This is a genomic window from Clostridium sediminicola (assembly GCF_050402865.1).
In the GTDB taxonomy this organism is placed as follows: domain Bacteria; phylum Bacillota; class Clostridia; order Clostridiales; family Clostridiaceae; genus Clostridium_AF; species Clostridium_AF sediminicola.
On the sequence record NZ_BAABMF010000001.1, the window covers coordinates 403700 to 461370 of the forward strand.

The 57671-nt window shown below is 28.8% G+C and carries 72 protein-coding genes and 2 pseudogenes (2 of these 74 running past the window's edge); 15 read left to right on the top strand and 59 right to left on the bottom strand.

The window, feature by feature from the left end:
• The 5 genes and pseudogenes from ACQ3F0_RS01875 to ACQ3F0_RS01895 form a co-directional block, all read left to right on the top strand.
• Positions 1-116, top strand: a pseudogene (locus tag ACQ3F0_RS01875) (DUF3791 domain-containing protein) (its annotated part extends 16 nt beyond the left edge of the window); the annotation flags it as partial.
• Positions 113-223, top strand: coding sequence for a DUF3990 domain-containing protein (locus ACQ3F0_RS01880; RefSeq protein WP_428863329.1), 111 nt, complete (start codon positions 113-115; stop codon positions 221-223). The pseudogene ACQ3F0_RS01875 and the gene ACQ3F0_RS01880, both read left to right, overlap by 4 nt.
• Positions 224-232: 9 nt before the next feature.
• Entirely contained in the window at positions 233-373 is a 141-nt protein-coding gene (locus tag ACQ3F0_RS01885) for a hypothetical protein (protein ID WP_428863330.1), read from the top strand.
• Positions 355-615 (top strand): DUF3990 domain-containing protein, encoded by a 261-nt coding sequence (locus tag ACQ3F0_RS01890; RefSeq protein WP_428863331.1) that lies wholly within the window; start codon positions 355-357, stop codon positions 613-615. The genes ACQ3F0_RS01885 and ACQ3F0_RS01890 overlap by 19 nt, the downstream gene beginning before the upstream one ends.
• 1 nt (position 616) lies before the next feature.
• Positions 617-847 (top strand): hypothetical protein, encoded by a 231-nt coding sequence (locus tag ACQ3F0_RS01895; RefSeq protein WP_428863332.1) that lies wholly within the window; start codon positions 617-619, stop codon positions 845-847.
• A 206-nt stretch (positions 848-1053) separates the two neighbouring features.
• On the opposite strand, the gene ACQ3F0_RS01900 is transcribed toward ACQ3F0_RS01895, so the two are convergent.
• From ACQ3F0_RS01900 to ACQ3F0_RS01960, 13 genes are all read right to left on the bottom strand, one after another.
• The gene (locus tag ACQ3F0_RS01900; protein ID WP_428863333.1) at positions 1054-1659 is read right to left on the bottom strand and encodes a hypothetical protein; all 606 of its coding nucleotides are present in this window, start codon (positions 1657-1659) and stop codon (positions 1054-1056) included.
• Between the two features lie 20 nt (positions 1660-1679).
• Positions 1680-2597: a hypothetical protein gene (locus tag ACQ3F0_RS01905; protein ID WP_428863334.1), complete on the bottom strand. Its 918-nt coding sequence runs from the start codon at positions 2595-2597 to the stop codon at positions 1680-1682.
• A gap of 54 nt (positions 2598-2651) precedes the next feature.
• A complete protein-coding gene (locus ACQ3F0_RS01910) occupies positions 2652-3104 on the bottom strand; it encodes a hypothetical protein (RefSeq protein ID WP_428863335.1) in 453 nt (150 codons plus the stop codon).
• Positions 3105-3159: 55 nt separating this feature from the next.
• The gene (locus ACQ3F0_RS01915; protein WP_428863336.1) at positions 3160-3573 is read right to left on the bottom strand and encodes a hypothetical protein; all 414 of its coding nucleotides are present in this window, start codon (positions 3571-3573) and stop codon (positions 3160-3162) included.
• A 123-nt stretch (positions 3574-3696) separates the two neighbouring features.
• Entirely contained in the window at positions 3697-4320 is a 624-nt protein-coding gene (locus ACQ3F0_RS01920) for a hypothetical protein (protein WP_428863337.1), read from the bottom strand.
• A 331-nt stretch (positions 4321-4651) separates the two neighbouring features.
• Entirely contained in the window at positions 4652-5044 is a 393-nt protein-coding gene (locus ACQ3F0_RS01925; RefSeq protein ID WP_428863338.1) for a hypothetical protein, read from the bottom strand.
• A 9-nt stretch (positions 5045-5053) separates the two neighbouring features.
• The gene (locus ACQ3F0_RS01930; RefSeq protein ID WP_428863339.1) at positions 5054-5875 is read right to left on the bottom strand and encodes a hypothetical protein; all 822 of its coding nucleotides are present in this window, start codon (positions 5873-5875) and stop codon (positions 5054-5056) included.
• A 217-nt stretch (positions 5876-6092) separates the two neighbouring features.
• Positions 6093-6716, bottom strand: a complete 624-nt coding sequence (locus ACQ3F0_RS01935; RefSeq protein WP_428863340.1) for a hypothetical protein — start codon at positions 6714-6716, stop codon at positions 6093-6095.
• A 101-nt stretch (positions 6717-6817) separates the two neighbouring features.
• Positions 6818-7546, bottom strand: coding sequence for a hypothetical protein (locus ACQ3F0_RS01940; RefSeq protein WP_428863341.1), 729 nt, complete (start codon positions 7544-7546; stop codon positions 6818-6820).
• A 191-nt stretch (positions 7547-7737) separates the two neighbouring features.
• Entirely contained in the window at positions 7738-8730 is a 993-nt protein-coding gene (locus tag ACQ3F0_RS01945; RefSeq protein WP_428863342.1) for an STM3941 family protein, read from the bottom strand.
• A 94-nt stretch (positions 8731-8824) separates the two neighbouring features.
• Entirely contained in the window at positions 8825-9271 is a 447-nt protein-coding gene (locus ACQ3F0_RS01950) for a hypothetical protein (protein WP_428863343.1), read from the bottom strand.
• Between the two features lie 101 nt (positions 9272-9372).
• Positions 9373-10320, bottom strand: a complete 948-nt coding sequence (locus ACQ3F0_RS01955) for a YncE family protein (RefSeq protein ID WP_428863344.1) — start codon at positions 10318-10320, stop codon at positions 9373-9375.
• A complete protein-coding gene (locus tag ACQ3F0_RS01960) occupies positions 10317-11138 on the bottom strand; it encodes a hypothetical protein (protein ID WP_428863345.1) in 822 nt (273 codons plus the stop codon). Before ACQ3F0_RS01960 ends, ACQ3F0_RS01955 begins: the two co-directional genes overlap by 4 nt.
• A 288-nt stretch (positions 11139-11426) precedes the next feature.
• On the opposite strand from ACQ3F0_RS01960, the gene ACQ3F0_RS01965 reads away from it, so the two are divergent.
• On the top strand, positions 11427-12056 hold the full coding sequence (locus tag ACQ3F0_RS01965; protein WP_428863346.1) for a histidine phosphatase family protein: 630 nt from the start codon (positions 11427-11429) through the stop codon (positions 12054-12056).
• 108 nt (positions 12057-12164) lie between these two features.
• Here the strand turns inward: ACQ3F0_RS01965 and ACQ3F0_RS01970 are convergent, their stop codons facing one another.
• The 4 genes from ACQ3F0_RS01970 to ACQ3F0_RS01985 form a co-directional block, all read right to left on the bottom strand.
• The gene (locus tag ACQ3F0_RS01970) at positions 12165-12335 is read right to left on the bottom strand and encodes a hypothetical protein (protein ID WP_428863347.1); all 171 of its coding nucleotides are present in this window, start codon (positions 12333-12335) and stop codon (positions 12165-12167) included.
• Between the two features lie 18 nt (positions 12336-12353).
• On the bottom strand, positions 12354-12920 hold the full coding sequence (locus ACQ3F0_RS01975; RefSeq protein WP_428863348.1) for a GNAT family N-acetyltransferase: 567 nt from the start codon (positions 12918-12920) through the stop codon (positions 12354-12356).
• Between the two features lie 221 nt (positions 12921-13141).
• Complete coding sequence (locus ACQ3F0_RS01980; protein WP_428863349.1) at positions 13142-13978, bottom strand: SDR family NAD(P)-dependent oxidoreductase; 837 nt, start codon at positions 13976-13978, stop codon at positions 13142-13144.
• 105 nt (positions 13979-14083) lie between these two features.
• Positions 14084-14617: a TetR/AcrR family transcriptional regulator gene (locus ACQ3F0_RS01985; protein ID WP_428863350.1), complete on the bottom strand. Its 534-nt coding sequence runs from the start codon at positions 14615-14617 to the stop codon at positions 14084-14086.
• A 485-nt stretch (positions 14618-15102) separates the two neighbouring features.
• Between ACQ3F0_RS01985 and ACQ3F0_RS01990 the strand changes: the two genes are divergently transcribed.
• Entirely contained in the window at positions 15103-15699 is a 597-nt protein-coding gene (locus tag ACQ3F0_RS01990; protein ID WP_428863351.1) for a GNAT family N-acetyltransferase, read from the top strand.
• Positions 15700-15862: 163 nt separating this feature from the next.
• On the opposite strand, the gene ACQ3F0_RS01995 is transcribed toward ACQ3F0_RS01990, so the two are convergent.
• A complete protein-coding gene (locus tag ACQ3F0_RS01995; protein WP_428863714.1) occupies positions 15863-16150 on the bottom strand; it encodes a 4Fe-4S dicluster domain-containing protein in 288 nt (95 codons plus the stop codon).
• Positions 16132-16353: an RnfABCDGE type electron transport complex subunit D gene (locus tag ACQ3F0_RS02000; protein ID WP_428863352.1), complete on the bottom strand. Its 222-nt coding sequence runs from the start codon at positions 16351-16353 to the stop codon at positions 16132-16134. Before ACQ3F0_RS02000 ends, ACQ3F0_RS01995 begins: the two co-directional genes overlap by 19 nt.
• A 237-nt stretch (positions 16354-16590) precedes the next feature.
• Between ACQ3F0_RS02000 and ACQ3F0_RS02005 the strand changes: the two genes are divergently transcribed.
• A complete protein-coding gene (locus tag ACQ3F0_RS02005) occupies positions 16591-17088 on the top strand; it encodes a prolyl-tRNA synthetase associated domain-containing protein (protein WP_428863353.1) in 498 nt (165 codons plus the stop codon).
• 290 nt (positions 17089-17378) lie between these two features.
• Here ACQ3F0_RS02005 and ACQ3F0_RS02010 read toward each other — a convergent pair whose 3' ends face one another.
• Together ACQ3F0_RS02010 and ACQ3F0_RS02015 are read right to left on the bottom strand one after the other, a co-directional pair.
• Complete coding sequence (locus ACQ3F0_RS02010; RefSeq protein ID WP_428863354.1) at positions 17379-18431, bottom strand: hypothetical protein; 1053 nt, start codon at positions 18429-18431, stop codon at positions 17379-17381.
• 290 nt (positions 18432-18721) lie between these two features.
• Complete coding sequence (locus ACQ3F0_RS02015; RefSeq protein WP_428863715.1) at positions 18722-19327, bottom strand: DUF998 domain-containing protein; 606 nt, start codon at positions 19325-19327, stop codon at positions 18722-18724.
• A 641-nt stretch (positions 19328-19968) separates the two neighbouring features.
• On the opposite strand from ACQ3F0_RS02015, the gene ACQ3F0_RS02020 reads away from it, so the two are divergent.
• The gene (locus ACQ3F0_RS02020; RefSeq protein WP_428863355.1) at positions 19969-20229 is read left to right on the top strand and encodes a hypothetical protein; all 261 of its coding nucleotides are present in this window, start codon (positions 19969-19971) and stop codon (positions 20227-20229) included.
• Positions 20230-20665: 436 nt separating this feature from the next.
• Here the strand turns inward: ACQ3F0_RS02020 and ACQ3F0_RS02025 are convergent, their stop codons facing one another.
• The 4 genes from ACQ3F0_RS02025 to ACQ3F0_RS02040 form a co-directional block, all read right to left on the bottom strand.
• The gene (locus tag ACQ3F0_RS02025; protein ID WP_428863356.1) at positions 20666-21322 is read right to left on the bottom strand and encodes an Rpn family recombination-promoting nuclease/putative transposase; all 657 of its coding nucleotides are present in this window, start codon (positions 21320-21322) and stop codon (positions 20666-20668) included.
• A gap of 249 nt (positions 21323-21571) precedes the next feature.
• Positions 21572-21754, bottom strand: a complete 183-nt coding sequence (locus ACQ3F0_RS02030) for a peptidoglycan-binding domain-containing protein (RefSeq protein WP_428863357.1) — start codon at positions 21752-21754, stop codon at positions 21572-21574.
• 313 nt (positions 21755-22067) lie between these two features.
• A complete protein-coding gene (locus ACQ3F0_RS02035) occupies positions 22068-22292 on the bottom strand; it encodes a DUF2922 domain-containing protein (protein WP_428863358.1) in 225 nt (74 codons plus the stop codon).
• 260 nt (positions 22293-22552) lie between these two features.
• Positions 22553-22780, bottom strand: a complete 228-nt coding sequence (locus tag ACQ3F0_RS02040; protein WP_428863359.1) for a DUF1659 domain-containing protein — start codon at positions 22778-22780, stop codon at positions 22553-22555.
• Between the two features lie 258 nt (positions 22781-23038).
• On the opposite strand from ACQ3F0_RS02040, the gene ACQ3F0_RS02045 reads away from it, so the two are divergent.
• Positions 23039-23614 (top strand): DUF4362 domain-containing protein, encoded by a 576-nt coding sequence (locus ACQ3F0_RS02045; RefSeq protein ID WP_428863360.1) that lies wholly within the window; start codon positions 23039-23041, stop codon positions 23612-23614.
• An 85-nt stretch (positions 23615-23699) separates the two neighbouring features.
• On the opposite strand, the gene ACQ3F0_RS02050 is transcribed toward ACQ3F0_RS02045, so the two are convergent.
• From ACQ3F0_RS02050 to ACQ3F0_RS02085, 8 genes are all read right to left on the bottom strand, one after another.
• The gene (locus tag ACQ3F0_RS02050; protein WP_428863361.1) at positions 23700-23861 is read right to left on the bottom strand and encodes a YvrJ family protein; all 162 of its coding nucleotides are present in this window, start codon (positions 23859-23861) and stop codon (positions 23700-23702) included.
• A 135-nt stretch (positions 23862-23996) separates the two neighbouring features.
• Entirely contained in the window at positions 23997-24527 is a 531-nt protein-coding gene (locus ACQ3F0_RS02055) for a sigma-70 family RNA polymerase sigma factor (protein ID WP_428863362.1), read from the bottom strand.
• A 77-nt stretch (positions 24528-24604) separates the two neighbouring features.
• The gene (locus ACQ3F0_RS02060; RefSeq protein ID WP_428863363.1) at positions 24605-25363 is read right to left on the bottom strand and encodes an ATP-binding protein; all 759 of its coding nucleotides are present in this window, start codon (positions 25361-25363) and stop codon (positions 24605-24607) included.
• Positions 25347-26207 carry a DnaD domain-containing protein gene (locus tag ACQ3F0_RS02065; RefSeq protein ID WP_428863364.1) on the bottom strand — a complete coding sequence of 287 codons (861 nt, stop codon included), beginning with the start codon at positions 26205-26207 and terminating at the stop codon, positions 25347-25349. The genes ACQ3F0_RS02060 and ACQ3F0_RS02065 overlap by 17 nt, the downstream gene beginning before the upstream one ends.
• Positions 26182-26556, bottom strand: coding sequence for a hypothetical protein (locus tag ACQ3F0_RS02070; protein WP_428863365.1), 375 nt, complete (start codon positions 26554-26556; stop codon positions 26182-26184). The genes ACQ3F0_RS02065 and ACQ3F0_RS02070 overlap by 26 nt, the downstream gene beginning before the upstream one ends.
• 188 nt (positions 26557-26744) lie before the next feature.
• On the bottom strand, positions 26745-26918 hold the full coding sequence (locus ACQ3F0_RS02075; protein ID WP_428863366.1) for a hypothetical protein: 174 nt from the start codon (positions 26916-26918) through the stop codon (positions 26745-26747).
• 49 nt (positions 26919-26967) lie between these two features.
• The gene (locus ACQ3F0_RS02080) at positions 26968-27789 is read right to left on the bottom strand and encodes a phage antirepressor (RefSeq protein ID WP_428863367.1); all 822 of its coding nucleotides are present in this window, start codon (positions 27787-27789) and stop codon (positions 26968-26970) included.
• A 105-nt stretch (positions 27790-27894) separates the two neighbouring features.
• Positions 27895-28083, bottom strand: a complete 189-nt coding sequence (locus ACQ3F0_RS02085) for a helix-turn-helix transcriptional regulator (RefSeq protein ID WP_428863368.1) — start codon at positions 28081-28083, stop codon at positions 27895-27897.
• A gap of 131 nt (positions 28084-28214) precedes the next feature.
• On the opposite strand from ACQ3F0_RS02085, the gene ACQ3F0_RS02090 reads away from it, so the two are divergent.
• The 3 genes from ACQ3F0_RS02090 (at position 28215) to ACQ3F0_RS02100 (ending at position 31010) form a co-directional block, all read left to right on the top strand.
• Positions 28215-28706, top strand: coding sequence for a helix-turn-helix domain-containing protein (locus tag ACQ3F0_RS02090; RefSeq protein WP_428863369.1), 492 nt, complete (start codon positions 28215-28217; stop codon positions 28704-28706).
• Positions 28707-28776: 70 nt separating this feature from the next.
• Positions 28777-29217, top strand: a complete 441-nt coding sequence (locus tag ACQ3F0_RS02095) for an ImmA/IrrE family metallo-endopeptidase (protein WP_428863717.1) — start codon at positions 28777-28779, stop codon at positions 29215-29217.
• 161 nt (positions 29218-29378) lie between these two features.
• Complete coding sequence (locus ACQ3F0_RS02100; RefSeq protein ID WP_428863370.1) at positions 29379-31010, top strand: recombinase family protein; 1632 nt, start codon at positions 29379-29381, stop codon at positions 31008-31010.
• 54 nt (positions 31011-31064) lie between these two features.
• On the opposite strand, the gene ACQ3F0_RS02105 is transcribed toward ACQ3F0_RS02100, so the two are convergent.
• The 11 genes from ACQ3F0_RS02105 to ACQ3F0_RS02155 all read right to left on the bottom strand — a co-directional run bounded on the left by ACQ3F0_RS02105 (position 31065) and on the right by ACQ3F0_RS02155 (position 43435).
• Positions 31065-31898 carry a DUF2785 domain-containing protein gene (locus ACQ3F0_RS02105; RefSeq protein WP_428863371.1) on the bottom strand — a complete coding sequence of 278 codons (834 nt, stop codon included), beginning with the start codon at positions 31896-31898 and terminating at the stop codon, positions 31065-31067.
• A gap of 1 nt (position 31899) precedes the next feature.
• Positions 31900-32850: a prenyltransferase/squalene oxidase repeat-containing protein gene (locus ACQ3F0_RS02110; protein WP_428863372.1), complete on the bottom strand. Its 951-nt coding sequence runs from the start codon at positions 32848-32850 to the stop codon at positions 31900-31902.
• Positions 32851-33138: 288 nt separating this feature from the next.
• On the bottom strand, positions 33139-33618 hold the full coding sequence (locus ACQ3F0_RS02115; RefSeq protein WP_428863373.1) for a DUF1097 domain-containing protein: 480 nt from the start codon (positions 33616-33618) through the stop codon (positions 33139-33141).
• A 172-nt stretch (positions 33619-33790) separates the two neighbouring features.
• Positions 33791-35020 (bottom strand): Zn-dependent hydrolase, encoded by a 1230-nt coding sequence (locus ACQ3F0_RS02120; protein WP_428863718.1) that lies wholly within the window; start codon positions 35018-35020, stop codon positions 33791-33793.
• 149 nt (positions 35021-35169) lie between these two features.
• Positions 35170-36555: a dihydropyrimidinase gene (gene hydA, locus ACQ3F0_RS02125; protein ID WP_428863374.1), complete on the bottom strand. Its 1386-nt coding sequence runs from the start codon at positions 36553-36555 to the stop codon at positions 35170-35172.
• Positions 36556-36912: 357 nt separating this feature from the next.
• Entirely contained in the window at positions 36913-38298 is a 1386-nt protein-coding gene (locus ACQ3F0_RS02130; protein ID WP_428863375.1) for a sigma-54 interaction domain-containing protein, read from the bottom strand.
• Between the two features lie 388 nt (positions 38299-38686).
• Positions 38687-40033, bottom strand: a complete 1347-nt coding sequence (locus ACQ3F0_RS02135) for an ABC transporter substrate-binding protein (protein ID WP_428863376.1) — start codon at positions 40031-40033, stop codon at positions 38687-38689.
• A gap of 25 nt (positions 40034-40058) precedes the next feature.
• Positions 40059-40895 (bottom strand): carbohydrate ABC transporter permease, encoded by an 837-nt coding sequence (locus tag ACQ3F0_RS02140; protein ID WP_428863377.1) that lies wholly within the window; start codon positions 40893-40895, stop codon positions 40059-40061.
• Between the two features lie 21 nt (positions 40896-40916).
• On the bottom strand, positions 40917-41807 hold the full coding sequence (locus ACQ3F0_RS02145) for a carbohydrate ABC transporter permease (RefSeq protein WP_428863378.1): 891 nt from the start codon (positions 41805-41807) through the stop codon (positions 40917-40919).
• Positions 41800-42867, bottom strand: a complete 1068-nt coding sequence (locus ACQ3F0_RS02150; protein WP_428863379.1) for an ABC transporter ATP-binding protein — start codon at positions 42865-42867, stop codon at positions 41800-41802. Before ACQ3F0_RS02150 ends, ACQ3F0_RS02145 begins: the two co-directional genes overlap by 8 nt.
• Position 42868: 1 nt before the next feature.
• A complete protein-coding gene (locus ACQ3F0_RS02155) occupies positions 42869-43435 on the bottom strand; it encodes a CD3072 family TudS-related putative desulfidase (protein WP_428863380.1) in 567 nt (188 codons plus the stop codon).
• A 187-nt stretch (positions 43436-43622) separates the two neighbouring features.
• Here ACQ3F0_RS02155 and ACQ3F0_RS02160 point away from each other — a divergent pair, with 187 nt between their 5' ends.
• Together ACQ3F0_RS02160 and ACQ3F0_RS02165 are read left to right on the top strand one after the other, a co-directional pair.
• Entirely contained in the window at positions 43623-43895 is a 273-nt protein-coding gene (locus ACQ3F0_RS02160; protein WP_428863381.1) for a transposase, read from the top strand.
• A 90-nt stretch (positions 43896-43985) separates the two neighbouring features.
• Positions 43986-44899: pseudogene (locus ACQ3F0_RS02165) on the top strand (IS3 family transposase); the annotation flags it as partial.
• Positions 44900-45036: 137 nt separating this feature from the next.
• Here ACQ3F0_RS02165 and ACQ3F0_RS02170 read toward each other — a convergent pair.
• The 15 genes from ACQ3F0_RS02170 to ACQ3F0_RS02240 form a co-directional block, all read right to left on the bottom strand.
• The gene (locus tag ACQ3F0_RS02170; RefSeq protein WP_428863382.1) at positions 45037-45507 is read right to left on the bottom strand and encodes an HAD family hydrolase; all 471 of its coding nucleotides are present in this window, start codon (positions 45505-45507) and stop codon (positions 45037-45039) included.
• A gap of 24 nt (positions 45508-45531) precedes the next feature.
• Entirely contained in the window at positions 45532-45672 is a 141-nt protein-coding gene (locus ACQ3F0_RS02175) for a hypothetical protein (RefSeq protein ID WP_428863383.1), read from the bottom strand.
• 217 nt (positions 45673-45889) lie between these two features.
• Positions 45890-46330 carry an NUDIX hydrolase gene (locus tag ACQ3F0_RS02180; RefSeq protein WP_428863384.1) on the bottom strand — a complete coding sequence of 147 codons (441 nt, stop codon included), beginning with the start codon at positions 46328-46330 and terminating at the stop codon, positions 45890-45892.
• Between the two features lie 689 nt (positions 46331-47019).
• Positions 47020-47793 carry an IS21-like element helper ATPase IstB gene (istB, locus tag ACQ3F0_RS02185; protein WP_428863385.1) on the bottom strand — a complete coding sequence of 258 codons (774 nt, stop codon included), beginning with the start codon at positions 47791-47793 and terminating at the stop codon, positions 47020-47022.
• A complete protein-coding gene (gene istA / locus ACQ3F0_RS02190; RefSeq protein ID WP_428863386.1) occupies positions 47777-49369 on the bottom strand; it encodes an IS21 family transposase in 1593 nt (530 codons plus the stop codon). The genes istB and istA overlap by 17 nt, the downstream gene beginning before the upstream one ends.
• 94 nt (positions 49370-49463) lie before the next feature.
• Positions 49464-49922, bottom strand: a complete 459-nt coding sequence (locus ACQ3F0_RS02195) for a hypothetical protein (RefSeq protein WP_428863387.1) — start codon at positions 49920-49922, stop codon at positions 49464-49466.
• A 570-nt stretch (positions 49923-50492) separates the two neighbouring features.
• Positions 50493-51005 carry a hypothetical protein gene (locus ACQ3F0_RS02200; protein WP_428863388.1) on the bottom strand — a complete coding sequence of 171 codons (513 nt, stop codon included), beginning with the start codon at positions 51003-51005 and terminating at the stop codon, positions 50493-50495.
• Positions 51006-51587: 582 nt separating this feature from the next.
• Entirely contained in the window at positions 51588-52640 is a 1053-nt protein-coding gene (locus tag ACQ3F0_RS02205) for a PIN domain-containing protein (RefSeq protein WP_428863389.1), read from the bottom strand.
• A 299-nt stretch (positions 52641-52939) separates the two neighbouring features.
• Positions 52940-53740: an FRG domain-containing protein gene (locus tag ACQ3F0_RS02210; RefSeq protein WP_428863719.1), complete on the bottom strand. Its 801-nt coding sequence runs from the start codon at positions 53738-53740 to the stop codon at positions 52940-52942.
• Positions 53626-54135, bottom strand: coding sequence for a hypothetical protein (locus ACQ3F0_RS02215; RefSeq protein ID WP_428863390.1), 510 nt, complete (start codon positions 54133-54135; stop codon positions 53626-53628). The genes ACQ3F0_RS02210 and ACQ3F0_RS02215 overlap by 115 nt, the downstream gene beginning before the upstream one ends.
• 621 nt (positions 54136-54756) lie before the next feature.
• Positions 54757-55509 carry a recombinase family protein gene (locus ACQ3F0_RS02220; protein WP_428863391.1) on the bottom strand — a complete coding sequence of 251 codons (753 nt, stop codon included), beginning with the start codon at positions 55507-55509 and terminating at the stop codon, positions 54757-54759.
• A gap of 1 nt (position 55510) precedes the next feature.
• The gene (locus ACQ3F0_RS02225) at positions 55511-55705 is read right to left on the bottom strand and encodes a YwbE family protein (protein ID WP_428863392.1); all 195 of its coding nucleotides are present in this window, start codon (positions 55703-55705) and stop codon (positions 55511-55513) included.
• Positions 55705-55806, bottom strand: a complete 102-nt coding sequence (locus ACQ3F0_RS02230; protein WP_428863393.1) for a DUF1653 domain-containing protein — start codon at positions 55804-55806, stop codon at positions 55705-55707. The genes ACQ3F0_RS02225 and ACQ3F0_RS02230 overlap by 1 nt, the downstream gene beginning before the upstream one ends.
• A gap of 191 nt (positions 55807-55997) precedes the next feature.
• Positions 55998-56684, bottom strand: a complete 687-nt coding sequence (locus ACQ3F0_RS02235; RefSeq protein ID WP_428863394.1) for a hypothetical protein — start codon at positions 56682-56684, stop codon at positions 55998-56000.
• A 173-nt stretch (positions 56685-56857) separates the two neighbouring features.
• Positions 56858-57671, bottom strand: partial view of an EFR1 family ferrodoxin gene (locus ACQ3F0_RS02240; RefSeq protein ID WP_428863395.1) — the 3' portion only. 2 nt of this gene lie beyond the right edge of the window; the window shows 814 of its 816 coding nt (coding positions 3-816); its start codon straddles the right edge of the window (only 1 of its three bases is visible, at position 57671); it ends in the stop codon at positions 56858-56860.

Genomic DNA, 57671 nt, shown 5'->3' on the forward strand with positions numbered 1-57671 from the left:
ATAATGCAATAAAATTTCTTAATGAGAATTACGAAATAGAACATACATTAAGTATAGATGAAGCAATAGATGACATTATGATAATTGCAGAGAAAAATGGAGGATATTTAATATGAAGTTATACCATGGCTCAAATACAATCATAACAACAATCGATTTAGAAAAATGTAGACCATACAAAGATTTCGGGAAAGGATTTTATTGTACCGGCATAAAAGAGTAAGCTTATTTAATGGCTAAGAGAGTTGCTAGAATTTATAGTGGAAATCCATATATAAATGAGTTTGATTTTAATGAGAGTAGTTACAAATCTAATGATTTAAATGTAAAGATATTTGAAAGTCCTACAAAAGAATGGCAACTTTTGTATTAAATAACAGAGATAGAAATTTCTCAAATACTAGTACTTTAAATTGTAATAATGATAATAAATATGATTTAGTTGTTGGCCCTGTTGCTGATGATGATTTAGCTTTATTATTTAGAACATTCAAAAGAGGATTAATCTATATTGATATATTAGTTAAAGAAATGAAATATAAAAAAGTTTCAAATCAATACTCATTCCACACTAAAGAATCATTGAAATATCTTAAATTAGTTGGAGGTAAATAATATGGATGTAAAAAAAGAACTAATTGAAGGTGTAACCCAAGAATTAATAAAATTTCTATATGAAGATAACGACTACGATATAGAAAAAGCAATGGATATCGTATACAATTCTCAAATATTTGTTAAGCAATCAGATGTTGAAACTGGATTATATATTGAAAGTCCAAGTTATGTATATGAATTGTTGAAGGATGAATTAATCGATGGTGTTATCCTTCAAAAAGAACAATAGCTATAGACAATCAAAAATACCTGGATTGTCTATAGGGATAGGTGCAAAAATGAATCTTACGGTATTTTAATAAATTATTCGTTTTTATAGTTGAGACGTTAAATAAAAATAATGTGTGGTTATGCCCTCTTTTTTATGACAAAATATCTTTATAGAATCCTTAAAAATATTCCACTTTATCTAACAATACTCTCTCTTTATGTTTCTCAAGGACAATTATTTGAAATAAAGGTGGCTATTAATACCATAAGATATTTTAATGCTTTTACTCTAAATAGAAGTATACCTATAAATCCAATTATTAAGTACAGGATACCATGATATGAATATTTTTCTCTCTTAATTTTGTTTAATTGTGCTTTAATATTCCTTAGTAAATCTCCGCGTAACTTTCTTTTCTTAATCATTCCTAAATCAATTAATGTACCTTCAGAGTAATATTCTATATTAATCTCCCCGATATATCTGTTTAATAAAATAACTCTATTATCTTCTTTTATTGTGTTTACTCTTTTAAGTTTTAAATAATTTTGAATTATTTCAATAATACGTTCAGTTCCAATATTGCAAATAATAAATTTGTTTTTTTCAGATTCAACCGCATATAAAATAACAATAAAACTTGCAATTATTAATATAACAATACCTATAGGTCCATCTGAAATACTCGTGGTTATAACACTTGTCCATGCCCATAATACCCAGTATAAACGCTCTATAGCCCTTGGAATTATAAACTTTTTACCTAGAAAAATTAGAATTCCATATACTATTATAATTAATGACAATATCACTAAAATTAAAGCTGCCATATTTTTTTCCTTTCGAAAATTTACTTCTTCTCCATTGTTGGCAAAAAACTTTTCGCATCACCCTTTAATTCAAAGAATAATCTAATTATTCCTAATGAAGCCATAAAAAGTCCTAATCTAAGGTTTACCTTGAAAATATTTGCCATTTCAGGATCTTTAAATAGTCTTACAAAACTTTCATATTCCACAGGGATCTTGTACTTAATAAATATAATTGCCATAACTCCAAATTGTGCAAGTACAACTGAAAATAAAGTAGAAAATGCAACAATCCATTTAGTAGCTCGTCCCAATTCTCCTTTAAACAAATAGTAAGCTTTTAAAGAACCTAGACTAATAAGTATAGCAAAAACTACAGCCATACTTTCAAAATATACTTGAGATATTACCCAAGGTATCGAACTTACAATACCACCTAGTAACGCACCAATAATTCCACTACCATAATTCTTGTCTTCTTCATCATATTCCTTTGCTGCTTCATCCATTGCAGCAACTTCTCTTGAATAACATTCATCATGAGCTGAGAACATTAAATTATCTATATAAACTGTTTGTTCTGCATTATCAATACCACAGAAAATACAGCAACCCTTCCCATTTACACCCTTACTTTTAAGAAAATTGGTTAACTCACTTACTAAGTTATTCATAACTTCAACTGAAGCACTTTTAAATGATTCTTTAAGTTTTACAGCTAATACATCATCATCAAATAAAAATTCGTGGATTTGCAATTCTTTCTTATTTTCATTTAAATAATCCAATATTTCATTTTTTATTTCCTCAGTAACTGATGGAAGTGGTGTAAGAAACATTTTAAAACCTGGTCCATCTATAAGCGTAAAAAGGTATCCATTCTCTTCACCATAAGCAATGCCTTTTTCAATTCTCCACCCCATTTTAGAGGCAAATTGTTTTAGTCGTGGAAATGCCATTTAAATCTCTCCTTTAAATAATGTATTATAACTTATAACTACATACAGATATATTTAAATCTCAGTTCTTACTATTTCTTTTATAATAGGTTCTGACACAGAAACGATATCAATTATATGATTAAAACATATAATTCCATAATGTTTAAATGGACCTGGATAATCTTTTGTAGCAATAGTTCCACTCTTTATGAAATCTAAATATCTTGACTTACTATAAATCCTAAACCATTTACCTTCAAATATCTCATAATCATCTTGCCCTGTATAACTCTCATTCAAAATTGAATATCCAATATACGATTCAAAATCTATTTGTATGATAGGTAATCTATAATCAATATCAATAGAATACACATTATTAATTACATTTCCACCAATATCTATTGATTCAGGAACTGTATTTGTTTTGCTCCTATTGAAAGTAAGACAAAGATGATTATCGTTAGGTTCACTTATACTATCTAAATAAACATTTTCTAAATTGATTAAATTTGAAAAATTCATCAAATCACTTCCTTAGCCATCTTTACTTTACCTGGTAACTTTAAAAGGACATCTATTACTCCATTGTTTTAATTTTAAGTCTGTTAGCCCCAATTGCCACACCAAAACAAAAATAAATAAAGGATATCATTATAGCCCTATTAATTGAATTTACGTAACCTAACATAGTTGTAGTATTTAAAATCATACCTATGATACCCAAAATAATAAAAAACTTACTTCCATTATTTATATATTTCTTTGAAAAAAACTTTGTCTTGAGATGAATCCCTAAAATAATATATATATCCGCAATACCTAATAAAAAAACTAAAACTGGTAATAAAAAAGCACAAGCCAAGCGCTGAATTAAAGGAAGAGAACTGAAAAATAATTGATTAATAACTGGTATAACTAATAAAACTACTATTAAATACTTTATATATTTTACTAATTTCTTATTATTCTCAATATATTTGAATATGTCCATGCTTACCTCCTAGATACTATTTACTATACTTAACCAAAGTTTTTCGATAAACGAAATAATTTAAATTCTTTCTTTGATAAGAAATGGATTCAAAATTTCTATTTTTAAATAATTTAATTAATCTTATAATTCAGCTTTTATTCCCCACTTAGTATTAGGTAAGTAATACAGTTTTTTTGCTGCATATCCTACTTTTGTTTTACTTACATGAAATGTAATTTTGATAATTTCACCTGATGTTTCTTCTTTAAAATGAACATATTGAATAGGTTCAAACCATTTCCTCGTTGATCCATAATTTGATTTTATATATTTAACTGAACCATTTATCTCTTCATATCTTCCAGTAACAACTCTAGGTAAGTCCATTGTCATTGGAATGAAAAAACTCTTTAAAATAAAAACCAAAATTATTAAAAAGAATACTCCTCCACCCCAATCAAACAATGAATTTTTATAGTCTTTCTTGTCCCAAATTTTATTATCTATTATATTATTACAAAGTCCAGAAATAAGAAATACAATAGCAACAATATTGATAGAATACATAATAATAAAGTACAATTCTACTGGTATTGTGATATTAGCCATAAAAGCGACATTCATTACAATTGCTAATATACTTGATAAAGCTAAAATTCTAAAAGATTTATTCACGCACCTTTGACAGAAAGTTCTTTTTTTACTCTCTTCATGCCTTCTTCTAGTTTTAACTCTTTTTTTCTTTTTTTTATTTCTTTTCCCCAAGACATCATCCCCTTTTTCCTAAGTTAAACTTAATTTGCTCTAACTATTGCATAACAGCTGATAAATTCCCAATAATAAATTAATTTATTTCTTATAGATTAATGGCAAATCTTATTAAACCTGAAATTGAAAATATCATAATTTCAATTACGCTATATTTAATTATTCAAATTATTTGCTACTTTTTTCAAATCTACTAATGCCTTAAATAATATTGCAAGACCTAAAAATTGCTTGACGAAAGTAATGTTTGTCCATATATTAAACATCCTTTCAATATTCTTAATAATAAATAATCTTCGGCACCAGATATCTTCTTTACAATTACCCCTTATCTAAAAAAAGATCCTCTTTTAACAACTTTCCTCACCTTCAAAAATGGATTAATAAGAGCAAGGTAATTGTATAAGGATACTTGGAAAGGTTCTTTCTTTCCATTTTCACTCATAAAGTAAGGTTGTATCTTTACTACTTTTTTACCTTTGTAAAAAGTATGAACTTCTATGGTTGTTTTCATTATTTTAGAAACAAGTGAAATAACGTCTTCAATTCTTTCATTATCATCTTCATATTCTTGAAAATGGAAATGAGCTTGTGCTATTTCAATAATACACTCTATTTCATCAAATTCTATTGATATGTCTAATATTGATTTAGTTTTATGTGGTATGTACACTCTGGTATATTCACCATAAATGGCGTTTAGTACCTTATTTCTAGACATTAGCTATCCTTAGTTTAAAATCTCCATCACAATAAAAATAATATTAGTAACACCCACTATCTGAGCTGAAAAACTTGAAATGACCCCTCTTATTCTTCCTCTGTTCTGAAGGATGTCAAATATAATCAAAAATATAAAACTAGTTAATCCAAAGACTAAAGCAACAAACCCAATACTATCAATAGTTAACCAAATACCTGTGTTCAGACCATACTTTATAAATCTATAAATACTCATGGGGTAAAAGGCTATGCATGAATACCAAAACAATTTATATCCTAAGTACTTTAAACTCATATAAAGTAAATAAACTGAAACTATAATTCCTAAAATAACCACAAATAGAAGTAAAAAATATTTATAGGGAAAACTAATATTTTTAGTTATTTCCGTATTATTTATATCAATATATTTTGTAAAAATTGCTCTTTTTGTATTGGGAAGATATTTAATCTTATAAAGATTAAGGTTATCTAATTCAGAAGTAAACAAGTATTTAACTTCTTTTTCATTTATATATACGTACTCAAATAGAGTTTTATCTTCTGATTCAATATTTCCAGGTATTCCAATTGTCTGTTTAAAATTACCTGTAACTAACAAGGGTAAATCTTTTAAGTAAGGAAGTGTAAAATAAAATAGAAAAACTATGGATATGGCTATTGCTAAAATTCTTTCTAAAATGTCAGAACCCCTAGTTCTAATATTCTTGTCAAGCCCAAAACTCTCTAGCCTTCCTGTAAATAAGTTTGGTGTTAGTGCTATTCCTATACTAAGCCAAATTAAGAATATTGCTTCTAATATAAATGAAATTAATTGAAATGTATTCATCTGTATATCTCCTATTAAATTAAATAATTCATAAATAATATTACCAATAAAGGGTGTCCTTTTTAGCAAGCAACAACTTCCAGTTATTGCCACGACCCCAGGGGTACTACCAAAAACTTGAAATGAAGTGGATAGTTTTTGGCTTCTAACTAGCACCGGTACTTTTTCATAGCCTTTATATATGTTTCACAGTATTTTTACATATTTACATAAGCTACTAATAATCTTCATGAAATAACTTTACTTCCTCATCTTTACACTCTGTTAATTCAAATTTTAAACCAATCTTTCTTAATTTTTCTACTTCTTTAAAATCAGATAAAAACATTGTGGCATAACCTTCATGTGAAACAGTACAAAACCAACAATATCCATTTAGAAAAAAACATAAGTCATCAGGTAAGTTAGGGTATTTCCAATTAAATAATCCTTTTCCCTGTAATATATAACTCTTTACTTCACTACAAATTCTATAAGTACATATATCTACACCGTCATCTGGATGATCAAAAGTTATCATACAACTTGGCCATTCAGTTGGATGATTTCTAATTTTTATCAAATAAGGTCTCATCTTTTCCAAAAACTGTTCTGTACTATTTTTAAATATACGATGATATTCATACGCCTCTTTCTTCATTCTCTCATAAATCTTTAAAAATCTTAAGTATTCCTCTTCACTATCATATATACTCTTATCTTTTATAGTATATCTTGATTCAATATCTTCACTAAACCTATATGTTACTGACATAATGGCATCTGACTTTTCAAAGGCAAAATCAATTAACTTTTTATAAACATCAAATTCCAATTCTTCATTAATACTAATTCTATACACTCTACTTCAACTCCATTCAAAAATTCAATTATTGTTCATATCCCCTTGGGAACTTTATCTATCTATAGATCTTGACTTTGTTCATTATTCTCGAAATATATCTAATCTACATTTACTCTGCATACAATGGAACCACTTCTATCAATCAATGCTACTTCTTTGTTAGAAAGCCATTTTAAGTTGCCGAAATATTTTGCAAACATCCATTCAGAAGGTTTTTCTTTAACAACAAGTTTTCTCTTTATTACCTGTTCTTTTTTATCTGTTATTATGATGCTTATATCGCAAGAATATATATCATGCTCAAGAAGAACTTTTGCAAGATATTTTCTTCCTGGGTTATTCTTTGGTTTCTTCCATACCCATTTATTAACATAGTTTTCTTTGATTACTCTATTGTATGCGTTCTCAAATATTGCTTCATCCCAATTTTCTTTTTTTACTACTTCTGATACTGCTGTATTGATAAGTTCTAAAGTTTTCCTTTTCTTCTCTAAGTCATCAAGCTTAAAGAAATCATTTATATCAAATGAAACTTGTACATGATATATACCTAATACAGCCATAGGTTCTCTATTGACATTAGGTACACACTCGATAAGTATCTTCCAGCATTTATCGTTCTTATATGATTTAAAACACCTCTCATAAAAAGAAGCAATGCATCTTGTTTGATATCTAAACTCAACATTTCTTTGTTTATAATTTTTGTTATAGTCTTCTACAGTAATTTTATTTCTCTCTTCTTCACTTTTACCAACTAGTAAAGCTGCAACTTCTTCACTTGGTATATAACGTACATCAAATCCAATTTCTTTTAAAGTAGGCATACTGACCCTTACCTTTCTATAAAGTTATGTGTTTTAATACCAATACCCCTGAAAGGCAAGCTCATTCAGCTGCGCCTACGTCGCTAAATGCCCCGGACCTAATTAAATATTTGTTAATTACCAACAGTTCGTTAACTAGGTCTGGAGTATTTTGTGAGGAGGCTTTGCCGACGAGCTAGGCATATATTCATTTAATCGCTGACTTTCTTTCCTACGCGCCCTTTAATAACTCCCATACCAAAACATATAATGGCACATATTAATACAAATATCTGTTCAAAAGGGTTATCTAATAAATATTTTAAATACTCTATAGTTACTTCCATTATATTATTAATTGTAAACTCCAATTTTGCTGTCAACATAATATGCTCAACAAAGGCTATAAATGGTTGTATTAAGCAAATAATTCCTAGTAATAACCTTATACCTAAGCTAAACTTATTTTCCATATAATATTTATTAAATACTGCAATAATAAATAATGACGCAAAAATCGGGATTGCAATATAGTTTGTTTCAAATTTATATATAGTATATCCGTAGATAAGACTAAGGAAAATAGAAAGTAAGAATGCGCCTGTAATTGCTTTAAATATATTATTTTCAACTTGTACTTCATCATTAATCATATCGTCTATTGAATTATCATAATTCATGTTAGTCTGATTTACTTGATGTTGAATGGTTAATAACAATTTATCAACATCTAGATCTTTAAATAATGATAGTGATACTTGAAAAGAAGACGGTGGATATCCATAAAGTGAATTAAGTGAATTGGAAACCGTTCTTTTTGTTTTTTTAGCTATATCCTTCTTAAGTAAGATTCCCATCATAGTATTACTATTAAATTTATAAACATTTATATCAGATATTTCATTCCAATAAGCTATATAATCTTTAAATTGTGTAGAAATTTTTATATATTCCGTAGTTATTTCGATAAAACCTTTTCTAACTATTTTTGGAAGCATAATCGCATAAACAAAAAAGCCACTTAATACTAACATAAATAAGCCATATAGTAGACCAAATACTGGATCATCCTTTCTCACAATAATTAGAAAAAAAACTGCACCAATTCCAAAAATGATTGCACAAAACGAAAAAAGAATACTAAGTCCCTTAGATAATTTCATCTTCTGATAATATGGCAGATTATATAACTCCGTAGATTTCATATATATTTCCTCCTCTTCATAAGTAAACATTTCCAACTGACAAAAATTATGAATTTATTTTCAATTTTTTGCTCTCTATAAAAACCTCAGTTACTTATTTAATCTCACGTATTTCCAATATTAAACCACTTCTTTTTGTATTAACGAACTCATATTTTTTACCTTTTTCTATTAAATCTTCAAAGTCATTAGGAAGTTCATAGCTATTGAAATCAATAGAAATCCCTCTTGTTACAAAACCTCTATTGCGGTTACTTTCTATTGCAGTTACTACACCTTCTCCCTCTTCAAAATCACGATAAATATAATCCTTGTAGATATCAATATTTAAATAACAAATACCTACAATACATAAAAGAATAAATAACCTTTTTAATATTAATATATTCTTCTTTAATTTATCATAATTTAATTTCTTCTTTTTAAAAATCTTTTTTAATGTAGCTTTGCTAACAGATTTCTTCCAATCTTTTAATAATACAAATGCTGCAATTAAACTAATAATTATAGTTTTTACGAAATATAAAGTTAGTATATTCATTTACTCACTCCTCAAAAAATTCTATAGTTCTTAGCAAGCAATAACTTCCAGTTATTGTCACAACTTCAGGAGTACTACCAAAAACTGAAAATGAAACTCGCTTATAAAACTTCATTAATATCAACTAAATAACCACTACTCATTGTTCCAATTAACAGTAGCTTCCCGTCTGGAGAAAACTCTGAATAAAATCCAAAAGAAACCTTAAACTCTTTAACACATTGCATATCACTAACTCTTATAAGTTTTACTGATTTCAAGAATACTAATACTATATGTTTACCATCAAGAGACCATTTTAAGATATTAAAATATCCTATTCTTCTATCAGGTACAACATATCTCTTCAATTCTTTGTTTAGTGTTTCATCAGTTATCACTAATGCTTTATTACGTGAATCATAAAGTGCATATTGACTAACATAATGGTTATAACTTATATCTGACCATGTTAATAATATATCTGTTTCGATTTTTATTGGCTCATTTACTTCAAAAGGATATTTCCATTTTAAGATATATGTTTTAGAATATTCTTCTCCATTAATTATGTATCCTCTTCTCTGAAATATATAAAATAGATATGAATTATCACTTATACAGTACTCAATTTTTTTAATAATGCTATCATCAACTATCTTTATATCTTCAATTTTTGAAGATTCTAAATCTAGTACAGATATTTTACTATTATTAAATTCATAAATTCCACAGATTATTTTTTTATTATCTGGTGAAAAATAGATATTACAATCTTGCGGTTCATCTAATTTTGTTATTCTATATGTGCTAATCACTGACATATCCTCTAGATTAAAAACGGCTAGTTTTTTCATGGTACTTCCTGACGCTATCATATCTATGTCACCAAAAGAAAATGTAACTTGACCAGGGTATTTTATTGTTTTAAAAATATGAACCTTGTCAAGAGTTTTAGCATCTGTAACAATAATCTGATTCCCCGAAATATTTAATATATAATTTTGTTTTGGTGAATACTGAATAAACCCAGATTTTTTAAATTTTTTTATATATTTAAAATTATTCATAAGGTTTTAAATGTATTTTCTTTATGCTTTTTAAGCCAATATAACACAGCCCCTAAAGGGAAGTTAAGGGTCATAATATAAGGTCCATTAAAACTTGTTTTTCTAATAGTAGCAGATGGTATTTGAAATGATATTAAATTAAATCCAAATTCTGCAGTAGTCCAATTAAAGGCTACTGTAGCAATTCCAAATAAAATAAATATGCACCATAATACTTTTCTTTTCGCTGTACTACTAAAACATATTGCCGCAGTAATAAAATTAAATAGTAATAGTCCTATCACAAGAAATAGAATTACATAATGAATAACACCCTTATCTTTAAAATTGAATCCGTTTAGTGTACTTAATGATTCTTCAATTTCATTAAAATCCGTTCTAAAAAGTTTATATGTATTGTCTTCTTTAGTAATTTGAACTATGTATAACAAATACCCTGAATCAACCTTCAGTTCATATGTTATTGAGTGAAATTCTCTACTATTTCTACTATTTCTACTATTATTTAAAGACTTATTATATCCAACAATATTTACTTCATCTACTTTACCTTTTGACTTTACATATTTAGTTATTTCATTTAACTTTATTCGAGCATCTTGAAAGTTTTTTACCTCATCAACAAAATTGTTATATATCTCTTCAATAGATTCTTTTTCATAATTAACCAGTGTATCTTTAGCAAGTTTTTCAACGTCTCCAGGTATGCTTTCATAAAACTTTAACTCGTTTTTTCTTAGAGAACTGATACTATAAATACCACTCCCAATAAAAAACGTTACTAGAATGACTAAAAACAAAACCCCTTTTCTATTCATCCATATCCCTCCATATAGTTATACTGTATTGATTCAACATATTTTATATCTGTTATAATTGTTTTTATTACACCTAAATTATACAGAGATTTTATCGAATTTTATACACAGATTTGATAATTACCAATAATTACACATGCTGTCTTTACTCGCAATTATTTATTAGATATTATATAATTATAGCTGTAAGTTTTTATAATGTAGCTTTTTATACGGCCCAATTAACCAAACGAGGCATTATCATTAATCATACTAGTATTATTACGTTATAAAATGAAAGGAGATAGAATGACAAAATTATACTTAGTCCGTCATGGACAAACACTTTGGAATTTAGAAGGACGTTTACAAGGATGGAAGGATTCAGGTCTAACTGACCATGGCATTAATCAAGCTAAAAAAGCTAAGAAAGCATTAGAAAAAATTCCATTTGATGCAATTTACTCTAGTGACAGAGGTAGAACTCTTCAAACAGCAACTATCATTGCAGGTGATGAAAAAAAGATTCAGAAATCGTCAGGTCTAAGAGAAATGTCCTTTGGTGAATGGGAAGGTCAATTGATTGAAGATGTTAAAGGTAAATATTCTGAAAATTATTGGGCTCTCTTTAATGCAGCAGATAAGTATACATCTATTGGTGGAGAAGACTACGAGGGTTTGAAAAATAGAGTTGTACCAGAAGTTAATAAAATTATTGAACAAAATTCAGGAGATAACATTTTGATTGTATCTCATGCATTAACTATTAAAACCATTCTTTCACATTTTGAGAACCGTTCCTTCACAACTTTTTGGGATGCGCCATTCGTAGAAGGTGGTAGTATAAGTGTTGTAGAAATAACTGATGAAGCAAGGATTAAGTTATATGCTGATGCTTCTCATCTTAATGAGTCAGAGGATGTTAAGCTTGTAGTTTAAATATGTTGTGTGATTTAGATTATAATTTTTTATGAAATTAGGAAGGGATTATCAAAATATCGATAATCCCTTTAAATGAGTGACCCAGCAAACTTTTTAGGTTGAAACTTAACCCCAACGTGGATAAGGATAATCACCTAGATAATCATAGTCATCCCAATCGCTTAGTTCGTCCTGTTCCTGTGTGCTTTCTTCTTTTCCTTTTTCTAATACTTCTTCATTTTCTATTAGAACTTCTGACTTATCTTTTTTATCTGAAGAAGATTTTAAATTCAACATTTAAATACCTCCATTTGTTTATTTATCAATACAAAGGTCCATCAATATTTCATCATCATAATTTCCATCCACATTAAAATAATTCTTATGAACCCCAACCTTTTCAAATCCAAATTTCTCATATAATTTGATAGCATTCACATTACTTGCCTTTACTCCAAGGCTCATATTTTTTATTATACCATTATTTTTAGCAAACTTAATTAATTCCTCCATAACAGCACTACCTATACCATTTCTCCAATAATCTTTTTTAACTGAAATAGAAATTTCACTATTATGAGCTATTCTTTTTCTATGTAGGTTATTAATTTGAGATATACTAATAACCTTCCCATCCACAACTCCTATTACCATTAAAGTATTCTCATCATTATTAACTTTTTTAATGTGTTCTATTTCTTGTTCTAAAGTTAAATGAAAATCACCTACTCCAAATAACAAGTTATCACTTTCTCCCCCAACCACATTAAGATACTCAATCATTTCTTTTGCATCCTCAACTCTAGGTCTTCTTAAAATTACACACTGTCCATTTTTTAATTTGATTTCCTTTAGATTTTCATATGATAAATTACTATTCACAAGTAGCACCCCCTTATAGTTCTTATATTTGTATATTTTCAAATATAATAATATCAGGAATAATGATTTCTTTCTATTTTTCCACTCTCCAACTTTGTTATTTTAATATTTTTTAGATATACTGACGCAATCTATTCCGAAATAATTATAACATGATTCCCATATAATTATAAAAAGCTCATTTACAGACACCATTAACCATCTAGTATTGATATAATAAGTTAAGTGGTAGTAAATTGTAATCCCGAAACTTCTTTAGAAAATGTTAATAGTTCTTTAAAGGCTTCTTCTCCATAAACAACTTCTTTTTTGGGTTGTTTTTCATTTTTCTTATTATAGAATTTCCCATAAACATCTTTGCTTTTTGTTTCCATTATGTGTTCCTTTATGAGTCTTCCAGCTTCTTCTGGTTCGATCATACCCATTATTTTTGAAAGAAATCTTACAATAATATTTTGATTCTTAACTGTATTGGTATTTACTATACCTGGCTCAACAAACTCGTATGGAACATCGGTGAGACCATTTTTATTGGCATGATAAGTTAGAAGATTATTTGCCATAAATCCCATAGCTGTGGATTTTAAAAGTTTATATTTTGGTGTTCTTAAATTAGTATATTGAATTTGTGAAACCATAGTTGCTCCACCTATATGAACAACCCTTGGAGTATTACTTTTCCTCAATAATTCATCAAGTTTTACACTAAACATGTATCTGGACATGTACCCTATTATAAATGCTAAATCTATTCCGTCCTTACCTGTCTTAACTTTTTTGAACATTGCATTTGCATTTAAAACTAACAAATCTAAATGCTCATGATTTCTAATATACTCATCTAAGAAATTATTATTGTTTTCCACAGTAGAAAGATCTACAATATACAATTTATGTTCACCCTTAGGATGAATTTTATTTAAAGACTTTATAACTTCCTCACCTTTATCTTTATTTCTCCCCAATACATGTATGCTATATCTTTCCTCTGCTAAAGAAAGAGCAAGAGCTTTACCAATACCATCTGTTGATCCTGTAATTAAAGCAGTTTTTTTCATAATTATAATCTCCTTATAAATAGATAGCTATCTTTATTCTTTATAACAAAATTGTATATTATAATATCCTCACTCTCAATATACAGTGTTCTAAATGTGTATATATTAAGTATTCAATTGTTTTATAAACGAATTGAATTCATATACTAATGCCTTTCTAGACATAATACCCATTTCATATTGGGTAAAGAGGGATATAAGTAAATTTAGAATCAATCTCTCTTCTATAGGTTTATCATTTATTGTATTATAAAGCTTCTTTAACCCATACTTAGATGCAACCATTCTTAAATAATAAGCCTCAAACTCTAAAAATGTCTCCATATCTAACTGACTATCCTTGATACCACTGACGATATTTTGATCATTAAAAATTCTACTACATTCTGAGGATTGATTATTATAAATATAGTTATATATATCATCTAGTGAGTCAAAGTAAGAATAAAATGTAATCCGTGGTATACTTGCTAGTTCACATATTCTAACTACTGCGGCTTTTTCGAAACCTTTTGAATTAAATTCTTCCTTTGCACTCTCTATTATTCTATTCTTCTTTTCTTCTGATAGTCTAAAAAACACTTCACTAGGCATATCTTTCACCTCACTTAATGTAAAATTAAAACTTATTTTTTGCATAGGAAGTAGAAAGAACCTCCTACGAGTGTGTACAAAATTATAACATTAATATTTTATTTTTGAAATAATATTATTTACAATTCTTAAGTTTTTGCACAAAGGCTCTGTAATTTTTGCTCCGTAAGATTACTTTTTCTATATTATTTAACTTAATAGCAAAAAACAAAGAGTGGGTTATAATTAGGACCGGTGCTAATAGTGGATTTTAATTCCTCACGAATAACTGAATTACTACGTGTCCTATTTACTAAAAAAGTTCGTCACCTGTGTCTCCTCAAAAAAAGTAACGTAAAAAAAGAAATACTGTTTTAAGATATATTTCATTTGAGGTAGTTATAAATATCTGATATGATATAAATACTAAAAAAATAACAATTATTTACGTATGTCATAAATATACTAGGAGGTGGTTACATGGAAAGCGATATTAGCGATATTTCTAATATTATTAATAATACAATAATTACAAATTGGAGGAAATTATTATGGGTAACCACCAAAACAAGAAAGTTTCTAGGGAACTTTACAAGAATGAGTATGCATTAAGAGATGGAAAAAAGCTCATTATACGAAATGCACAATTAGGTGATGAACAGGGATTGATAGATCAAATGAAGATTGTTGATAGTGAAACAAAATTCTTAGCGCGAGAGCCAGGTGAATTTAATTTCTCACTAGAACAAGAAAGAGAATTTATTAAGAATACTGCAAAGGATGAGAATAGCCTATTCCTGATTGGGGAAATAGATAGTAGAATCATTGCTAATTGTTCAGTTGGAGTAATTTCAAATAACAAGAGATATCTTCATAGAGCCGCAATGGGTATTGCTGTATGTAAGGATTATTGGAGAAATGGTATTGGTAAAAAGATGATGCAGGAATGTATAAAATGGTGCAAAGAAAAAGGTATTGAACAACTTGAGCTAGAAGTTGTTACTGAAAATAATCGTGCTGTTTCAATGTATAAAAGTTTAGGTTTTCAGATTTATGGTACAAAGAAACATGCATTAAAATATGGTAATGGAACTTATGCTGATGAATACTATATGATTTTATTCTTGCACAATATAAATCCTGCGTAAAGTTTTTTACATACAATTATGTACAAAGCTATGGTAGTTGGATTAAAACTACCATAGCTTTATATAGTTTCGTCGAAAAGGTCTCCTCATTAAAAGTAACGGTGCTCTTTGTGAGGAGGCTCTGATGACAAACTTGCTTACCTTTGATTTTTATTATGCCAATCTATCGCTTATTAAAATCCTTTGCTATTTTCACTTTTCTCATTAAATTCTTTCCAGCAAGACAATAGTAACTACATATTCCACAAGAAATACATTGTTCAGGGTTATATTTAATAGTCTTTTCTAATTGTCCATTATCCACATAACTTGCAATTTTATAGACCTCCAATGCACTTGGACATCTTTTTACACAAATTCCGCATTTTAAGCAATAGGATTCCTTATAACGTGGAAATTGACTAACTGCAATAAAGTTTGTTGACTTTTCAATTAGCTCATTCTCGTTAATTTGTCTTCAATTGAGGAATGTGGTCTTATCAAAATAAAAGGCAGCGAAAGTAGCATTGCAATAAATATTATAGGATTATTTGAAAACAAAATGCTCTCTGTTGGGAAAATAAAATTAAGTAATACAACTCCTCCCATAGCAGGATTTAATATATTTTTACCAGTTCCTCCAAATAGATGTTTTCCAAATACTAACGCTACCACAACACCTAATAATCCACCCTCACTTTCATTAATTTTTCTAATTAATCGGTATTGCCTTCTAGAAATGTAACCCTAACTGTATAAAATAAATTAGAATTTAACATCAACCGAAAGGTTGATATTGCAAAAATAAATTTTATTTAGGTTGTTCCATTAATCTGTTATAATTCTTTTATGAATTAATTCAAATCATTAAAATAATGCGTCTTATTTTCAAAATTGGGGGGGAAGTAAAAAATGATTAGTGTAACTGAACAAAAACTATATGACATTCTCAATTTATTAGGAATTAAATTTACTAGATATGAACATAGCCCAGTATATACTATTGAAGAAGCAAACAAATTAGATGTATGTATTTCAGGGCAACAATGCAAAAATCTATTTCTCCGAAATAGAAAAGGAAACGTTCATTACCTTATAATTTTAGCCGAATCAAAACAGGTAGATTTAAAATCTTTATCTAAACAAATAGGAAGTACAAATTTATCATTTGCTTCAAAAGAAAGATTATATAAATACCTAGGACTTAAACCAGGTTCTGTTAGTCCTTTTGGTATAATAAACGATATTGAAAGAGAGGTAATAGTTCTAATAGATAGAGATTTAATTAGTACAAGTATTATAAATTTCCATCCAAATGTAAATACAGCAACAATAAGTGTTTCTTACATAGATTTTCAAAAGTTTATTGAGTGGCATAAAAATAAGTTTTATTATATAGATATAAATTAACAAATATGTTGGGTAATTTAGATTATGGTTAAACCACAAAAAGTAAGTTGAACTAAAATCGACTACAATATCTACCGCAGATTGATGCATTCTGACGCTATATATTGTGGTCGAAGTTCAACTAAATTACTTTTTGTGGAATAACCAGATTATAATTTTTTTATGAAATTAAGAAGGGATTATCAAAATATCGATAATCCCTTTTAGGTTATAGTTTTAAGTTGAAAATCCTACTATGTATAGAAATACCATTATGTTAATATATCTTATTTATGATATATTTTATAATACTACTTATTATTAAATTTCAATATGGATATTTTGTAATATTTTTCGTGATCTGGTTTAAGTATTGATACTTCTTTCCACTTATCATTTTCTTTTATATATTCATGTACTAAAACATCATCACCATTTGTCAATCGTATAAAATCAAATTTATATTCGTTATCTTGATTGCTTGCATATACTTTTATATAGTTATTTACTATCTCTGTATTATCAATTTTCAAATTCATACCATACCAATTATTATATATAACACCTATAATCCAATCATAATAATAATCCCATCCATGTAAAGGGTGACATAAATAGATTTCAGGTAAATAATCAACTGATTTTATTTTCCATCCTTCTTTCTTATCATATTCAGTTGTAACTATCCCATAATAGTATTCAAAATAATTGGGTTGTCTTTTAAATCCTTTGCCTTCTTTTTTATATTTATGACCTTTTAATACTTCCACTTCTACAAAATAATACTTAATATTATCAGGAGTATTAGGAGGCTGATAAGCAGGTTCAAGATGTAATAAATTCATTGCCCCTGTTCCTTTAAATGAATCTTTAAATTCTTCTAGTGTAATGTTCGCTTTCATATCATCACTAAGTAATCTATATGCATATGGATATGGTATATCATTCCATAATATTGTGCCGCATCCTCCACCATACCCTATCATATTTGCAGCATTTTTAAGGATGGCGTAATACCCATGAATAACATTTTCTGGTGATTGATATATTGTTGGAAATCCTTCAGCAATATATGGTGGAACTTCATCTTTATCCTTTGGTCTTATAAAATTATATTTTAACTTTACTGCTGATAGTTTAGAGGGTCTTTGAAATCGTTCATCTAGCTCATAAGATTTATCATTACTAAATCCAGCTAAATCATTCTCATAGCCACTCTCTTTTTCAACATGTATAAATGCGCCAGTACTAATTTGACTCTCATTAAAATAAGTTAATTTTAAAATAAGTATTATAACAAGTATTATGCATCCTAATAAAACCCCTACTAACTTCTTTCTGATATTTATGATATGAATAATCATCTTACTACCTCCCTTTTATAGATTATGTTAGGTAGTAAATTAATAGTCTTTACCATATTAACTTTTTTTCACATATTTATATTTTATGTATAAACGATATTTGTAATGTCTATACTTTAAATAACTTCACATATACTTTAGCAAAGAGTACCGGCTAATTATAGCTGGTGCTTTTTCTTATTCATAATTCTAAATTTGAAATTCAGTACCAATGATGTTTTCAAGATATCCATATTCTACAAGGAATATAACCTTAATAAGTTGTTGTTATTACTTTACTATCAAATTTGTTACATTATAGTATTTTTTAAGGCTATCAATAATAATGGTATATACATACTTGCTAACAGCAATCGTTGCCACATTCCACTAAAACCTATTATAGACTTCTGAAAGTCTTCTTTTTCAGACATAACAAATAATACAAAAAGAACTATACTAAGTATAAAGAATACTATTGAAATTATGCCTATTATGCTGTTACCCTCTTTAAGGGATATTAAACCTACAACTAAAGGAATAAAAGTTAAACCTAGAAAACCTAAACCTGCTCCAATCCCATGAATTTTGGATGCTTTTGTTTCAATCTCTTTACCTTCATTAACACTAAATATCCCTGATATGATTCCTGCACCAATTCCAAAGATAAATAATATTATTGTTCCTGCACTTGCATAACCTTTTGATACCCCAGAATAAACCATATAGAAATTTACTGCTGAAATACATATTAATATTCCTAGGATAATTAGCCAGAGATTATAAATAAAAGCTACTGGACTTTTGGGGTTTCCAAGAACGCTCATAACTTGTTTCATATGACTATAACTAGGATAAAAAAAAGCCAAAACATATGCAACAACGTAATCTCCAATTATAGCTATTATTAATAACATCCAACTCAATTTTGACCACCATAAGCTCAAAAAAATCACCTCTTCTTATTGATTAACTAAGAATCCTTCCAAATTCAGATTCATTTTCACCTTTGTAAATATAATCAACAATTTTCCTACTTGAATAAAATATGAATACTAATATTATTACTCCTAATAAAACAACTAAATTTTTGTGTTTTATATAGCAATTGTTATATTAATAAGAAAATTAGGTAATTAGTAAACTATGGAACATATTATATATCATTTGGTAAGATTATACAATATAAATCATTTAAGCATAATCAGAGTTATTTTAAATAATTACTTGTTTTTGGATTATTTTCTTTTTCTTTTATTCTATTAACTATTTTTACAATGAAAACCTATTAAATTAATTCTATTTTGCAAAACAAAAATTTAAAACAAGTTTTGAATTTTTTTTTACGTACCCTAGAGGATATAAACAAATTATTCACATGTTCAAAATCGATGACATTGGTCTACCAGGGGTCTTATCATAACTCGGGAGCAAAGTGGATAATTCTTTAAAAGATAAATTATTTACAATTTATCAATTAGGTTATAACAAAAATTTGAATAAGTTATAACTCTTTAATCCATACTTATAATAAATATTATGAAAGTAGGAATATACTGTGTATGAAATTAATTCTTCTAATAAAATATGTCCGTTATGTAATGGTTTAAAGGCTTATGATGTTGTTTGTAAAAATTGTAATGGTAAAATGGTCGACAGAGGGAAAGTTTCAGATTATTATGATAATTATAGCCCTTATTTGCCTGAAACTGTTCTAGCTGAGGTTAACGAAGAAAATCAAATGGAATGTACACATTTATTTTATTGTACCAAATGTGATTATTGTAAAAGGATTACCATTAAAAAGGAAGAAATTTAAAAAAATAATGAGTAGAACTTAATCTACTCGTTATCATTTTTCAATTTTTTATATACTTTAATTTAATTACTCTTTAAATTGAAACTCATGGTAAGGACCGTATTGAATAGTTTGTGTTTTCATAGGTCAATGTTTGACTTACTGATACTGATGAATATACTGCCTTCCGGAAAATGGAATCCTTATTTTCTTTTTCCCTTATTCTATTAACTATTTTTACAAACAAAACCTATTAAATTCTTCAAATTTATTTTGTTTACATTTGATTTAGTTAACATAATATTTATTACGTTGCCTAACCGGAATTTTAACTTGATTTTTACATTTATTTAATTAATTACCATATTATAATTTCCTAAAAAAATAGTTTAGAAAAATCATTTCTGATTTTTCTAAACTATTTATTAATTTCACACACTTATTACCATAACAATACTTAATTCATTTTATCAATAAAATCCTTCAAAGTTTCAGCTCTTGCAGATAATTTCACCCATTTCTTTAGAGTTTCAATATCTTCCTCTGAATTTATTCTATTTACTAAATCCTCATTGAGTGTAGCTATTTCAATAAGCTTATCTTTATCCATTCTGTTTATGTCGAATAATAAATATTTAAAATCTACAATATTCTCTTCAAACAATTCATAATTATTCAAAACTTCCTTGAAACTTCTCACTGCAGTCCAATTGTTCTTGCCATTATACAGAACTATAGGTACTATTGCTGGTAGTTTAAAACTCTTGCTTTTTCTAATATTTTCTTCAGTATTTCTTAGTTCGTCTCTCCATACTTCGGTCATATACATTAATAGTCTAATTGGCATTTGAAAATCTACTTTTGACTGAAGTTCTAATAAAATATAGAAAATAACTTCACTATTATTTATCTTTACCTTATATATAATGTCTGCTTCTTCTTCCTTAAAATCTTCAAGTATAAACTCTTTATCTACTAAAACTAAATCTTCTTCTTTAATATATTTTGCCCAATCTTTCTTTACAAAATCTCTTAAGAATTCTAGAAATGTTTCTTTATGTGAAAAAACTTTCTTGTAACCTAAATCATGTTCATTATTTTTTCTATGGCTCATTAATACACCATCTTTCTATATTAATTATACAATAGTTTTAAAATAAAAGTAAATTTAATATATCATTATTTACACACTATAGCATTTATATTATTAACCAAAACCACATTTTTATACGAACATATTTTCTGTATTAATTATACTTATTTCTATATAAAACTAAAACCGTGAAATCTGGTGTTTAGAATTTTCGGTGAACATCTTCTGGTATTTCGGTGAAAAGCGAGAAGTTCCTTGGATTATAGTATTCTACACAAACAACCTCCCCCAAATAATCGTCCCAACAACCCCATCAACACCGCAAGCCCCAATATCATACCCAAGCTCTATTAATCGCTGCTGAATCTTTTCGATATTTTTATCATATTTGCTACTATCTTTTTTTATTAAATATCCTGAATATTGAGCTGTATATGCTGAATCATTTGACACATCAAATACTTCATTAATTATTTTTCGAAATGGAAATTTATTTCCTGGACAAAAGGTCTTAACAAACTTTTTATGACAATAAATATTTTTTATAGAATACTTTCCTACTAACTGTTGACACAGCTCAACAACCGGCCCACCCCTTTTTTAGGTGCCAATAATGAATATCTTTAATACTACAGCAAGAACTAGCTGCATGATGCATACCTCCTCATATAATAAAAAACACCCACTAATTTAAGTGAGCGCATTATGCTAATTAAATATTTATGTTTTCCAATCATTTTAGCAACAGAAAGAATATATTACCTTTCTATAGTTCGTTATCAAACAAGTCTGTTTCAGTTGTTTCAACAATACTCGCTGCATCCTTAGCAGATAAAACATCTGGACCAAATGCGAAAATATCCTTTGCAATTATAGTATCCATAAGAGCCTCTGCATCAGCCTTAGTGATACCATCCTTAACATCCGTAACAGTCATAGATTTTGACTCCCCAGCAGCGTCCTTAAATTTCATAACTAATTTTTTACTCATTTTATATACCCCCAATAATTTTAGTTTAATATGTATTGCACTTTTAACAACCGTAGTGACAAGTTTCAAGTGATAAGTGACAAGTTATAGACACCTTTCACAAGTGAAAGCTTTTAATTAACCAACGATAAAAAACCTTTTGCCATATCAAAAGTTCATTACACCAGTTAGTCAAGCTAGCAGAGGCTTAGTCAAAGATTTTCTGTAAGAAAACCATCATTAACTTGTCACTTGCAACTTATCACTTGTCACTGAAATAATTAAATTCCCTCTTCAAGTAATTCAGCATCTACTCTTCTGATCTCGAAGACTGGATGTGCAAGAACTTCTTTGATAGCATTTGCAACATCAAAAACGTCTTGATCTATTGCATCAGTCTTTACCTTTGAAAAACTTTTAGTTCTTAAAACATCTTCGCCTTCTTCAGTTTGTCCAGTGATTACTCTGAAAACTAAATCAGATTTCAATTTTGTTGCTTGAACCGCCATAGTATATCCCCCTCTCTCAGAGTCGGCTTATCAATTAGTCCTACTTTTCTTTCAAAAATATGAGGCAATTATCATTTTTTGAAAGAATCTAGTAGGAATTATTGATAAACGATCTCTTTCATTATTGCCTTTCATTATATACATACAAGTTATAAAGTTTTTTTTACAAAAGTTATTAAAACATTTCTGGTAATAAGTTATTTTTTATAGGTAAAGATAAAAGTAAGAATTATACATAAATAAAGAAAGGATAATCTTATGAAAATAAAATTAACAGCTTTATCTTTAATAGTATTTGCATCTATCTCAGCAACAGTATTAAGTAACCAAGAATTGAGTGAATCTAACTTATTGGTAAAAGAGGTATTATCATCAAACTATGATAATGAAATTCTAAATAACGAAACTTTAAATTATAAAAAAGCTATAAAAAATGGAAACATAGTGATGATATCTTTTCTTGATAAACCTTCAATTAAAACTAATAACGATCATGAAATATATAATATTAAAAATCTTGATAGATTTATGGAAAATGTTAATCAAGGGAAAAAAGATAAAATTCGAATTGTTAAATATGTAAGAAAAGATGAAAAAACATGGGTTAATAAGCTATATGACCTAGAATATGATGGTCACAAAATATTTAATACAGCCTATGATACCTACTCAGATCCAAATGCTTTTATTCCATCATCTGATCCATATGGTTCAGATTATATAGAGAAAAGAGACTATCCAAATGATTTATGGTATGGTGGTATCACTGAAAATAAAGAAGGCAAAAAAGGTTATTCAATTATTAGTTTTAAGAAAAGTAGTATTATTAATTAATCTTAAAGTTACTATCTACAGTTACTAAAGGTTTTTTGATAAATGAATTATTGATATTAGCAGATCAAAAAAAGATGAGAGCCTCTCATCTTTTCTGGTTATCCATAACTGTTGTTATAACTCTTGTAAGATCTTGAATAGATTTATTGAGAACTTCAATCTTCTTTTCAAATCGAACTAATAGGTATATACAGACACCAATTGGAAAGCCAAGGTTTGAGATAAGTTTTGTTATTTCATCATACATTCTTATCAACCTCCAATAGGTCGGCTTAAGAATTAGTGAGTATTATTCTTAAACGACCTCTGCAATACTAATTATATAAATAGCTCAGCTCTATAAGTTATGAATTATTATAACCTCTCACTATATACATACAAGTCAAAGCCTTCTTTTTACTTTTTTAATTGCATTTTCTTTTATATAGTATACTTGTCTATATGTTTTCTCTAACTCTAAAGCAATAGTATTTAATTGTTTTTTATTTATAAAAAAATCAATTATTACCTTCCTATCCTCATATTCTAAATCTATTATTGCTTTATTCAAATTTTCAACCATTTCATAAGCTATAACTTCATCTTCTATAGTAAATGAATAATTCTTTAGTCCATTGTCTAATAGTTCATCATTTTGAATTTCACGATTATGTTTTATTTTACTTAAGAGTAAATTAACATTATTGTTTTTCACAACTTTTGATACAAATGAACTAAAAGAAGTTTGTCCAATTTTATATAATTTAATTGCTTTTATAATACTAAGAAAACAGTGTTGTACAATATCATCGTACTCATATCCGGGTATATGATATTTTGATGCCTCACTTAAAACCAAGGGCATGTATTTATTTATAATACTTTCAACTGCTTTACTATCGCCTTCCTTAGCTTTTCTAATTAAATTTTTCAAGTTATCACCACCATTTTATATTTTGTGTAGGCTCCCTACACCGATTGATATTATTCAGTTTTCAAAGAACAAATTATTTATTTAAACAATAAATTCGTCAAATCTTCATTCTCTTTCTGTGCTATCTGTGATCTGATACTTTCATCAGGTAAGTAAATTGGTACAGCCATTCTTTCTATACGATTTTTTATTCTTTCATCATGTTTTAACTCGTCTATCTTCACGTTTGATGTAAAGATAGTTACTTTTTTCTTTGTCATTCTATGATCAATTAGCGAATAAAATATTTCTTTTACCCATTCACTCTGCTTCTCAACTCCAATATCATCTAAAATCAAACACTGAACATTTGTAATGGCTTCTATAATTTGTGATTGAGTATAAGTAGTTTCTTTGTCATAGCTCTTTTTTATTTCATGGAGCAAATCTAATGTAGTTGTGAATTTCACCGCTGCTTTTTTTGTTGCTATAAGAGCATTACCTATGGAAACTGCTAATCTTGTTTTCCCTGAGCCTTTAACATAGCTATAAAAATATAATCCTTTTCCTTTTTTTTCAAAGGTTTCATAGTTAACAACAAAATTTACTGCAGCTTTCTTTGCTATTGCTGCTCTCCCTCTAGATATTTCGTTGCTATACCAATCTATCCTGAAAGACTTAAGTGTCTGTCCTTTAAATTCATAGGGTATATTTGCAAATTTAATTCGCCTCTCTTGAATCATCCTTTCTCTACACCTGCAGTATTTACCAAAAGTATCTCCTGTTTCTCCATTTGTGACTAAGCTAATTCCAGAACCGTCACATTCACCATATGGACATTTAGAAGTCGCATTCAATATCCTGAATTTCACCTGGTGGGATAAGTCCTTTTTCTTTTGCAAGTTCTTCAAGTCTAAGGGTTTCTTTATCGGGTCCTTTTGTATAGCCTTCCCCATTATTTGACTTATTGCTTCCAGTTTTCTTACCTCCTCTATTATTTCTATCCTTCAGGTATCTCTCTATTTCTTCTTCAGTTTTTACCCCATGCTCCAACCAATCCATTAAAATCTTTTCGATATATTTTAAATTTCTAGCTTCTTTTTTAACTGCTATTTTCATTGCCAGAATAATAGGTGCTGGATTTTCATTAAAGTCATTATATAAATTAGTCAAAACTTCTATTGTATAACCTTTTAAAGAAGGGCTAATATTTTCTTCATAGAATCTTATTACTTTGCTGAAATCTTCTTTATTATTTAAAGGATTATGTTTAGTAGAAGGATTAATATGTTCAGGATTTAAATCCGTACCCCCTACGGATGCATGTCCGACCCCTTCGGATTTTAATCCAACTCCCTTACTATCTCCAGGTGATGAAATAAGATCAATATATTCCTCTCCTAAAGTAAAGTATGAATAAGTTCCATATTGATTTTTTATAGTTTCGTGTTTTAAAATATTTTTCTTAGACATTTTTTTATATCTTCTATAGACAGTATCCTTTTTAAACTTCAATGTTGGATACTCTTTAATTACATTCTCGTATTTGAGCCAATAATAATAATCTTCATCTATGAATTGCTTTATCATTCTACCGCTGTCTTTAAAATCAACGAAGTATCTTAATAACAGCGCATCTACAACATCCATACCTAATGATTCCATTACTAATTGACTAAATCCATGTATTGTATATTTCATAATTCACCTTCTCTTGCAGTGCTTCATAGTTATCTTTAACCTCTTCTAATTCATTCTCAAGTCTCATGCATTTACTCTCTAGCTCTTCATATGTCCATTCATCATATAGCTCCTTAAATAAAATCTCAGCTAGTTCAAACTTTTCTTTTTCATTAACATTGATAAAAGCAACAATTACATCTTCACTGTCTAGATAATACTGTCCAAGGACAATTCCTTTTTTGTAGCGGCTCCATCCCTTCTCTGTATTAATTTCTATATCAGCATTATTATTTTCATCTTCTTCAAAGGTCTGCTCATATGTAGTAACGGCCCTAGCATATACTACAGTATCTTCAATTTTTAGCATTTTTATCACCAACTTTTATTTATTAGTTATCAATTCAAAGCCTTCGCACTAGCGAAAGGTGTCCTTTACTGTAAACAGTCAACTATCCCCTGTCATTTTGTAATATTCTTAAATCTAATGCATATAAATATAATGAGAGAGTATATGCTCCACATAGAAATAAAATTTTTTATAAAAGGCTTTTCAGCCTATTTATCAGATGTTGTACTCTTTTTTAATCCTTCTAAAATCTTTTTGCACTTCTCTGCTCCATGTTCTGCAAGTAGAGCTCTAGCTAACTGCCTAGCATAGGCTCTTTTTAGTTCCTCTGTCATTTCTCCAACAACTTCTCCGGCAATAACTGCATTTCTGCATCTAGGCACTTTGGCACTTTGGCCTCCATCATAATTGGTCTACTACATATATATGAGTTTAATTTCTATTTATTTCTGTTTTGAATGTTTCCATAACTTGTCCCTTGTCACTAATAGATAAACCAAATTCTTTTAAAAATTTATTGACAAAATATAATTGTCCTTTACCAGTTACTTTTGGTGTATTAGATATACTTATATGCCCATCTGAATGAGTTATTGATGTTTCTTTAACTTCAAATAATTTTAAATCCATACTGTATTGTGTTGGCATGTTATAATCTGTTCCTTTTCTTTTAATTAAGTACCCGTTATTTCTCATCCATACAAATAATCTTTTAGCACCTACATCTACTCCATTTTGTTTAATTAATTTTACTAAATCTCCTACTAAAATTGATGTATTTGAGACTGAAACAGCTTCTGCAAATAAAACTTTAGGTCTGTTTTTTTCGTTTTCCTTCTCTACTTCAATTCTTTTTCTTCTTTCTTTTTTAATCTGTGTGGCAACTTTTATTAATAAATCAGGATTATTAAGTAACTCTTCTGTTGCATAAATTCCATGTTCTCGGATAGAAGGTAGAACTTCATCAGTTACCCAATCTTGAAATCTTTCTGCTCTTTTGGATCTGCTCTTGAAAATAAGTTTGTAAACTCCTCTTTCTGTAAGAAAATTTTCGCCTGCATTATTTAGTTTTCGGATGTCAATACTTTTGACATCTGAATTAGTTAATTTAATTACTTGTCTATTGTTCATATTCTTCATTGCCATTCTTATAGTGCTTCCACCTAATTCTAAACATTCTCCTACGTGATAAGGATTAAATAAAACCTCTTTTTTAAACTCAAAAACTTCTACTTCTCTTTTTTCAAAAATCATCAATTTGTTTTCTATTTCCTTTACCTCCTCTTGTTCCCTAGTTTTTAATCTTTAAAATCGTAAAAACTAGTTTTACATTGCAATATGTACACCTCGTATTACACATTATTCAAAAAAAATTTGTTCTGCAGGTATGCCAAAATAATTTGCAATCTTAATGATTGTTTTTCCGCCTGGGATAACTTTACCTGTCTCAATTTCAGATAAGGCAGGCCTTGATATTCCTATAGCTATAGCTAAATCTTCTTGAGTCAATTCATTCTTAGCTCTCAAGATTTTAATAGTGTTCTTCACGCATTACATCTCCTTTCCATACTATTGTATTGCTTGTATTACGTTTTGTCAATCATGTTGTACGTTTTTTTTGAAAATAATATTCCATTTTTGTAATCTATGCATTACAATTGTTTTATGGAGGTTTTTAAATGGATAATATTCGAGATATTCTAATTAATAAAAGAAAAGAACTAGGATTGAGTTTACGTGATGCTGGAAAGTTGATAGGAATAAGTCATTCATATTTAAGTACTTTGGAAAAAGGAAAAGATCCTAGAACTGATTCCCCTATTAGTCCTACGCCAGAAACATTAAAACTTATTAGCAATGCTTATGGTATTTCTTATAATTACTTAATGAGAATTTCAGGTTACTTAGATGATATGGATGAACCTCTTTCAATAAATGAACCTATGAAGTTAACCAAAAGAGATAAAAGAGATATTGCAAAAGATTTAGAAAAAATGATGGCTGAAATTGAAAATGAAGATTCAGACACAGACTCAGAGTCAGGCATTACATTTTATGGTGAACCTCTTGATGATCTTGACAAGCAATTACTTAAAAATGCGCTAAAGCATGCGTTAGAAAATGTAAAGATTAAAAATAAGGAGAAATATACTCCAAAAAAATATAAATAAACTTAGAGGTAATATTTACCCTACCCTATAGGTTATAGTCGTTCTGATAAACTGGGGGTGTCATTTGAGTATGAGAGAAAAAATTATAAAAAAAGTTAAACAATTAATGAAAAAGTATGGTACAAATAATCCATTTGAACTTGCAGATGAATTAGGTATGGAAGTATTCACTCACCCTTTAGGAAATATAAAGGGTGTTTATAAGCTAATAAATCGTTCAAAAGTAATTATATTAAATTCTGACTTGGATGATTACGAAAGAGTCTTTGTGTGTGCTCATGAGTTAGGACATGCTATATTTCATCCCAAACTTAATAAGTATTTCATTGAACGATATACTTTATATTCAAAGGATAAGTATGAAAATCAAGCTAATTTATTCACAGCAGAGCTTCTACTAGCTGATGTAAACGAAGAGACATGTTATGGATTAACTATGGATGCGATAGCTGCTACATATAATATTGATAAAAAGTTTGTTGAACTCAAGTTCAGGAATGGATTTGAGTAAATTTTATGCTCTTTCAAGAAAATATTTACATTTTATGAATTTGTTGTGTTTTGTCGAAATATTAAAGAACGACTATTGAGCGCCCTTGAGTGCCAACCTTTATGTTTTATTTCCATTAATAATAATTAAAACCGAGATTAAATTAACACTGAGGTGATAAAATGAAGGCAGCTATTTATTCTAGAAAAAGCTTATTTACAGGAAAAGGCGAGTCAATTGAGAATCAAATTGAGCTATGCAGAAACTATGGAGATAGACTAAATATAGACGAGTATTTTATATATGAAGATGAAGGTTTTAGTGGTGGTAACACTAAAAGACCCCAGTTCCAGCAATTATTAAAAGATGCAAAGGCCAATAAATTTGATTACTTAATTTGCTATAGACTTGATAGGATCAGCAGAAATGTAGCTGATTTCTCCTCTACTCTTGAACTTTTGCAGGAGAATAACATAAGCTTTGTGTCCATTAGAGAACAGTTTGATACTAGCACACCAATGGGTAGAGCTATGGTTTACATTGCAAGTGTATTCGCTCAGCTTGAAAGAGAAACTATTGCTGAACGTGTTAAAGATAATATGCTGCAGCTTGCTAAAACTGGTCGTTGGCTTGGAGGTCAAGAACCCTTCGGCTTCAAAGCTGAAAGAATTACCTATATTGATGAAGAGTTAAAAGAAAGATCATTAATGAAGTTAACTCCTGTTAAAGATGAGCTTAAAGTTGTAAGACTTATATTTTCTAAATATCTGGAATTACAATCATTATCTCAGGTAGTTAAATATTTAAACTTAGCTAATATCAAAGGTAAAAATGGTGGAGACTGGGCTACTATACAGGTTAAAAGGTTATTATCAAATCCCCTGTATGTCAAATCAAGTCCTGATGTAGAAAATCACCTTAGAAATGCAGGTATTAACGTATTTGGAACACCTAATGGAAATGGCTATTTAACTTATAATAAAACTAAAAAAATCACTATTGAAAGAGATAAATCTGAATGGGTAGCAGCTGTAGCTAAGCACAAAGGTGTTATTTCAGCTAAAGATTGGTTAGAAATACAATTTACCCAAGATAAGAATAAATCTAAAAAACAGCCTCGTTTAGGTACAGGAAAAACAACTGCTCTTCTTACTGGGATACTTAAGTGTCAAAAATGTAGTGCTAATATGAAAATTAAGCTTGGCCATAAATCTAGAACTCATGAAGGCGTAAGATACAATTACTATGTATGCTCTGCAAAAGATACTAGTTATAAGAAAAAATGTGATAATAACAATGTCAGAGTGGATAGATTAGACAGCCTTGTAATTAGTGAACTTAAGGCTTATAGCAAAGAACTTTTGATTGATGAATTAGCATCTGCACTTACAAAAGAATCTTCAAATGCTGCTCAATCTAGCGCAATTAAAAAATTAAAAGAGAATATAGCCCAAAAGGAAATAGCTATTAATAATTTAGTAAAACAACTTTCTCTTAATAATAATAAACAAGTTGCAAAATATATTTTTTGTGAGATGGAAAACCTTAATAATGAAATAGAAGAATTGAAAAATAAACTTACTGTTGCTGAAAAAGGCAATTCTGAACATAATGAAAAGATTGATAATACTGAAATTCTTATAGAAGCTTTAAAGAAGTTCAACAATGAATATGATACCTTCACTGATATAAAACAAAAAAGAAAGCTTATTGGAACAATAGTAGAGAAGATCACCTGGAATGGTGATAATAATACATTTAAGATACACCTTTTCACAGGGGATAAAAAAAATAGTCCCCTCATAAAGATATAAAATAAAACCTAGACATAATTTATTTCACATATGTCTAGGTCTATAATTGTAATCTCAATACTTACCAAATCGACTTATTTCCTTTAGTACCTCTTTAACTAAATTTGTGATTTGTTCATATTCTGGTTTATCAATCAATCTAAAGTACAAACTTTTCAAGAAAGCATTTACATTGAATTCAATAACTAAGTCTTCTTGAAGTATAGCTGTTTTTTTTATTTTCTTGAAGCTTTCAATCCAATCTTTAATTTCCTCTGCGGGTATAATTTTTCTTTCTAATACAGCTTTAACAGCTGTAATCATACGTTCATCCTCAAAGTGAATATATCCATAATGATTTATATTCACCTTCTTGTAAATTGCATCTAATATTATTTTTAATCCCTCATACCCAATTTCTTTGCATCTAGCAAATTCATCAAGGGCATCAGCACCATGGGCAGTCCCATGTGCCCAGCCCTTATCTTCTACATAACCTCTAACATCTTTATCTTCATTATAAAATTTCAAAACAGTATTAAAAGCTTTTTGAATATCACTTTCAGATATAAATTTTTCCTTTCTGTGTCTATGAATAACACTTGCTACTATTTCAATGGAGAATGTTCTACTGAAAACTGAATCATTGATGCTACCTAATCCCTTAAGTATATGTTCTTCATCTAAAGCTATCATTAACAAATTATAAACCTCATTTGTTGATAAAACTCCATCATTTATCCACGTAAATAGATTAGAAAGTATCAATTCATCACGCAATTCACTATCAATATCCCCTATATTATTCATCATCTCTAAAGATAATTGGTATGGATTTACACCTTGAGGTACTGTATAGTCATTCTCTTTTATGCTTTTTAACAATTCTTTTAATGCTTGTTTTTCCAAATTATATCCCCTGCCTTTTTGAATCTCTGTATATTGAGGTTCTTCCGAATTTCAATAAACTAAGTAATCCTTCCAATGTTAATATCCCTATCCATTCTTTTTTTGCTATTTCCCAATGTTCTTGGTAAGTTCCCCATTGCCAAGTAGGTAATAGTTTACCCTTTTCTTCTAATTTATTTATTATATAATCTAAGTTTTGATTTATGTATTCTTCTTTTATTTCAAAATAATTTTGTGAATCAAAATTTATAAATCTTAGTGGAGTTGGCACATAATTTTTCCATTCAGGTTCATTAATATTAATTAATTGACTTACAGCTGTTTTTATGGGTTGCTCAAGCTTACTCTTGAATTCTTTATCAAGAATATTATATAAGTGGATATAACAAAATAATTCGTGTTCTGATTTAAATTCTATTCTTTCATTTAAAGACTTTATTGCAAAATTTAATAGAGAATCTATATCTAGCTTATTTATATATTGTCTATACTTATATAAATAACCTATTATTTCGGCAGTAGGGTTTCCCCAAGAGTAATCTATAACTGTCATATTTATATCATCTTTAAATTCCCACCAGGGTGCATGCGGATAATCATTCACCTCTCTTGGAACACTAAACCAACCATTTCTATCTCTATCAAATGTATTCTCCAAGTATTCAATGGCTTTAGCTATCATCACATGTGCTCTTTCATTACCATCTAATAAATTTAAGTGTCTCAAACCTATTGATGTAGCCATTGGAGATGATTCTACAAGTTTAAAATCTGGTTCTATACCACAACCAAATCCGCCATCCTTGTTCTGAAATTCTTCTAAAGTGTCTAATATCTCTTTTCCCTGTGAATTATTAAAATAGAAGTTAAATAGAGCTTTTTCCAGTGGTCTTGTTTCTTCATTCATATATTCACTTATTTTATCAAAAAGCGATTTAGTTAATACCTTCATTACCCTTCCTCCAATACAGTTCTATTATTCTATAATACAATGTTCTAAAAAGATTCTTTGAAAATACTATAATTGTATCTTCATAATCAAATGAGGAAGATAATGCTCAAGATTAAGCATATCTTCCTCATTATAAAAAATTTAAAATACAAATATTAATTTTTCTTCAAAAGTTCTAGTTTATTATACCATATAAACCTATCCCTTCATTTCTGATTATTAATATTTTTTCTTATAGCTAATTATCTTCTTTCAATTCTGGTCAATGATTAAGTATTGTATAAAAAATTACGCAGTAACATTTTCTTCAGAATCAGTATTCTTATTTGTTATATTAAATAACCATGTACCACTTGTTTCACATAAATATCCTAAAATCGCACCCAAAATTAGTGATGGTATTATAACTTTCCAATCTCCCCCAGAAGCAAAAGTTGAGAATGATCCTATAAATGTTCCTGGAATAAACTCAAATATTTTGATTTTAGCCTGTATACACATTATAAATGTTATTATAGCAGTACTAATAGCACCAATATGTGCAAACTCCACATGGTTACATGTTTGTATAATTATCATAGCTCCTAAAACACCACTTAAATTTGTAATAATAGCATTCTTAAAACCTTTCACCTTACCTCCTGCTGCAAAAAAAGCTGTGCATCCAGCAAATCCGGCCCATCCAAGCAATCCTAAAGAAGGGCTTACCGCTACCCAAATACCACACAAAATTGCAGTAGTTAAAGAAAGTGCAAATAAATTCTTCATTTTTTCACCCCTATTTTATTAGATTATACACAATCTTAGAAATCAATTTTTTTCTAACAGCTTTTGTATGTTTTTTAAATTAAAAGACACAGAATAATAAACAACTGTGCCTTTTAATTGTATTAATAGTAGTTTATATATTTTTTTGTGCGATTAAGTGAATTTAAATTTTCTATTTTGCATCTACCTTAAGTACTGTATTTAGCATTACACTTGCACCATTTGTACACTGCTCAACTGATGTGAATTCTGGCTCACAGTGGCTATGACCATCTTTTGAAGGAACGAAAACCATAGTAGTAGGCATCATTTCACATACGAACTGAGCATCATGTCCTGCTCCACTGTTAATGTACTGGTTAGAAATACCTGCTTCATCAGCACTTTCCTTAACAAACTCTACTAATTCTTTATCAAAGTATACCGTATCACGAGCCCAAGCTTTCTCATAATCAACTTTGCACTTAGCAACTTCCTTAGGCATGTTCTTAATAACATCAAGAACCTGTTCAATTACCTTAGGATCTTCATGTCTTGCATCAATTGAGAAGTCAACGAAATCAGGAATTACTGTATGCACACAAGGATGACATTTAATTTCACCAGTTGTGTAAACAAGTTCCGGATCAAGTTTATCTAATTCATTATGCAAATAAGTAAGAACCTGAGCAGCTGCATAAAGAGCATCTCGTCTATATCTCATAGGAGTAGTACCAGCATGATCTGCTTGCCCATAAGTTCTTATTCTGTAGTTAATCATACCAAGTACACAAGTAACAACACCAATATCCTTTCTTTCAGCTTCAAGGATTGGACCCTGTTCAATATGAAGTTCAAGCATGCATTTATAATCATTAGGATTTAATCTATTTTCTACTGCTCCAGCATAACGACTTGCTGCTAAAGCTTGTCCGAAAGTAGTTTCTCCATCTAATACACTCTTTGATGCAATCATTGTAGCCTTATCAAATTTTTCACATATTACACCTGATGACATCATTGCTGGTGGATATAATGAACCTTCCTCATTTGTCCAAATCATGGCTGTAACTGGATGTTTATGAGGGATTTTCTGATCTACAATAGTTTCTAAAACTTCCATAGCTGTCATAACACCTAAGATTCCATCATAGTTACCCCCATTTTTTACTGAATCAGTGTGAGATGCCATAACAATTCTTTTTGCTTTAGGATCTGAACCTGGAATAGTAGCATACATATTTGCCATATCATCAACAGTTATTTCGGCACCAATAGCTTCCATTCTCTTTCTGAATTCTTCTCTAGCCTGAACATCCTCTGGTGACAATGAGTATCGAGTAATTCCACCATGTCCTGCATCACCATAAGTTGCAAACGTTTTGATTTTATCTTCCATTCTTTTTACATCACAAAATTTCATATTCATTATTAAGTACCCCCTGTAATTTTTATATTTAATCATATTGATTTTATTATCATAACATTGTGAATATTGCGAATATTAGAACTATTAAATTATCATCTCTGATAACCAAATATAATAATTCCACATATTCTTATATATTTTACTTATATTATCATTGGAGTCCCTCTTTTAATAAACTTACCACAGCCTTTTTCTCCAATAAATTGACCATTTTCTACAATTACTTTTCCTCTAGAAATTGTAACTTCTGGATATCCTTTTAGTTTCATTCCCTCATAAGGAGTATAATCTACATTTTCATGAAGCATTTCTTTTGTTACTGTTTTTTCTATATCAGGATTAAAAATAACGATATCAGCATCGCTACCTACAGCAATAGTGCCTTTTTTAGGATACATTCCAAATATTTTAGCCGCATTAGTTGATGTAATCTGCACAAATCTTTGTAAGTCAAATCTATTTTCTACTACTCCATAAGTATGCATCAATGCCATTCTTAATTCTACACCAGGAGCTCCATTTGGAATTTTTGCAAAGAATTCTTTTCCTAATTCCTTTTGTTCCATAAAGAATGGACAATGATCAGTTGCTACTAATTGAACAGTATCCTTTGCTAATGATTTCCACATATATGGCCAATTACTTTTATCTCTTAAAGGTGGTGACATAACATATTTAGCACCATCAAATCCTGGTTCTTCATAATTATCAAGTGATAATAGTAAATATTGAGGGCATGTTTCTCCCATTATTGGATATCCTTCTTCTCTTGCACGTTGTATTTCTGAAGCAGATTCTTCACAACTATTGTGCACTATATAAAGAGGAGTCTCACATAATTTAGCTAATTTTATAGCTCTACCAACAGCTTCACCTTCCACCATAGCTGGACGAGATGCTGCATGATATTTTGGTTCTACTTTTCCTTCTGATTTTAATTTTTCTGTGAAATAATTTATAGCGTGGTAATTTTCAGCATGAACAGATATTAATCCACCATTTTCAGAAACCTTCTTTAATGTCTTCATAAGAGAATAATCTGTAACTCTTAAACCATCATAAGTCATAAATAGTTTAAAAGTAGAGTAACCTGCTTTAATTATACTAGGTATCTCTTCTAAAATATCATCATTCATATCAGTTATAGCTAAATGAAAACCATAATCTATTACAGCCTTTCCATCAGCTTTTTTTCTCCAAATCTCAGCAGCTTCCTTTAATGTTTTTCCTTTAGGCTGTACTGAAAAATCTACTATTGTTGTTGTTCCTCCACAAGCTGCTGCAATAGTTCCAGTATTAAAATCATCACTAGCCTGTGTTCCACCAAATGGCATATCCATGTGAGTATGAGGATCTATCCCTCCTGGCATCACATATTTACCCTTTGCATCAATAATTTTAGCTTCCTTATCTTCTAAATCCAATCCTATTTGTACAATTGTTTCATCTTTTATTCCTATATCGGCTTTAAATGTATCAGCTGCTGTTATGATTCTTCCTCCTTTAATAATACTGTCAAATTGTTTCACTATAAACTCTCCTTCTATAATATATTTAGGTTAGTAAAGGCAACCTATAATCCTTTATTAGCTGAAAATTTTTCTTTAAAACTTTTATACTATTATGTATGAAACTTAAAATGCATTAAGCATTGCTATTGATGATAAGTATTGCATTTACCAGTTTATAAAGCAATATGCATGCCAAATTGTAATCATTTTCATAAAAATATGGAAAAACATTTATAAATGCCCATATTTCAAGGCTTATATATTTTTTATTTTTAATATGAATTTCTAATACTTGTACAATCAGAAAAAAAAATCACTTAATGATGTGTAAATGCATCATTAAGTAATAAAAAAGTGATTGAAATATACATCAGATTAATTCAGCGTATACTCTTTTAATTTTCTCACAATAGTTGATTGGTCAATTTCAAGCGCTATAGCCATTTTTCTAGTTGTTTTATATTTTTTTTTAGCTATTAATAATAGTTGTTTTTCTAATCTTTTAACTGCTTTTTTTAGTGGTATAACATCATTTACTTCTAAATATATTTTTTCTATATCATTTTCAGGTGTAATGATATCTGCTACTTCATCTTTAGTTATAATATTTTCATTACTTGTAATTACTAATCTTTCAATTGTATTTTCAAGTTCTCGTATATTTCCAGGCCAATTATATGCTAGTAACATATTAAATGCATGCTGTGATAGTTTTTTATTACTATTATATTTATCATTATATCTTTTTAAAAAGCAATTGCTAAGCATATCAATATCTTCAATACGTTCTCTTAATGGTGGAATGTAGATAGGTAGAACATTTAATCTATAATAAAGGTCTTCACGAAAATTACCCATTTTTATTTCTTTTTTCAAATCTTTATTGGTTGCTGCGACTATCTTTGCTTTTATTTCATATGTACTTAAACCACCGATTCTACAGGCTCTCATATCTTGTAAGACATTTAATAATTTCACTTGAAGTTTCATAGGCATTTCTCCAATTTCATCAAAAAATATAATTCCATCTTCGGCTATTTCGAGCAAACCTTGCTTACCTTTTTTACTTGCGCCTGTAAAAGCACCTTCAACATATCCAAATAATTCAGATTCAAGTAGATTTTCAGGAATTGCTCCACAATTAATTGTTACAAAAGGTTTATTCTTTCGATTACCCATTTGATGAATAATATTAGCGAAAAAACTTTTTCCTGTACCAGTTTCACCTAAAAAGAGTGTTGTATTATCTAAACTAGCAGTTCTTTTTATCAAATCAAGATTTTTTTTAATTTTACCATTTACGCTAACAATGTCTTTTTTTTCTATTCTCTTTATTTGTAATGCTTCTTTTTCACTCCCTACCAATTTATCGAATTTATCAATATTAGTGATATCTTTTGAAATATTTATAATTTTAATTATTTCTTTTTTCTGGTTAAATATAGGGAAACCTGTTGCCATTAATGTCTTATTACTAGAGGTATGCTGTATCAAGATAACCTTTTTTCTTTGTTTAAGTACTTCTAATGTAATAGATTTATCAAAAACACCTTTTTGTTCTAAATTACTAGCATACTGACCTATCATTTCTTCTTCTGGTATTCCAAAACTTTCTTTACATGTTTTTCCTACTAACACAACTTTTTCATTTCTATCAATAACAGTAATTTGATCAAATGTCAATTTTTCCATTTCCTCTATTTCACTATATAAATCTTCATATTGTGTCAGTTCTTTTTTTATCATCTCATAATTATCCATATTCTCAAATTTCACCTCTTTAAAGAAATAATTTATATATATCAAGTGATCTTGGACCATAAGCTCGCTTACAAGGAACCCTATGTGTGTGTTTTTCTACTGAGCGTTCCTTGACGAACAATTGGTTCGCCTTATTGTGAGTTAAATGTGCTAATTTTATCTCATTACTTTTTGTAAATACTATCATCATTTTACTATTTTATAATCAATTGCTTATATTTTACTATAATCTATTATACTATTTTTTTTGTTTTTTTGAAATAATTCAAAACCTTTGATTTGATTATATAACTCCATTTTATTATCATCTTCAAATTTATTCTTCGACTCAAATGATAATTTTGCATACAAAAAATGATTATCGGAAATCCGACAATCATTTTTTAATTTACTTACCAAAATTCTTTTTAGCTTCATCTAATTCTTTTCTTGCTTGATCTCTAGCATCATCTAGTGCTTCCTTACTAGTTTTCACACCTTCTAAAACCTCTCCTAAAGCTTTTTGCATATTACTATGGATTGCATATCCATTTAAAACTTTTGGATCTCTAAATCCATATTCAAAACTTCTTACAGCTATCTCTTTGGTTGGCTTTTCTACCATTACTTTCTTGAAGTCTTCTGAATCAAGAGCTGAATATCTAACAGGAAGATAACCTGAATTCATTCCCCACTTAATAGTAGCTTCTTTACTCATAAAATACTTCATAAATTTCCATGCAGCTAATTTTTCTTCATCAGAATTTGTACTAAACATAGCCATATCTGTACCTGTAAATAACACAGCTTTATTTTTGTATGATGGAAGTTCTGCAGCATTCCAGTTTAACTCTGAATCTCCTATAGCAACTTCTAAATCAGGAACCTTTGACGTAGATGTAATTATCATAGCAGCTTCTTTTCTTGCGAAAGGTGCATATGCATATTTATCCTCACTAACAATCTTTAGAAAACCATCCTTAGCCATTCCTGTTACAAAATCAAATGCTTCAACACCTGCTTCTGAGTTAAATAATAATGTTGTTTCATCTTCACTTAAAAGATGTCCACCAGCTTGTTCAACCCAAAAACTAAAATCAATACCAGCTGATCTGTTTAATGCAAGACCAACAACTTCATTATTTCCATCATTATCAGCATCTACAGATAATTTTTCTGCCGCGTCTCTTAATTCATCCCAAGTAGTTGGAACTTCTACATTCTTAGCTTTTAACATATCTTCATTGTAAAATAATTCATATGCACTCTTATTACATGGGAGAGTATAGTACTTTTCATCCCAAATTCCCTTCATAAATACAGGTGGAATATCTTCCAAATCTTCTTTAGTAAAACCAATTTCAGGATCATTAATATATCCAGTAAGATCTTGTCCAAAACCATTCATTATGTACGCAGTCATTCTATTAGGGTATATCATAGTTAATTCTGGCAACTGACCAGCTTGAGCTGCACCATCTAGCTTTTGAAATAATTCTTTGTAATGACCTTGATATACTAATTTTACATTTATATCTTCATTCTCTGAATTAAAATCATCTGCTATTTCCTGAAGAGCTTCTTCATTTCCCCCTGTCATAGCATGCCAAAATTCAATTTCTAGTGGTTTTACTTCCTGAGTATTATCCTCAGATGTTGATGTTGCTTTTGTATTTGCATTACCTGAACATGCTGACATAAAAACCATCATGCAAAGTACAGCAAAAAGTGCAACAAACTTCTTTGTGCTTTTCATTTTTTTTGCCTCCGTTTTATAAAATTTATCCTTTAATCCCGCTTCTTACTGCACCGTTTATAATATGTTTACTGAGTCCAAAATACAGAATCAATATAGGTAAAATTATCATAGAAGATGCAGCCATAAGAAGATGATATAAAGTACCTGCTTCAGTAGAAAACACAGCCAGTCCTACAGGAAGTGTTCTCATTTCTGGTGTATTTGTTACCAATAAGGGCCATAAGAATTCATTCCAACTATATATCATTTTTAGAAGCACTATAGTTAAAATCGCTGGCTTGGCCAATGGAACCATAATTCTCCATAAATAATTAAAATCACTGCAACCATCAATTTTCGCAGAGTAGTAATAAGATTCAGGAATACCTAAAAAATATTGTCTCATAAGAAACACCGCGAACACACTTACCATCCAAGGAGCTATTAAAGCCAATCTTGTATTTATCCATCCAAGTTTTGCTAAGGTAACATAATTGGGTATCACAAGAACTTCACCTGGTATCATCATAGTTGCTAAAAATACTGAAAATATAATATCTCTTCCAAAAAACTTTATTCTTGAAAAAGCGAATGCTGCTAAAATAGACGTAATCAAAGTTCCAAAAGTAACAGAAATAGATACGAAAACACTGTTGCTAAAATATTTTTCAAATGGAACTCTCCTTAGAACTTCAAAGTAATTTGATATTTGGGGAGAAGATACCATTAGCTTAGGTGGCATTTCGTAAACCTGTTGACCTGTTTTTAATGAAGTACTTATCATCCAAACAAATGGAAATAAAGTAATAATCCCCCCAATTATTAAAATTATCTTTGCAAAAATACTATTTTTATAACTTGATTTAATGTATCCCTTCATATATTTGCTCCTATTCAAAACTTAATAATGTACTTTTTTCTTTCCAATATACATTTGGAAAAGGGTAATAATTAATACAATAATAAATAATACATACACAGCAGCTGCTGCAATTCCATACATATATTTATTTGCAAATTTATCATATATATAATAAACCATTGTCATACAAGAATTTAAAGGTCCTGGCATCTTATCAAATAGTATGTATACCTCATCAAAAACTTTAAAAGAACTAATCATGGTCATTATTGACACAAAAAAAATCGAGGGGGATAAAAGGGGAATAGTAATATATATAAATCTATTCCACCAACCAGCTCCATCAACAAGTGCAGAATTATTAAATTGTTGATCAATGTTCTTAAGACCACCCAATAAAATTACAATATTATAACCTAATCCCTTCCAAACACATAATATAATCAAACTTATAAGAGACCACCTTGGATCAGTCAACCACTTCACCTTGTTTACACCTAATATCCCTATGAAATAATTTAAAATCCCGAATTCTGAATGAAAAATCCATCTCCATACTGCAGATATAGCAACTGTTGAAGTAACAAAAGGAATAAAGTAAATACTTCTAAGAACCTTATTCATCAAATTGTTTTTGCTTAATAACACAGCTATTATTAAGGATAGTCCCAATGATACAGGTACTACACCTAATACAAATAACAAAGTATTTTTCAAAGCAATCCAAAACTCTTCATCATTAAAAAGATACAAATAGTTATCAAATCCTCGTTCAAATACTATATTCTTAAAATAGTTATATTTAGTATAAAAACTCATATCTAAAGTTTTCACAACCGGGTAGATATGAAAAACCATCAACACTATTGATGCAGGCAAAAGATAAAGTAAAGCTCTAATTAAATCTTTTACTCTCCCATTACTATTCACTTATTCTCACCTGCAATCCAGTTTCTTTTTCAAATAGAATTATTTTTGAATTATCAAATCCTAGTCCTACAACCATTCCAGTATTAATCTTACCTTTGCCATTGTAATAACATCTTATGAGAGTACCATCTATATATACCTGTAGTAAAAAATCTCGTCCTCTTCTTTCAATCCCAGAAACAATTCCTTTAATACCCAAGTCATTATCAATAGAAACATTTATATCTTCTGGTCTTAAACCAGCTATATACTTACCATCATCTATTCCATTAGTATTTCTATATTTAAGCATACTGAAATCATTAAAACATATTACTTCTCCTGAAATATTTACATCAAACAAATTTATCTTAGGATTTCCTAAAAATTTAGCAACAAAAATATTTGATGGATTGGCATACATCTCTTCAACCGTTCCGTACTGCTGAAGCCTCCCACTTTTCATTAAAACAATCTTATCTGATATACTTACAGCCTCTTCTTGATCATGGGTAACAAACAAAGTTGTAATACCTAAAGTTTTTTGAATTCTTCTTATCTCATGTCTTAAATCGACCCTTAGATTTGCATCTAAGTTTGATAAAGGTTCATCAAGTAATAAAATATCAGGCTCCTTTACTAAAGCTCTTGCAATTGCAACTCTCTGCTTTTGACCCCCAGAAAGTTGATTAGGTTTTCTATCCAATAAATCATCTACTTTGACTAATTTTGCTATAGCCATAACTTTCTCATCAATAATATTTTTCTTCATTTTTCTCATTTTCAAAGGAAATCCAATGTTTTTCTTTACAGTCATATGGGGGTATAAACCATAATCTTGAAATACCATTCCTATTCCCCTCTTATCAGCAGAAATTCCATTTACAACTTTTCCACGAAATAATACTTTTCCACTACTAACTCTATACAATCCAGCTATGGCAAATAATGTAGTACTCTTCCCACAACCACTAGGTCCAAGAATACTAACAAGCTCGCCCTCAGGGATACTCAAGTTCAAATTATCTACAGCCTTTACTTCCTTGAAATCAACAGAAAGATTAATAAGCTCTATATGCATATTATTCATCCTTCCCATTTAGTAAATTGAAGATTTCATCCTCAAACTTCTTAAGCTCACTTCTATCATATTCAATCATAGGAATATCAATATTATTCTTTTTAAAAATCGCTTCAATAACATCAATAAAAACGCCCTTACCAGGAACTCTATCAACATCAGAAATCGTCTTAATTATATCTTTCTTATTCCCTAACTCTCCACCCCAAAGTTTACTACTGCATGTGTTATTAACACCACAAGAAGGACTTCCAGATATGCCTACCAAACATACTACTTCATCTCCAACCATAATATGGTTTTTTATCATATTAAGTGTTACATCAAAAATCTTTTCACAGGTATCTCGGTAATAGGGATTATCGAATTGTTCTACAGTATGTCCCCAACGTTTTAACCCATAACAATATGTTTCTGGACAAGGAAGCTGTATAATACCTACCTTTTCTTCCATAAATCTATAAATTAAATTTCCCACACTATCATATTCCTTAGAAATATCAGATCTAACCTTTGACAATTCATTAAAAACACAGTGAGATAATACGATTATCCTATTATTCTTCATAATTTTCCACCTAAAATATATATTTTTTCCTTATAAACAAATTATTATAAGTATAATTAATTTGTAGTAATATTACCAATAGTTTTTTTTTATAACTATACTTTCACTTATAAAAAAAAATTATAAGTAACTTCAATAGTACCCGGGAAACTGCTTAGAAAATAAGCAATTAGATTTATTTACTCAGATGATGTATGAAAATTGTATTGATCCAGATGCTAGAGTTGCACACAAGACTAGAGGAAATCAGAAAAAAGGGTATAAAAATCATATTATAGTAGATGAAGAAAGTGAAATAATTCTTGCTTCAACTCAAACACCTTTTAACGTAGATGATGAAAAAGAACTTAGTAATGTAGTGGAAAAAATTGAAGAAAATTTTGATTTAAAGCCTGATGAAATATCAGCAGATAAAGTATATGGAACTATAGAAAATAGAGCATACTTAATAGATGTATAACTAATGACTTTGTTCCATCAATGGACTATATCCATCTTGCTGGACACATAAAAAGGTATGTATAATATAACTGAAAGGAAGTGTTCAGCAATGGCAAATAGGAGAATTTTCACTGCAGATTATAAGAAAGAAATAATAAGATTAATTACTGAACAAGGTAAAAGAGTTTCAGATGTAGCAAAAGATATAGGAGTAACCGATGTAACTATAAGACGATGGATAAAGCAGTATTGAGAGCATGGTGAGGATGCTTTCCCACCCAAAAGAAAATTAAGACCTGAAGATGAAGAACTGCGAAAGTTAAGAAAGCAGTTCGCTGATATTCAGGTGGAAAATGAAATCTAAAAAAAAGCTATGGCCATCTTCACAAGACCCGAGAAATAAGATATAAATTTATAAAGAAACACAGCTCCGATTTTCGCGTGGAGAAGATGTGCAATATTTTAGAAGTTTCAAGGAGCGCATATTATAAGTGAATAAAAAATCCTATTACTGAAAAGAAAAAGCAAGATGAGCTTCTTCTTATAGAAATAAAAAGAGTCCATAAAGAATCTCGTGAACCCTATGGAGTTAGGCGTATTACAGCCCAGCTAAATAGAGATGGAATAGAATGTGGAAGAAATAGAGTTCAACGATTAATGCAAGAAAATAGTATTTATTGTCATTCTAAAAGAAAATTTAAAGCAACAACTTATTCCAATCACAAATATCCAGTAGCTCCTAATCTATTAGAACAGAATTTTGTAGCCACAAAACCACATCAAATTGGGTTTGGAGATATAACTTATATTCCTACGGATGAAGGGTAGCTATACTTGGCTGCCATAGAAGATTTATATACTAGAAAAATAGTTGGATGGTCTCTTGGAACATCGTTATCTCGACATTTGGTTATTGATGCACTAAACCAAGCTGTAAACAAAGAAAACTATGGTGATGGATTGATTTTTCATTCAGACCGTGGAGTGCAATATGCTTCATATAATTTTAGAGATAGATTAAAAGAGTAACGTTTCTATGTGTCTAATCAGGCTAGAACAGTCCACTTCAATCTGTTTTGTTTTTGTGGACATCTTCTTTTCCATTATACCGTCCTTTCAAATAGTAATTACAATACTGTCTATCTATTATTGTGAATATTTTATCCTCTTAATGTTGGAATCATTCTACTTGGTTTCAATATCAAATCAAAAGCATCTTCAATTTTGTTACATACAATGTCTGCTTTCATTAAAGATTTTGCAGAACATCCTTCTACTCCGATTACTATAATTGATATGCTGCAAGCTTCAAACATTTGTCCATCATTAAACCCATTTCCAATACATATGCAATTTTCTACTCCAAGTTTTTCTACAATTTCTCTTTTATTTTTTGCAGCATTTGAGTTATCAAATATCTGTATTTTAATAGGCATATTAGCACATTGATTTCTTGCAGTACCATTGGTATCAGCAGTTACTAAATGTACTCTTATTCCTTTTCTATTAATAGCCTCTATTTTCTCTTTTACAGAAGGGATAACTTTACCATCACAAGCTATAGTTCCATTATAGTCTAATAAAAGATTTTTAATTTTTATGATTCCTCTTCCTGGTATATTAATTTCCATTATAAATATCTCCTTTTCTCTAGTCTATACATCCATGCCATTAGTCATAGGCGTTTCTTTGGTATGCATTTGTTCACTTTTACACTCGTATCGATTTCCATCTAATTTTTCAATTATAGATTCAAGAATTATACTAGGTATCCAATTAGGCTTTTCCTCATGCAACCCACATCAGAGTTACCTCCGATTCAGTTTCGGATGGGAATATCTCTACTACTATGGCATTAGAATAAAGTCCGCACTAACATTTCAAGATGAAGCCGCTTCTTGTCGCACGTATATTATTAGCCTAATGGGTATATGGATAATGGGCAGTTAATAAATATAGATATTTATCTATATCCAGCATACAAATAATGTCACAATTTTAGAAAAATATGTATTAAACCATATCATTAACAATATCAAGTGGTAGAGTAGTTTTATTTTTTAAGTCACTAATTATCTTTCTTATTAATGTATGGGTTCTTAATTTACTATCACTTAATTCAGCAATTTCATCAATTGATAACCATTTTACATTAATTATCTCATTATTATCATATTTTAAGCTTCCACCAACAACTTCTCCGGTATAACAAAACATTATAACTTGGTCATTATTAACACTTATGAAATTATATACTCCTAATAAGCCAGATACTGAAATTTTATATCCTGTTTCTTCTTCAACTTCTCTGATTGCAGCATTAAGTAATTTTTCATTGTTTTCCAATCTCCCTGATGGAAAGTTCCATAATTCTTTTATTACACCTTTACCTTGTTGAACCATTAGAATTCTATTATAATTATCTAAAACCACACAACCTGCTATTATAGTCAACTCTATCCCTCCATTAAATATTTTATGTTTCAAGACTATACATTTTTAACATGAGATAATTCGTTATATATTACATTGACGACACTTTTTAATAAAGTCTTTATATACTTTAACTTTTTATTATTAGCCAAAGGTGAATGTCCGATTATTAGCCAAATGGGTATATGTATAATTAGAAGTTATTTATTAGATTTTCTAATACACAAAAATGATGTAGCTTCTGTTTTTATTGGTACATTTACCCAGGGTCAGGTACCATAATGAACGAAGGCTTGCTTTCTATAATTCCTTTATTTTGTAATTTATGTATTTTGAATCTATGTTATATTTAAATATTTCAGGTAAACAAATAAAATTATGTGAAACTGATGCTTTTATAAAAAATATATATTCTTTATCATTTGGTTTTAAAATTATCTCACCTTCATTTACATCATCAGCTTTGTATCTTAATCTGATTTTTTTTTCCTCTTCAAAACATAAATCTAAATCAACTTTAATATATGGTAATTCTAACGTATTCTTTTCTTCATAATATTCATTTTGTATACTATAACTTGAAAAGACCTTATGTAAAATAATATTTTGAGTTGCATTTACAAATAGTTCTGCTATTTCAATAGCCTCTCTTGTATTTTATACATTAAATATCTTCCATTTTAGCATTAAAAATTCTTCCACTAGACAAGCTAATTTATGCGTTCTAACCATTCTTTTGTTTCTTTCATTCTATAAGAAGTTCCATTCATATTTATCATATAAGATTTATAAGTCAACCTATCGGTTATTGCAGCAGTCATTATTGGATCTATGAATACCTCCCCCCGTCTGTCGAAAGACAAATTAGTAGTTACTATTGTAGATTTTCTTCCAGTTCTGAGTGAGAGATTTGTGAATAACAATTCTGCACCTTCCTTATCGGAAGAAATATAGCCAAGCTCATCTAAAATAACCAAATCATATTTCTCAAATTTATTTTCATATGCCCTAAGGGTACGAGATGATCTACATTCTTTAAGTTGATTTATAAACAATGGAACAGTAGTATATAAAACTTTATACCCCTCAAGGCAAGCGTTGATGCCTAAGCCTATTGCTATATGTGTTTTACCTGTTCCTGGATTCCCAGCTAATATTACATTTTGACCATCTTCTATAAACTGTAGTGTGGATAACATTTTAATCTTCTTTTGGGCATCATCTGGTAAATCACTAACAACTAAATCATCAAGATATTTCTTATATGGAAATTTGGCAATTCTTATCCTGTTCTTTTTACCATTTTCCACTCTTCTATCATACTCACTTTGGAGTAAATTCAATAAAAATGATTCATAACTTAATTCACATGTATTAGCTTCATTTATTGCATCTTCAATTTTGCTTTTTAATCCTGATAATTTTAAGAAGTTAGCATATTCTTCTATAGTTTTCATGTTATCTTTTTCAACACCTAACTTCATTTGAGCTGATGCCTCCTTTAGAGTTAATAAGCAATTCTGAATAAGACTTTAAAATATTTTGAGAATATATAACTATCTCCGAATTATCATCAATCTTTGCTACTATATCAGGCTCCTCTCGGTTACATATAAATTTTATTTTTTCTAAAGTTATATCATTAGGATTTATTGACAATAATATATCTATAGCATCTTCTACTTCTTTTAGGGATTTATTTTTAACAAGATGTATTAGATCAATAAACTCCTTAGGCTTATTACTAAAATACTTCATATAAATTTCATACAAAGTAGAGTTCATTTGCATGACAGCTACGCTGTTTGCAAGAGCTCCTGGTTTTCTTGATAAAGTTTTTAAATAATGTTCTATATTGAAACTCCATTCATTATAACCATGTTTTTTTGTATGTACTGCAATTCTCTCATTATTGTAGTAGCATATAATTTTATTTGAATATATTTTAGTTCTTATAAGACAACTGACATAAGAGTCTGGTACTGAATAATGACAAGAATCAACTATAATGGTTGAATACTTATCAACTCTTAAGTCTCTTGTTTCTGCTGTCTCAAATTTAGGCATTTGCGGCAGCAGATATTCTTTTTCTTCTTCAAGAAGTTGTGCTGCTGTTATACCTTTGTTTGAATATTTTAAAGCTGTATTTAACTCTTCACAAATCATTTCAAGATAAGCGTTAGCTTCTTCTAAACTTTCAAATTGATCTTTATGAGAAAAAGCTTTTCTTCTAACTACGTCAACACTTTTCTCAACATGACCTTTTTCATTACCAGAACGAATATTACAGAACCTAAATTTAAACTTATAATAAAGCGATAGCTTTAATAAACCTTCAGTAGGCTCTTTCACATTTCTACCCACAAATCGCTTGATAGCTACTCTCATATTGTCATAAACTAATGTCTGATAAACTCCATTTATTTTGTCAAAGAATAATGCATGAGCTTCTTGAAAGCTATTAGTGTTTTGTTTAGGAAATAATATTGCATATCTATAATTGCCGTAGGCAGAGGTGAAAACAGCCATTTGAAATGTTTTTAAACTTCCACTGATATACAATTTAACGGTTCCCCAATCAAACTCACATACATCACCTTTGTTGTATACTTGCTTTATATAAGCCTCTCGGCCTTTTCTACTAAGTGAATTTATTGTTCTTTGCACTGTCGAATAAGAAATACTATATCCTTCACTTATCAATGCATCATATATGTCAATTTTTCTTTTCTGCTGTTTTCTCATCCCCTTAGCAATTTTCTCTTTGTTTTCATCTAAAAAATATTCAATTCTATCTTTAATTTCATCAGTCAAAACTCTCTTTTTTCTTCCACTTGATGTGTATTTTGGTGCTTCAACTATATCGGTTATAAGATCTACTTTCTTTATATTATCTTCATCTTTTAACACTGATAGTTCTTTTAATTTCTGCTCATATAACCTTGTGTACCTTCGTATTGTTTCTCTAGCTATTCCAGTTTCTCTAAATATTTCTCTTTGTGACTTTCCTTCTCTATAAAACTTTAAAATAATTTGTTGTTTTTGATTCAAGGTAATCATCTCCATCAACTCCTTCAATGTAACTTTCCCATTGAAGGTTAATTTTTATTCTTGGTGGAAGACTTTTTAATGATTCCCTTGGTATAGTTTTAGTTTATGAAAAACACTCTCTTGCTTCATCCTCTTTGGGTACTATATATTCATGCTCTAATTTATTTCTTAAATTTCTTATCTTAGATATTAAAAATGTTGGTGCTATTTCTAATGCCTGTATAAACCGCAATTTAAAAGAAAGATTCTTCTTGTTATTTAACCCTTCTTCAAATTTATTAATTAATTCCTTTATATTCGGATAATTTGATTCATTAAAGTTCAAATAATCAAATCCTAAATATGATATCATCCAATCTACTTGACAATCAATAGCACGTTTTGAATTGCTTAATACTCCTACTAATCCTCTATTATCTAAATTATTATAGTCTTCCTTAGCAAACATCAAAAAATCTTCTGGAGTTAAATCAAACTCTACATCATCATTATAGAAAAATGCATCCTTACATATATAAAAATTACTCCAGTTAATTTTAATTTTCAATTCATCTAATCTCATAATTCTTCTCCCTATTTTAATATATTCTTATTATAAGATAATAAATATATTTATAGTACGGTTCACCATATCCTATTCTAAATCTTCATAAATTTGTTCAATAATTAACTACTTTACACTCTACATTCAACTTCCTGGTATTAATATTTCATTCCATATAATCAGCTTCATATTATTAGCCTAATGGGTATAGACATTCGCTGTGATTATTATATTTCCTTTACGGCACAATACATTTATTTATTGTAATACTGAATATAATGTTAATTATTAACGGATATTTTATCAAAACAGGATAGAGCATATAAATAACTTTTTCATGATTAACCATTTTTATTTCTTAAATTATTTAATAATCAAATATTCTACAAATATATAAAAATTACTTTGAATTCTACATTTTAGAATAAAAACCACCTATCTGTCAAAAATTTAGTTGAGATGGTTAGATGAAATTTTATTTACATTGTATGGATAATGGGTAGTAATTAAATTCTTGCCTTGTAGGTTAAGCATTGAACCAGTTGCTCAAAAGACTGAGAAACTAACCCGTCTCTTAATCATAACATCCTATTTAACATTAAATTTAACTAATTCTTCAAATTGTGGCATATCATCTGATAAGTTATTCTCCCACCATTCCTTTTGTAAAGTTCCCCCTATACCGATACCATAATAAAATGTAGGATCTAAAAATATCTTTTGTCCAGAAATTAGGTTTATTTGTACAGCATCACATATAATATCATTATCACAAATTGAAGAGATATTATACAATAACATTTCTTTAATTCTATTATCAGCCAAAGTGTCTACAAGTATTACTTCATTAATAGATGCTTTTGATGGTATCATATCTTCATCAATTTCAAATTCATGCCTCACAGAATCAGTTATGATTATCTTCATTTTAGAAAACTGTTCTACCGACTGAAACTCTATATATACATCCCCTAATGAGAAATATAAATATCTCATATTAGGATAAAACTCTGCTACACCATCTTCAATATCTACAAAACCAGATAAATAAATGTCTTCAAGTGTATTTAAATTCACTAGTTTTCTGAGCTTTTCTCTCATTTCACAAATAAACCTCCTTTTGGCAGTTTTATCTTCTATAATTAATAGTTAGAATTCACTGGACGCGTAACGTCCCAGTTATTTTTGTAATGTTTATTTATGGGTTTTAAATTTTTTCAAATAACTTTCAATTATATCGAATAATATCAGTAATAATATTACCATAAATGAATATTTAAAAGATTCAACTATATTGGAGCTAACTATAATATAATACACAATAAATAATAAAAAAAATTGTTTTAGAAATAATAATAATCTATCTAAATTAATCACTTTTTAAAACTCCTTTATAATAAAATTTTATAAGGAACTATAGGATACAGAAATCATTGTATTACTTATCTAAAGCTAGCAAGTTCGTAACCTTCGCTTCCTCACTAGTCCCACAGGGGTAAATAACATTTTATTAATAATTTGCAAATATATGCTCATAACTCCTAGGGGCCTAGCAGAACTTGGGAGCAAAGCGCAGAAGAGCTACTTGCTATCATTTTGCTACTGCCCATTATTAGCCTAATATGTATATAAATAATTGGAAATTGCTTTCACATATTGGATAGCCTATAAACTGGAACTTTCCTAGACTAAGTCTATCTTCAGATATTTCTTCAAGTTTTCTCTAATTATTATGAGATCGCTCAACTTTGATATACTTATATAATCCTCCGTCCTGCTTTCTAAGTATGAATATAACTTCAATTCACTTTTATTTCCCCATCCTTTAGTATCTCTACATTGATTTAATAATTCATGAATATCTTCAATAACTACTTGTCTATGTTTTGCTAAGTCTTTATGAGTATAATTAATTTTTTTCATAAATACTTGGTTTAAATTCTCCAAATAAATACTATTCGCATTAACATATCGTTCTGCATACTCCTCTTCATCCATATAGTTACTTATTTTATTCAATTCATCTATTTCTCTGCAGTCTATACTTTCTCTATCTATATACTCATATCCATAATTTACATATTTCATTAGATTTTTAAAACTATTAACACATTTGGCATTCTTAAAGTCAGTTTCAAATATAGGATGTAATTTATAGAATCCTCCATCAACTTTCTTACCTTTTGAAAAATCCTTGATATCATTAGTACAAATTATTAATTCTTTACTCTCACTTTCTTCTAATAACTTTAAACAACTAATCAAACTTTCAATATTATAAGCGTCCTGACTACTATTATCATTTACTCTTACTAATCTTCCTGAAATTTTTCGTTTTTCGCCACTACACATTATTATAGGTGTGAATTCTATATAATTAACATACTCTGAAGTTAGATACTCCACTAAAGCATTATAATTTCTATCCCACATTTCTTCCTTGTTTTTTCTCTCCTCTGTAATTAAGGTATTTATTTTACTTTCTATCTCTCTAACTTCTGACCATAATGTTTTAGAAGTCTCTTTAATATTTACTTGTAACCTACTTAACTCATTTTGAAAATTATGTTTAGCAGTTTTATTTTGTTTAGCCAATTCTAATATAACTATTTCAGTAACTAATAATTTTACCACTTTATCTTTTACTAGTACCTTTAATTCATCAAAATATCTACTTTCATCTGGATTAGTTAATAATTTTATATAAATATTGGTATCGATAAAAATATTTATCATACATGATCAAACCTTCCTCTGATATTTCAAATACTACTATTAATGATAAAAACTAAGCTACATTGCTGATTACTGTAGCAAATATAACAAACTTCTTGTCACACTAAGGTACCAAAAATTTCTGAGCAAGTTCGTAACCAGGACTTCCTCAGAAAATACACCAGTGCTAGTTAATAAAATGTAACTATTGTTAATTGTAGTTAATTAGCATCGCTACTCCTAGTGAGGAATACAACTGCCGAACTTGCTATTAGAATTGTTTAGAAGCTTGTAAGGATAGAAATTGCTTTATATTAAATCTAATATTTTCTATTAATATAATCCTTTGCTACACTATCCATATCACAATAAATAGTTGCTTTATTAATATTAAGTCTATTTAATTGATCTATTATATTTACCTTGCAATGAGAAGGTATTATTATATGTTTCATCTGATATTCTAAGTTCTTAAAACTAAACTCAGCAGATATTTCCTTACGTCTTTGGATTCCAAATAATGCAAATAAACCACTTTGACTAATCATTCTATCAAAATCTTTTTTCGCTTTAACTGCTACTATGTAATTATCTAAATGTTGGGGCTCAATAATAGATCTGAAAAAAGGTTTTTCACTTTTGATTTTATGAACCAGCTTACTAACACAATCAATATCATTAAATTCTATCAAAACCTTTTTATGCTCCTCCTTGTCTATTATTTGACCATATCGGTTGTATGCATAAGAATCGCTTAAATCAAAGCATGAGTAATATTCATTGTAATTAAAGTTTGAAACATCAAAGTCACTCGACATATAAGACAAGTTTGATAATAAAGTTACTGTATCACTATCATAATACTTGTAATATTTTTTATTAATGTTCAATTCAATAACATCAGCATGGTTATTACTTTTGTTTTCACAAGCAAAATATAGTGCTACCAAAGGGTTTTCAGTTATATCTAATAATCTTGTAGGAAATCCATGATGTTGTAACATAGCTAAATAATCCAACGCAGTTTTACATTCTGAAAAGAATTGTGGATAAGAGGATATAAATTCACGTATATATTCATCTTCATGTTCAAGGATTTCATTATGATTAGATCGATAGATACTTGGACTAACTTATATGTCCAATCACTATGTCCTCTATAAAAACTCTTAAATCTTTTATCCCTTTTACTTTTACAAATTATATTAATAAAATCAGTAACACTTGTAACTATTTCTACATCTAAATTTATATCGTGAACAGATGAATCAACGTACAGAATAGTATATAGTTCTTCATTAAATTCTCTAAAATATTTTTCTTTTAAGGTACATCTAGAGTTTATTAAGTCTTCTTTAATTTCTTCTTTTATATCTTCAACTAAATCGTATGGTAAATCTGAATCTATGATACAAATATTATCGTTAAGTAAATCATCTATATATTGCTTTGTATTCATTCTTCTTTCATAATCTTCTCCCAGTTCTATATAATATTGCTCTTCGCTTTTATTCATAATTCTTACTCCCTTCTATACTTAAATATATGTTATTGAGCAGAAGTGCTCCCATCTCCCCCTTTGGTTATATACATTACTTTACAAATAGAGTCTTTGTTTTAGAAGTTGCATACCTTAAAAAAATATCATTATACTAATCAATTGCTTTTTAAGTTACTAGCAAAGATATCAGGCAAAGCTACTCCAACTAAGTAAATCGTAAACAAACTTCTAATTTTTATTTGTATATCCTAAGGGATGTAAGCAAATTCGTCCATTGCATGTCCTAAAACCTTTCCTAGGAGTAAAGAAGCTTTTGAGAATTTTATGTAAATGTCTAGTAAAAATAAAATATTTACCTTCACATTATAAACATTTCCGGTCAGTTCAAACCTAAACACAAACCCTTTATAATAATATCTATAAAACTAATTTATTACCAATTTATCTATATAATTACTAATTTCATGTTGTTCACCATTATATCACAAATAATGGCTTGTTTCATAATATATAACATTATTAAATTTAGACATGAATTAAAATAACTAGCGAGAAATATAAAACCTCACTAGTTATTTTACTATATCTTGCAAAGTGCCTGACCCTTTTCTGGGGCGCATATCGACTCAATTGCTTTTATGTAATTTTCTTAATTGTATCCTCATTTTTATAAATTGCTTTAAATTTAGTCTTACGAGTTTTTTTATTAAAATTAACAACAAGTTTTTCTAACTGTTCTAACAAATCTTCTCTTGAAGTTATTTCTTTATATGACCGTGCTAATTGCTTATCTAATTCTAATTCAATTTTCTCCAAACTTACATTAGGGTTATTACATGCCTTTATACCATTAATTCTTTTATTTGAACAGTTATAGAATACTTCTCCTTTATGGGAATTTCTATGATAAACTGCTCCACAATTCCCACATATGATTTTATCCGAGAAAGTATCTATCCTGTGTTTTTTTCCTTTTGGCGTTTGTACTGACACTTTGGAATTTCGAATTTTTTGACACTTTTCATATAATTCTTTACTTATTATCAAGGGAATTTTTTCTGACACTTCACTATCCATGTTAAGTTTTTTATTTAATCCACAATATTTTTCTTCCTCTAATATTCTACTTACAATAACTTTTGAGAAGTCTTTCTCTATCCTAGTTTTGATTTCTTTATCTCTTAATTCCTTTAGAATTTTCCTTATTCCATAATTTTTAGAATATAAACTAAAAATTAATTTAACAACTTTAGCTTCTTTTTCATTGATCTCAAGTTTATTTTCTGATTTTATATAATTATAACCATATAATCTAGAATTTTTATGTACTTTTTTACCCGACCTCACACTTTTAAGCGATTCATGATTCTGATTTTTATTATTATTCATTTTAACCAATAATCTCCTTAACTCTCCCAACAATTCCACTTTCAAGCATAACTTTAATACCATGATGGTGCTGAGGAGACTTTGTAAGAATTCTCTTCACTATACCTTCAGTAAGTTTACCACTTCTTTGATCTTGTTTTTGCACAACCATTACAGTTGCTCCAATTTTGATATTATTTCTTATTGTTCCATCCATTATTCTACCCTCTCAAATCTTTTAAATGTTTTACCATCTCTAATAATCATTTCATTCCACATACTAGCTGTTCTTACCCATATACCATAATCTCCGTACAAAGTGAGAATCCATTGTAAGATTTAATTAACATGTTCCAAAATCTCTGGCATCAGCGAGTTATGTATTATTTTAGTTAAAGTTGTTTTTCAGAACAAAATTAATAGTTAACTAGAATCTCTTCTGCTTAATTCTACCATAGAGACAAACAAATTCAATCATTAATTATCAATTTGTTGAGTTTGTAATAAATCTAAAAACCATGATCAATAATTTCAATTGATTCCTTGTTGTTATACAACTCATAAACAGTATCTTCCCAATACCATTGAGAATCAAATAAACTTTCTACTGATTCATCACTATCTACAGATAACACTATGTGTTCTGAAATAATTTGTTTACTGCGATTTCCATAAGTTTTATATAAGTTATCTAATACATAAAACTCTTTACCTGTACATTTACTTAGCGATTCTGGTAATTGAACCCTAATTTTAAATTCATTTTCACTTCTACTATAATCAATTACTTCTATATTAAAATACATAGTCAATTCTTTATTATGTCTACCAAGGGTAATCTCCGAGTCAACTATACCCATAGAATTTAATCCATCCCTCATTAACCAATGATAATTAGTTCTTGTCACATCTATTAACAAATTCATTGCTGGGACTAGAATATTAACAATTACTATAAAATTTAATATTTTGCTTTTAAAGGTGAATCTCTCCAATCTAAGAATACCTCTTATCCCAATTATGAATAGTACTATTGGGATAATTCGACTAATAGTTATCACACAATTATTACGTTTTATTGGTATTATAATGTATTGAACTATTGAACATGAATCATGAGGAAGCTTGTATGATATCAATACAGCTATAAATATAATTCCTATATATTTAAATAACTTTTTACTTTCTGTACTCATTATAGTCTCTTTCTCCTATCTTTTACTTAAATCCTTTAAATGTCTTTTTAGTCATAAGAAACTCCGGGTAGAATAAATTCCCAGATATAAATGAAAGCACCGTACAATCCACTACTGAATAATACGGTATTCCAAAAAATTATTAAGAATTTTTATCTTATTATGTACTTATATTACAAATAGATTTTAGGTTCCTTTATACCTTTATTTTTCATTGTTAATACTTTTGAAACTAGAAATCTAGGTTTATAAATAATTTTCCTAGCATTGTTAGGACAACTTTTAACACAACAGAAGCAACGTAGACATTGCTCTTCATCTATTTCTAAAGTTTCCTTGTCTATAACACTCATAGGACATAGTTCTACACATACATTGCAGTGACTACATTTACTCATATCTACAAAAGGTGTTTTTGTAATTAATTTAGCACTGTTTTTAGGTGCTATTTTTGCCATTAATGATAGTTTCTCTTGAGAGATTTTAAGTGAAATATCCTTTAGATTATTTACATTTTGTATTTTTTTCATTATGCTTTTCCCAAATTCTACGGCTTTATTTAAATCATCATTGTTAGGACGATTTTTGGCAATAGGCACTTCATCTGTGGAAAATGAATGTTCCCCTATAAATGAGCCCGCTGCTACCAACTTAAAACCTAACATTTGAGTTATATAATCAAGTTCATTTAAAACAATACCATCACTAATATTTCCATAAACACCAACAAGTACAACTGGCTTTTCATTAACTTTTAAGTTGGTTAAAAACGGATATACTACTTCAGGAATTTTTTCCTCATAAACAGGCACTCCAATTAAGACTATGTCTCCATCAATTAAAGATGCACTAGTCTCTCTTACTTTAGGTAAGGTTAAATCAATTATTTTATTGTTAACTATTCCCATTCCTTTTACAATTGAATTAATAATCTTTTTAGTTGTACCTGTTGGCGAAAAATATATTGTTGTTACTGAACTAATTAAC

What these genes read in the sequence shown, in the direction of transcription:
- ACQ3F0_RS01880 (WP_428863329.1), top strand. Translation starts at nt 113, where the DNA reads ATGAAGTTATACCATGGCTCAAATACAATCATAACAACAATCGATTTA.
- ACQ3F0_RS01885 (WP_428863330.1), top strand. Translation starts at nt 233, where the DNA reads ATGGCTAAGAGAGTTGCTAGAATTTATAGTGGAAATCCATATATAAAT.
- ACQ3F0_RS01890 (WP_428863331.1), top strand. Translation starts at nt 355, where the DNA reads ATGGCAACTTTTGTATTAAATAACAGAGATAGAAATTTCTCAAATACT.
- ACQ3F0_RS01895 (WP_428863332.1), top strand. Translation starts at nt 617, where the DNA reads ATGGATGTAAAAAAAGAACTAATTGAAGGTGTAACCCAAGAATTAATA.
- ACQ3F0_RS01900 (WP_428863333.1), bottom strand. Translation starts at nt 1,659, where the DNA reads ATGGCAGCTTTAATTTTAGTGATATTGTCATTAATTATAATAGTATAT.
- ACQ3F0_RS01905 (WP_428863334.1), bottom strand. Translation starts at nt 2,597, where the DNA reads ATGGCATTTCCACGACTAAAACAATTTGCCTCTAAAATGGGGTGGAGA.
- ACQ3F0_RS01910 (WP_428863335.1), bottom strand. Translation starts at nt 3,104, where the DNA reads ATGAATTTTTCAAATTTAATCAATTTAGAAAATGTTTATTTAGATAGT.
- ACQ3F0_RS01915 (WP_428863336.1), bottom strand. Translation starts at nt 3,573, where the DNA reads ATGGACATATTCAAATATATTGAGAATAATAAGAAATTAGTAAAATAT.
- ACQ3F0_RS01925 (WP_428863338.1), bottom strand. Translation starts at nt 5,044, where the DNA reads ATGTCTAGAAATAAGGTACTAAACGCCATTTATGGTGAATATACCAGA.
- ACQ3F0_RS01930 (WP_428863339.1), bottom strand. Translation starts at nt 5,875, where the DNA reads ATGAATACATTTCAATTAATTTCATTTATATTAGAAGCAATATTCTTA.
- ACQ3F0_RS01940 (WP_428863341.1), bottom strand. Translation starts at nt 7,546, where the DNA reads ATGCCTACTTTAAAAGAAATTGGATTTGATGTACGTTATATACCAAGT.
- ACQ3F0_RS01945 (WP_428863342.1), bottom strand. Translation starts at nt 8,730, where the DNA reads ATGAAATCTACGGAGTTATATAATCTGCCATATTATCAGAAGATGAAA.
- ACQ3F0_RS01950 (WP_428863343.1), bottom strand. Translation starts at nt 9,271, where the DNA reads ATGAATATACTAACTTTATATTTCGTAAAAACTATAATTATTAGTTTA.
- ACQ3F0_RS01955 (WP_428863344.1), bottom strand. Translation starts at nt 10,320, where the DNA reads ATGAATAATTTTAAATATATAAAAAAATTTAAAAAATCTGGGTTTATT.
- ACQ3F0_RS01960 (WP_428863345.1), bottom strand. Translation starts at nt 11,138, where the DNA reads ATGAATAGAAAAGGGGTTTTGTTTTTAGTCATTCTAGTAACGTTTTTT.
- ACQ3F0_RS01965 (WP_428863346.1), top strand. Translation starts at nt 11,427, where the DNA reads ATGACAAAATTATACTTAGTCCGTCATGGACAAACACTTTGGAATTTA.
- ACQ3F0_RS01970 (WP_428863347.1), bottom strand. Translation starts at nt 12,335, where the DNA reads ATGTTGAATTTAAAATCTTCTTCAGATAAAAAAGATAAGTCAGAAGTT.
- ACQ3F0_RS01980 (WP_428863349.1), bottom strand. Translation starts at nt 13,978, where the DNA reads ATGAAAAAAACTGCTTTAATTACAGGATCAACAGATGGTATTGGTAAA.
- ACQ3F0_RS01985 (WP_428863350.1), bottom strand. Translation starts at nt 14,617, where the DNA reads ATGCAAAAAATAAGTTTTAATTTTACATTAAGTGAGGTGAAAGATATG.
- ACQ3F0_RS01990 (WP_428863351.1), top strand. Translation starts at nt 15,103, where the DNA reads ATGGGTAACCACCAAAACAAGAAAGTTTCTAGGGAACTTTACAAGAAT.
- ACQ3F0_RS02005 (WP_428863353.1), top strand. Translation starts at nt 16,591, where the DNA reads ATGATTAGTGTAACTGAACAAAAACTATATGACATTCTCAATTTATTA.
- ACQ3F0_RS02010 (WP_428863354.1), bottom strand. Translation starts at nt 18,431, where the DNA reads ATGATTATTCATATCATAAATATCAGAAAGAAGTTAGTAGGGGTTTTA.
- ACQ3F0_RS02015 (WP_428863715.1), bottom strand. Translation starts at nt 19,327, where the DNA reads ATGTTATTAATAATAGCTATAATTGGAGATTACGTTGTTGCATATGTT.
- ACQ3F0_RS02025 (WP_428863356.1), bottom strand. Translation starts at nt 21,322, where the DNA reads ATGAGCCATAGAAAAAATAATGAACATGATTTAGGTTACAAGAAAGTT.
- ACQ3F0_RS02035 (WP_428863358.1), bottom strand. Translation starts at nt 22,292, where the DNA reads ATGAGTAAAAAATTAGTTATGAAATTTAAGGACGCTGCTGGGGAGTCA.
- ACQ3F0_RS02040 (WP_428863359.1), bottom strand. Translation starts at nt 22,780, where the DNA reads ATGGCGGTTCAAGCAACAAAATTGAAATCTGATTTAGTTTTCAGAGTA.
- ACQ3F0_RS02045 (WP_428863360.1), top strand. Translation starts at nt 23,039, where the DNA reads ATGAAAATAAAATTAACAGCTTTATCTTTAATAGTATTTGCATCTATC.
- ACQ3F0_RS02050 (WP_428863361.1), bottom strand. Translation starts at nt 23,861, where the DNA reads ATGTATGATGAAATAACAAAACTTATCTCAAACCTTGGCTTTCCAATT.
- ACQ3F0_RS02065 (WP_428863364.1), bottom strand. Translation starts at nt 26,207, where the DNA reads ATGAAATATACAATACATGGATTTAGTCAATTAGTAATGGAATCATTA.
- ACQ3F0_RS02070 (WP_428863365.1), bottom strand. Translation starts at nt 26,556, where the DNA reads ATGCTAAAAATTGAAGATACTGTAGTATATGCTAGGGCCGTTACTACA.
- ACQ3F0_RS02080 (WP_428863367.1), bottom strand. Translation starts at nt 27,789, where the DNA reads ATGATTTTTGAAAAAAGAGAAGTAGAAGTTTTTGAGTTTAAAAAAGAG.
- ACQ3F0_RS02090 (WP_428863369.1), top strand. Translation starts at nt 28,215, where the DNA reads ATGGATAATATTCGAGATATTCTAATTAATAAAAGAAAAGAACTAGGA.
- ACQ3F0_RS02095 (WP_428863717.1), top strand. Translation starts at nt 28,777, where the DNA reads ATGAGAGAAAAAATTATAAAAAAAGTTAAACAATTAATGAAAAAGTAT.
- ACQ3F0_RS02100 (WP_428863370.1), top strand. Translation starts at nt 29,379, where the DNA reads ATGAAGGCAGCTATTTATTCTAGAAAAAGCTTATTTACAGGAAAAGGC.
- ACQ3F0_RS02110 (WP_428863372.1), bottom strand. Translation starts at nt 32,850, where the DNA reads ATGAAGGTATTAACTAAATCGCTTTTTGATAAAATAAGTGAATATATG.
- ACQ3F0_RS02115 (WP_428863373.1), bottom strand. Translation starts at nt 33,618, where the DNA reads ATGAAGAATTTATTTGCACTTTCTTTAACTACTGCAATTTTGTGTGGT.
- ACQ3F0_RS02120 (WP_428863718.1), bottom strand. Translation starts at nt 35,020, where the DNA reads ATGAAATTTTGTGATGTAAAAAGAATGGAAGATAAAATCAAAACGTTT.
- ACQ3F0_RS02130 (WP_428863375.1), bottom strand. Translation starts at nt 38,298, where the DNA reads ATGGATAATTATGAGATGATAAAAAAAGAACTGACACAATATGAAGAT.
- ACQ3F0_RS02135 (WP_428863376.1), bottom strand. Translation starts at nt 40,033, where the DNA reads ATGAAAAGCACAAAGAAGTTTGTTGCACTTTTTGCTGTACTTTGCATG.
- ACQ3F0_RS02140 (WP_428863377.1), bottom strand. Translation starts at nt 40,895, where the DNA reads ATGAAGGGATACATTAAATCAAGTTATAAAAATAGTATTTTTGCAAAG.
- ACQ3F0_RS02150 (WP_428863379.1), bottom strand. Translation starts at nt 42,867, where the DNA reads ATGCATATAGAGCTTATTAATCTTTCTGTTGATTTCAAGGAAGTAAAG.
- ACQ3F0_RS02155 (WP_428863380.1), bottom strand. Translation starts at nt 43,435, where the DNA reads ATGAAGAATAATAGGATAATCGTATTATCTCACTGTGTTTTTAATGAA.
- ACQ3F0_RS02160 (WP_428863381.1), top strand. Translation starts at nt 43,623, where the DNA reads ATGATGTATGAAAATTGTATTGATCCAGATGCTAGAGTTGCACACAAG.
- ACQ3F0_RS02170 (WP_428863382.1), bottom strand. Translation starts at nt 45,507, where the DNA reads ATGGAAATTAATATACCAGGAAGAGGAATCATAAAAATTAAAAATCTT.
- istB (WP_428863385.1), bottom strand. Translation starts at nt 47,793, where the DNA reads ATGAAGTTAGGTGTTGAAAAAGATAACATGAAAACTATAGAAGAATAT.
- istA (WP_428863386.1), bottom strand. Translation starts at nt 49,369, where the DNA reads ATGATTACCTTGAATCAAAAACAACAAATTATTTTAAAGTTTTATAGA.
- ACQ3F0_RS02195 (WP_428863387.1), bottom strand. Translation starts at nt 49,922, where the DNA reads ATGAGATTAGATGAATTGAAAATTAAAATTAACTGGAGTAATTTTTAT.
- ACQ3F0_RS02200 (WP_428863388.1), bottom strand. Translation starts at nt 51,005, where the DNA reads ATGAGAGAAAAGCTCAGAAAACTAGTGAATTTAAATACACTTGAAGAC.
- ACQ3F0_RS02205 (WP_428863389.1), bottom strand. Translation starts at nt 52,640, where the DNA reads ATGATAAATATTTTTATCGATACCAATATTTATATAAAATTATTAACT.
- ACQ3F0_RS02215 (WP_428863390.1), bottom strand. Translation starts at nt 54,135, where the DNA reads ATGAATAAAAGCGAAGAGCAATATTATATAGAACTGGGAGAAGATTAT.
- ACQ3F0_RS02220 (WP_428863391.1), bottom strand. Translation starts at nt 55,509, where the DNA reads ATGAATAATAATAAAAATCAGAATCATGAATCGCTTAAAAGTGTGAGG.
- ACQ3F0_RS02225 (WP_428863392.1), bottom strand. Translation starts at nt 55,705, where the DNA reads ATGGATGGAACAATAAGAAATAATATCAAAATTGGAGCAACTGTAATG.
- ACQ3F0_RS02235 (WP_428863394.1), bottom strand. Translation starts at nt 56,684, where the DNA reads ATGAGTACAGAAAGTAAAAAGTTATTTAAATATATAGGAATTATATTT.